53 protein-coding genes and 1 tRNA gene (1 of these 54 running past the window's edge) are annotated in these 56,756 nt (G+C 70.1%); 17 read left to right on the forward strand and 37 right to left on the reverse strand.

What is annotated here, in order from left to right; translation table 11 throughout:
• The 6 genes from J0695_RS10355 to galU all read right to left on the reverse strand — a co-directional run.
• Window positions 1-468, reverse strand: a 468-nt coding sequence (locus tag J0695_RS10355) for a SepX/GlpR family protein (protein ID WP_505383605.1), incomplete at its 3' end; no start/stop codon positions are given.
• Window positions 469-635: 167 nt separating this feature from the next.
• A complete protein-coding gene (locus tag J0695_RS10360; RefSeq protein ID WP_206961607.1) occupies window positions 636-1,265 on the reverse strand; it encodes a GNAT family N-acetyltransferase in 630 nt (209 codons plus the stop codon).
• The gene (locus J0695_RS10365; RefSeq protein WP_206961608.1) at window positions 1,262-1,798 is read right to left on the reverse strand and encodes a MogA/MoaB family molybdenum cofactor biosynthesis protein; all 537 of its coding nucleotides are present in this window, start codon (window positions 1,796-1,798) and stop codon (window positions 1,262-1,264) included. Before J0695_RS10365 ends, J0695_RS10360 begins: the two co-directional genes overlap by 4 nt.
• Complete coding sequence (gene moaC, locus J0695_RS10370) at window positions 1,795-2,298, reverse strand: cyclic pyranopterin monophosphate synthase MoaC (protein ID WP_206961609.1); 504 nt, start codon at window positions 2,296-2,298, stop codon at window positions 1,795-1,797. The genes J0695_RS10365 and moaC overlap by 4 nt, the downstream gene beginning before the upstream one ends.
• 60 nt (window positions 2,299-2,358) lie before the next feature.
• A complete protein-coding gene (gene glp, locus J0695_RS10375) occupies window positions 2,359-3,642 on the reverse strand; it encodes a molybdotransferase-like divisome protein Glp (protein ID WP_206961610.1) in 1,284 nt (427 codons plus the stop codon).
• A gap of 4 nt (window positions 3,643-3,646) precedes the next feature.
• Entirely contained in the window at window positions 3,647-4,549 is a 903-nt protein-coding gene (gene galU / locus J0695_RS10380; protein WP_206961611.1) for a UTP--glucose-1-phosphate uridylyltransferase GalU, read from the reverse strand.
• 57 nt (window positions 4,550-4,606) lie between these two features.
• Between galU and J0695_RS10385 the strand changes: the two genes are divergently transcribed.
• Window positions 4,607-5,200 carry a 5-formyltetrahydrofolate cyclo-ligase gene (locus tag J0695_RS10385; RefSeq protein WP_206961612.1) on the forward strand — a complete coding sequence of 198 codons (594 nt, stop codon included), beginning with the start codon at window positions 4,607-4,609 and terminating at the stop codon, window positions 5,198-5,200.
• On the opposite strand, the gene J0695_RS10390 is transcribed toward J0695_RS10385, so the two are convergent.
• Entirely contained in the window at window positions 5,190-7,946 is a 2,757-nt protein-coding gene (locus J0695_RS10390) for a penicillin acylase family protein (protein WP_206961613.1), read from the reverse strand. The two genes, J0695_RS10385 and J0695_RS10390, sit on opposite strands and share 11 nt — an antisense overlap.
• Before the next feature lie 161 nt (window positions 7,947-8,107).
• Here J0695_RS10390 and J0695_RS10395 point away from each other — a divergent pair, with 161 nt between their 5' ends.
• The 6 genes from J0695_RS10395 to J0695_RS10420 all read left to right on the forward strand — a co-directional run bounded on the left by J0695_RS10395 (window position 8,108) and on the right by J0695_RS10420 (window position 13,767).
• Window positions 8,108-9,610: a potassium/proton antiporter gene (locus tag J0695_RS10395; RefSeq protein WP_206961662.1), complete on the forward strand. Its 1,503-nt coding sequence runs from the start codon at window positions 8,108-8,110 to the stop codon at window positions 9,608-9,610.
• A 185-nt stretch (window positions 9,611-9,795) separates the two neighbouring features.
• Entirely contained in the window at window positions 9,796-11,079 is a 1,284-nt protein-coding gene (locus J0695_RS10400; RefSeq protein ID WP_206961614.1) for an MFS transporter, read from the forward strand.
• 66 nt (window positions 11,080-11,145) lie between these two features.
• Window positions 11,146-11,496: an FmdB family zinc ribbon protein gene (locus tag J0695_RS10405; protein ID WP_206961615.1), complete on the forward strand. Its 351-nt coding sequence runs from the start codon at window positions 11,146-11,148 to the stop codon at window positions 11,494-11,496.
• A 91-nt stretch (window positions 11,497-11,587) separates the two neighbouring features.
• Window positions 11,588-12,451, forward strand: a complete 864-nt coding sequence (locus J0695_RS10410; protein WP_206961616.1) for an S-methyl-5'-thioadenosine phosphorylase — start codon at window positions 11,588-11,590, stop codon at window positions 12,449-12,451.
• Window positions 12,452-12,567: 116 nt separating this feature from the next.
• A complete protein-coding gene (locus J0695_RS10415) occupies window positions 12,568-13,137 on the forward strand; it encodes an RcpC/CpaB family pilus assembly protein (RefSeq protein ID WP_206961617.1) in 570 nt (189 codons plus the stop codon).
• A 123-nt stretch (window positions 13,138-13,260) separates the two neighbouring features.
• Complete coding sequence (locus tag J0695_RS10420) at window positions 13,261-13,767, forward strand: large conductance mechanosensitive channel protein MscL (RefSeq protein WP_206961618.1); 507 nt, start codon at window positions 13,261-13,263, stop codon at window positions 13,765-13,767.
• Window position 13,768: 1 nt separating this feature from the next.
• On the opposite strand, the gene J0695_RS10425 is transcribed toward J0695_RS10420, so the two are convergent.
• The 9 genes from J0695_RS10425 to pflB all read right to left on the reverse strand — a co-directional run bounded on the left by J0695_RS10425 (window position 13,769) and on the right by pflB (window position 23,712).
• Entirely contained in the window at window positions 13,769-13,966 is a 198-nt protein-coding gene (locus J0695_RS10425) for a hypothetical protein (RefSeq protein ID WP_206961619.1), read from the reverse strand.
• A 22-nt stretch (window positions 13,967-13,988) separates the two neighbouring features.
• Entirely contained in the window at window positions 13,989-15,410 is a 1,422-nt protein-coding gene (locus tag J0695_RS10430; RefSeq protein WP_307798541.1) for a NarK family nitrate/nitrite MFS transporter, read from the reverse strand.
• Window positions 15,411-15,412: 2 nt separating this feature from the next.
• Window positions 15,413-15,781: a hypothetical protein gene (locus J0695_RS10435; protein ID WP_206961621.1), complete on the reverse strand. Its 369-nt coding sequence runs from the start codon at window positions 15,779-15,781 to the stop codon at window positions 15,413-15,415.
• Window positions 15,778-16,446 carry a Rieske (2Fe-2S) protein gene (locus J0695_RS10440; protein ID WP_206961622.1) on the reverse strand — a complete coding sequence of 223 codons (669 nt, stop codon included), beginning with the start codon at window positions 16,444-16,446 and terminating at the stop codon, window positions 15,778-15,780. The genes J0695_RS10435 and J0695_RS10440 overlap by 4 nt, the downstream gene beginning before the upstream one ends.
• Entirely contained in the window at window positions 16,443-17,042 is a 600-nt protein-coding gene (locus J0695_RS10445) for a 4Fe-4S dicluster domain-containing protein (RefSeq protein WP_206961623.1), read from the reverse strand. The genes J0695_RS10440 and J0695_RS10445 overlap by 4 nt, the downstream gene beginning before the upstream one ends.
• A gap of 8 nt (window positions 17,043-17,050) precedes the next feature.
• Entirely contained in the window at window positions 17,051-19,336 is a 2,286-nt protein-coding gene (locus tag J0695_RS10450) for a molybdopterin oxidoreductase family protein (protein WP_206961663.1), read from the reverse strand.
• Between the two features lie 2 nt (window positions 19,337-19,338).
• Window positions 19,339-20,334 carry an MFS transporter gene (locus tag J0695_RS10455; protein WP_307798543.1) on the reverse strand — a complete coding sequence of 332 codons (996 nt, stop codon included), beginning with the start codon at window positions 20,332-20,334 and terminating at the stop codon, window positions 19,339-19,341.
• 188 nt (window positions 20,335-20,522) lie between these two features.
• Window positions 20,523-21,356, reverse strand: a complete 834-nt coding sequence (gene pflA / locus J0695_RS10460; RefSeq protein WP_206961624.1) for a pyruvate formate-lyase-activating protein — start codon at window positions 21,354-21,356, stop codon at window positions 20,523-20,525.
• A 97-nt stretch (window positions 21,357-21,453) separates the two neighbouring features.
• Window positions 21,454-23,712 (reverse strand): formate C-acetyltransferase, encoded by a 2,259-nt coding sequence (pflB, locus tag J0695_RS10465; RefSeq protein WP_206961625.1) that lies wholly within the window; start codon window positions 23,710-23,712, stop codon window positions 21,454-21,456.
• Window positions 23,713-23,880: 168 nt separating this feature from the next.
• Between pflB and J0695_RS10470 the strand changes: the two genes are divergently transcribed.
• From J0695_RS10470 to J0695_RS10485, 4 genes are all read left to right on the forward strand, one after another.
• Window positions 23,881-25,047, forward strand: coding sequence for a low temperature requirement protein A (locus J0695_RS10470; protein WP_206961626.1), 1,167 nt, complete (start codon window positions 23,881-23,883; stop codon window positions 25,045-25,047).
• The gene (locus J0695_RS10475) at window positions 25,044-26,069 is read left to right on the forward strand and encodes a P1 family peptidase (protein ID WP_206961627.1); all 1,026 of its coding nucleotides are present in this window, start codon (window positions 25,044-25,046) and stop codon (window positions 26,067-26,069) included. The genes J0695_RS10470 and J0695_RS10475 overlap by 4 nt, the downstream gene beginning before the upstream one ends.
• Window positions 26,070-26,211: 142 nt before the next feature.
• On the forward strand, window positions 26,212-26,934 hold the full coding sequence (locus J0695_RS10480) for a DUF6227 family protein (protein WP_206961628.1): 723 nt from the start codon (window positions 26,212-26,214) through the stop codon (window positions 26,932-26,934).
• A gap of 141 nt (window positions 26,935-27,075) precedes the next feature.
• Window positions 27,076-27,795 (forward strand): VC0807 family protein, encoded by a 720-nt coding sequence (locus tag J0695_RS10485; RefSeq protein WP_206961629.1) that lies wholly within the window; start codon window positions 27,076-27,078, stop codon window positions 27,793-27,795.
• Between the two features lie 3 nt (window positions 27,796-27,798).
• Here J0695_RS10485 and J0695_RS10490 read toward each other — a convergent pair whose 3' ends face one another.
• From J0695_RS10490 to selD, 6 genes are all read right to left on the reverse strand, one after another.
• Window positions 27,799-29,874 carry a PTS fructose transporter subunit IIABC gene (locus J0695_RS10490; protein ID WP_206961630.1) on the reverse strand — a complete coding sequence of 692 codons (2,076 nt, stop codon included), beginning with the start codon at window positions 29,872-29,874 and terminating at the stop codon, window positions 27,799-27,801.
• Window positions 29,871-30,824 (reverse strand): 1-phosphofructokinase, encoded by a 954-nt coding sequence (gene pfkB / locus J0695_RS10495; protein ID WP_206961631.1) that lies wholly within the window; start codon window positions 30,822-30,824, stop codon window positions 29,871-29,873. The genes J0695_RS10490 and pfkB overlap by 4 nt, the downstream gene beginning before the upstream one ends.
• Window positions 30,821-31,582 (reverse strand): DeoR/GlpR family DNA-binding transcription regulator, encoded by a 762-nt coding sequence (locus J0695_RS10500; protein WP_206961632.1) that lies wholly within the window; start codon window positions 31,580-31,582, stop codon window positions 30,821-30,823. The genes pfkB and J0695_RS10500 overlap by 4 nt, the downstream gene beginning before the upstream one ends.
• 155 nt (window positions 31,583-31,737) lie before the next feature.
• On the reverse strand, window positions 31,738-33,531 hold the full coding sequence (gene selB, locus J0695_RS45385) for a selenocysteine-specific translation elongation factor (RefSeq protein ID WP_206961633.1): 1,794 nt from the start codon (window positions 33,529-33,531) through the stop codon (window positions 31,738-31,740).
• 7 nt (window positions 33,532-33,538) lie between these two features.
• The gene (gene selA, locus J0695_RS10510) at window positions 33,539-34,897 is read right to left on the reverse strand and encodes an L-seryl-tRNA(Sec) selenium transferase (RefSeq protein WP_206961634.1); all 1,359 of its coding nucleotides are present in this window, start codon (window positions 34,895-34,897) and stop codon (window positions 33,539-33,541) included.
• A 3-nt stretch (window positions 34,898-34,900) separates the two neighbouring features.
• On the reverse strand, window positions 34,901-35,917 hold the full coding sequence (selD, locus tag J0695_RS10515; RefSeq protein ID WP_242552470.1) for a selenide, water dikinase SelD: 1,017 nt from the start codon (window positions 35,915-35,917) through the stop codon (window positions 34,901-34,903).
• Between the two features lie 93 nt (window positions 35,918-36,010).
• On the opposite strand from selD, the gene J0695_RS10520 reads away from it, so the two are divergent.
• Window positions 36,011-36,103 (forward strand) — tRNA-Sec (locus J0695_RS10520).
• 59 nt (window positions 36,104-36,162) lie between these two features.
• On the opposite strand, the gene J0695_RS10525 is transcribed toward J0695_RS10520, so the two are convergent.
• The 7 genes from J0695_RS10525 to J0695_RS10555 form a co-directional block, all read right to left on the reverse strand.
• A complete protein-coding gene (locus J0695_RS10525) occupies window positions 36,163-36,447 on the reverse strand; it encodes a hypothetical protein (protein WP_206961636.1) in 285 nt (94 codons plus the stop codon).
• Window positions 36,444-36,926, reverse strand: coding sequence for a hypothetical protein (locus tag J0695_RS10530; protein WP_206961637.1), 483 nt, complete (start codon window positions 36,924-36,926; stop codon window positions 36,444-36,446). The genes J0695_RS10525 and J0695_RS10530 overlap by 4 nt, the downstream gene beginning before the upstream one ends.
• Window positions 36,923-37,501, reverse strand: a complete 579-nt coding sequence (locus J0695_RS10535) for a hypothetical protein (RefSeq protein WP_206961638.1) — start codon at window positions 37,499-37,501, stop codon at window positions 36,923-36,925. Before J0695_RS10535 ends, J0695_RS10530 begins: the two co-directional genes overlap by 4 nt.
• Before the next feature lie 128 nt (window positions 37,502-37,629).
• Window positions 37,630-37,962 carry a hypothetical protein gene (locus tag J0695_RS10540; RefSeq protein WP_206961639.1) on the reverse strand — a complete coding sequence of 111 codons (333 nt, stop codon included), beginning with the start codon at window positions 37,960-37,962 and terminating at the stop codon, window positions 37,630-37,632.
• Between the two features lie 104 nt (window positions 37,963-38,066).
• Window positions 38,067-38,612: a hypothetical protein gene (locus J0695_RS10545; protein WP_206961640.1), complete on the reverse strand. Its 546-nt coding sequence runs from the start codon at window positions 38,610-38,612 to the stop codon at window positions 38,067-38,069.
• The gene (locus tag J0695_RS10550) at window positions 38,612-39,262 is read right to left on the reverse strand and encodes a MauE/DoxX family redox-associated membrane protein (RefSeq protein ID WP_206961641.1); all 651 of its coding nucleotides are present in this window, start codon (window positions 39,260-39,262) and stop codon (window positions 38,612-38,614) included. Before J0695_RS10550 ends, J0695_RS10545 begins: the two co-directional genes overlap by 1 nt.
• A 167-nt stretch (window positions 39,263-39,429) precedes the next feature.
• A complete protein-coding gene (locus J0695_RS10555) occupies window positions 39,430-40,938 on the reverse strand; it encodes an MFS transporter (RefSeq protein ID WP_206961642.1) in 1,509 nt (502 codons plus the stop codon).
• Between the two features lie 62 nt (window positions 40,939-41,000).
• Between J0695_RS10555 and J0695_RS10560 the strand changes: the two genes are divergently transcribed.
• A complete protein-coding gene (locus J0695_RS10560) occupies window positions 41,001-41,975 on the forward strand; it encodes a helix-turn-helix transcriptional regulator (RefSeq protein WP_206961643.1) in 975 nt (324 codons plus the stop codon).
• Window positions 41,976-42,047: 72 nt separating this feature from the next.
• Here J0695_RS10560 and J0695_RS10565 read toward each other — a convergent pair whose 3' ends face one another.
• Window positions 42,048-43,028 (reverse strand): sigma-70 family RNA polymerase sigma factor, encoded by a 981-nt coding sequence (locus J0695_RS10565; RefSeq protein ID WP_206961644.1) that lies wholly within the window; start codon window positions 43,026-43,028, stop codon window positions 42,048-42,050.
• Window positions 43,029-43,225: 197 nt separating this feature from the next.
• Between J0695_RS10565 and J0695_RS10570 the strand changes: the two genes are divergently transcribed.
• Window positions 43,226-43,750, forward strand: coding sequence for a GNAT family N-acetyltransferase (locus tag J0695_RS10570; protein ID WP_206961645.1), 525 nt, complete (start codon window positions 43,226-43,228; stop codon window positions 43,748-43,750).
• 81 nt (window positions 43,751-43,831) lie between these two features.
• Window positions 43,832-44,833, forward strand: a complete 1,002-nt coding sequence (locus tag J0695_RS10575; protein WP_206961646.1) for a questin oxidase family protein — start codon at window positions 43,832-43,834, stop codon at window positions 44,831-44,833.
• A 20-nt stretch (window positions 44,834-44,853) separates the two neighbouring features.
• Here the strand turns inward: J0695_RS10575 and J0695_RS10580 are convergent, their stop codons facing one another.
• The gene (locus J0695_RS10580; protein WP_206961647.1) at window positions 44,854-45,654 is read right to left on the reverse strand and encodes a dioxygenase family protein; all 801 of its coding nucleotides are present in this window, start codon (window positions 45,652-45,654) and stop codon (window positions 44,854-44,856) included.
• A gap of 92 nt (window positions 45,655-45,746) precedes the next feature.
• On the opposite strand from J0695_RS10580, the gene J0695_RS10585 reads away from it, so the two are divergent.
• Window positions 45,747-46,250 carry a MarR family winged helix-turn-helix transcriptional regulator gene (locus J0695_RS10585; RefSeq protein ID WP_206961648.1) on the forward strand — a complete coding sequence of 168 codons (504 nt, stop codon included), beginning with the start codon at window positions 45,747-45,749 and terminating at the stop codon, window positions 46,248-46,250.
• A gap of 36 nt (window positions 46,251-46,286) precedes the next feature.
• On the opposite strand, the gene J0695_RS10590 is transcribed toward J0695_RS10585, so the two are convergent.
• Together J0695_RS10590 and J0695_RS10595 are read right to left on the reverse strand one after the other, a co-directional pair.
• Window positions 46,287-47,813: an MFS transporter gene (locus tag J0695_RS10590; RefSeq protein ID WP_206961649.1), complete on the reverse strand. Its 1,527-nt coding sequence runs from the start codon at window positions 47,811-47,813 to the stop codon at window positions 46,287-46,289.
• Between the two features lie 87 nt (window positions 47,814-47,900).
• A complete protein-coding gene (locus J0695_RS10595) occupies window positions 47,901-48,539 on the reverse strand; it encodes a TetR/AcrR family transcriptional regulator (protein WP_206961650.1) in 639 nt (212 codons plus the stop codon).
• A 255-nt stretch (window positions 48,540-48,794) separates the two neighbouring features.
• Between J0695_RS10595 and J0695_RS10600 the strand changes: the two genes are divergently transcribed.
• Complete coding sequence (locus J0695_RS10600) at window positions 48,795-50,084, forward strand: M6 family metalloprotease domain-containing protein (RefSeq protein WP_242552471.1); 1,290 nt, start codon at window positions 48,795-48,797, stop codon at window positions 50,082-50,084.
• 11 nt (window positions 50,085-50,095) lie between these two features.
• Here J0695_RS10600 and J0695_RS10605 read toward each other — a convergent pair whose 3' ends face one another.
• From J0695_RS10605 to J0695_RS10620, 4 genes are all read right to left on the reverse strand, one after another.
• Window positions 50,096-50,545 carry a nucleoside deaminase gene (locus J0695_RS10605; RefSeq protein WP_206961651.1) on the reverse strand — a complete coding sequence of 150 codons (450 nt, stop codon included), beginning with the start codon at window positions 50,543-50,545 and terminating at the stop codon, window positions 50,096-50,098.
• A gap of 36 nt (window positions 50,546-50,581) precedes the next feature.
• On the reverse strand, window positions 50,582-52,276 hold the full coding sequence (locus J0695_RS10610; RefSeq protein ID WP_307798547.1) for a class I adenylate-forming enzyme family protein: 1,695 nt from the start codon (window positions 52,274-52,276) through the stop codon (window positions 50,582-50,584).
• A gap of 137 nt (window positions 52,277-52,413) precedes the next feature.
• Entirely contained in the window at window positions 52,414-55,329 is a 2,916-nt protein-coding gene (locus J0695_RS10615; protein WP_206961652.1) for an FG-GAP-like repeat-containing protein, read from the reverse strand.
• Window positions 55,329-56,756 carry the 3' portion of a S8 family serine peptidase gene (locus tag J0695_RS10620; RefSeq protein ID WP_206961653.1) on the reverse strand. Its footprint extends 1,170 nt past the window's final position, so only the last 1,428 of its 2,598 coding nucleotides appear in the window; the start codon falls outside the window, past its right edge; it ends in the stop codon at window positions 55,329-55,331. The genes J0695_RS10615 and J0695_RS10620 overlap by 1 nt, the downstream gene beginning before the upstream one ends.

Here is a 56,756-nt window from a genome sequence, read left to right on the forward strand (position 1 = left end):
CGCTGCGACGATCGCGCCCAGGGAGAAGGCCGCGAAGAGCAGGACCGTGGTGCGGCGGCGGCGGGCGAGCGCCTTGGTGCGGCGCACCCGCTCGGCGGCCGACCCCGAAGTCTGGTGGGACTGGTGGGACTGAGGTGTCTGGCGCGGGGCAGGGCGCGGCTCCTTGCGGGGGCGCTCCTGTTCGGGCGGGGGCGCGGCGAAGGACCGGACGTCGACGGAACTCATCGGATCCGTCGCGGCGTCCGGCACCGCGTCGTCGGGGTCGGCCTCACCGGCACTGCGGTCCTGCAGCTCCTTGGCGTACCGGCGCTCCATCCCCGCACGTCCGGACAGCAGCCGGATGGCGGTGGAGAAGCGTTCCGTCGGACGGGCTTCGTTCAGCTCGTCCTGCCTGCGGAGCCACATCGGCACCAAGTAGGCGGCCCACGCCCCGACAATGACTGCGTAGATCAGGCCGCTGCTGCTCACCCCCTTACCGTAGAGGGGACTTCGCGGGCGGATCTGCCAATTGGGCCGGTGTGTCGCACGATCCGGCTGATATCTCGAACTTTTTTTGTGATTGTTCGGATCAACAGGGGCCGAAAGTGGGCGTGTTCGCGGTCAAGTAACGATCCACCACTGATCAAATTCGAACATTAATTTGATTTGTGGGGAGTTCCCGGATGCGCTCTGCGCCAGCGGTTGAGCAGGCCTTCGGGCACCTCGTCGGCCGTGAGCGCGAAGACCAGATGGTCGCGCCAGCCGCCGTCGATGTGCAGATATCGCGGCCTCAGCCCTTCTTCGCGGAAACCGAGTTTCTCGACGACGCGACGGCTCGGCACGTTCTCCGGGCGAATGCAGACTTCGATCCTGTGCATCCCGACCGTACGGAAACAGTGGTCGACCGCGAGGGCCACCGCGGTCGGCATCACACCGCGCCCTGCCACCTCCTGGTCGACCCAGTAGCCGACATGGCCCGAGCACATCGAGCCCCAGGTGATGCCCGCGACCGTCAACTGGCCGACCAGACGGCCCTGGTACTCGATGACGAAAGGCAGCATCCGGCCCGCGTTGGCCTCGGCACGCAGATGGCGGACCATCTGGCGGTACGTGGGGCGGTGGGCCAGGGGTCCGCCGGGGCCCGGCGGCGGGATGGTGGCCTCCCAGGGGCGCAGCCACTCGCGGTTGCGGCGGTTGACCTCCCGCCAGGACTTCTGGTCGCGTGCCTTTATGGGGCGGAGGGTGACCGCACCGTCCGACAACTCCGCTGGCCAGGACGGTCTCATCTGTGGTCGCCGCCATGGATCTGGTCGACGGCGTGCACCAACAGCCGTTCCAGGACCGCGAGGCCGTCGCGTACGCCGCCGGTGGAGCCGGGCAGGTTCACGATCAGTGTGGTGCCGGCCACGCCCGCGAGGCCCCGGGAGAGCGCGGCCGTGGGGACCTTGACCAGGCCCTCGGCGCGGATCGCCTGGGGGATGCCGGGGATCTCTCGGTCGAGGACCTTCAGCGTGGCCTCGGGGGTGGCGTCGGTGGGCGAGATGCCCGTGCCTCCCGTGGTGAGGATCACGTCGTACCCGGCTGCCACGCCTGCGCGCAGGGCGGCCTCGACGGGGTCGCCGTCGGGGACGACCTGGGGGCCTTCGACGTCGAAGCCGAGCGAGGCCAGGGCCTCGGCGATCAACGGGCCGCCCCGGTCCGGGTAGACGCCCGCGGACGCGCGGTTGGACGCGGTGACGACGAGCGCGCGGTAGGGCGTCGCATCGGCAGGGGCCGGTCGTGTCACGGCGCTCTCGGCGCCGGGCTCCTGGGCCGTCATTCGCCCGCCCCCTCCGTCGCGGAGCGCCGGTAGGTGCCGGACTTGCCGCCCGTCTTCTCCTCGACCCTGATGTCGGTGATGACCGCGGACTTGTCGACCGCCTTGATCATGTCCACCACCGTCAGAGCCGCCACGGAGACCGCGGTGAGGGCTTCCATCTCGACGCCCGTACGGTCGGTGGTCTTCACCGTCGCGGCGATCTCCACCGCTTCGTCCGTGACCCGGAGGTCCAGCGTCACCCCCGAGACGGCCAGCGGGTGGCAGAGCGGGATCAGGTCAGGGGTGCGCTTGGCGCCCATGATTCCCGCGATACGGGCGGTGGCGAGGGCGTCCCCCTTGGGAACCCCCTCGCCGCGGAGGAGCTCCACGACACGCGGTGAGACCAGCACGCGGCCTGTGGCGCGGGCGGTGCGGGCGGTGACGTCCTTGGCGGAGACGTCGACCATGCGGGCCGCGCCCGCCTCGTCGATGTGCGTGAGGCTGCTGCCTTGCGTGCTCATGGTGGTGGCGCTCCCGGTCAGGCCTGTGTGGGACGACACCGTACCGCCACCGGAGGCTCCTCAGCCCAGGAGGACCACTTCGAGCTCCGTGCCGTCGGCCGCCTCGGTGGTCTCCTCGGGGACGACGATCAGGCAGTCGGCGTGCGCGAGGGCCGCGACGAGATGGGATCCGGCGCCGCCCACCGGGGCGACTGTGGCCGATTCGGCGTCGTACTTCCCGCGCAGGAACTGGCGCCGGGCCGCGGGCGAGGTGAGCGTCTTGTCCGTACGGAGCGTGGCGCGGACCGTGGGGCGGTGGATGTCGGGCATGCCCATCAGGGCGCGGATCGCGGGGCGCACGAACAGCTCGAAGGAGACGTACGACGAGACCGGGTTGCCGGGGAGGGCGAGCAGCGGGATGTGGTCGGGGCCGATCGCGCCGAAGCCCTGGGGCTTGCCCGGCTGCATCGCGAGCTTGCGGAACTCGACCTCGCCGGATTCGGTGAGGGCTTCCTTGACGACGTCGTACGCACCGACGCTCACGCCGCCCGTGGTGACCAGGAGGTCGGCGCGGACCAGCTGGTCGTCGATCGTGGCGCGCAGGGTGTCCGCGTCGTCGGCGACCGCGCCCACCCGGTAGGCGATGGCTCCGGCGTCGCGGGCCGCCGCGGTGAGGGCGAAGCTGTTGGAGTCGTAGATCTGGCCCGCCGCCAACTCCTCGCCGGGCTGGATGAGTTCGCTGCCCGTCGACATCACCACGACGCGCGGGCGCGGGCGGACCTTGACCGTGGCGCGGCCGATCGCGGCGAGGAGGCCGATCTGGGGCGGGCCCAGGACCGTACCGGACGCGAGGGCGAGGTCTCCGGCCCGCACATCGCTGCCGGCCGCGCGGACGTGGGCGCGTGCCTCGACGGGACGGTGGACGCGGACCTCGCCGCTCGCGCCCTCGGGGGCGTCGGCGGCGGCGCTCATGGTGGTGGCCGCTCCCCCGCCGGTGCCGCCGTCGGTCCACTCGACCGGGACGACGGCCTGGGCGCCGGGCGGCAGCGGGGCGCCGGTCATGATGCGGGCGGCCTGGCCGGGGCCCACGGTGGGCAGTTCGCCGCTGCCCGCGGCGACGTCCCCGATCACGGTCAGTACGGCGGGGAACTCCTCGCCGGCGCCCTCGACATCGGCGGTGCGGACCGCGTACCCGTCCATCGAGCTGTTGTCGAAGGGCGGCAGGTCGACGGGGACCGTGACGTCCTCGACGAGTACGCAGCCCTGTGCGTCCGGGAGTTGCAGCTCGATGGGCTCCAGAGCCCTGACCGTGGCGAGGATGTCCTTCAGGTGCTCGTCGACCGACCAGATCGGGGTGTTGCTCACGGTGCTACATCTCCTCGGTCACGTAACTGCGAAGCCAGGCCTTGAAGTCGGGGCCCAGGTCTTCACGTTCGCACGCGAGTCGGACAATGGCACGCAGATAGTCACTCCGGTCACCGGTGTCATAGCGGCGGCCCTTGAAGACGACGCCGTGCACCGGGCCGCCGACCGATTCGTCGGCGGCGAGCTTCTGGAGGGCGTCGGTGAGCTGGATCTCGTTGCCGCGGCCCGGCTCGGTCTTGCGGAGTATGCCGAAGACACCGGGGTCCAGGACATAGCGGCCGATGATCGCCAGGTTGCTGGGTGCGTCGGCGGCGGCGGGCTTCTCGACGAGGTTGGTGACCTTGACGACGTCCGAGTCGGCGGTCGGCTCGACGGCCGCGCAGCCGTAGAGGTGGATCTGGGACGGTTCGACCTCCATGAGGGCGATCACGCTGCCGCCCTCGCGCTCCTGGACCTCGATCATGCGGGCGAGCAGCGGGTCGCGCGGATCGATCAGGTCGTCGCCGAGGAGGACCGCGAAGGGCTCGTTGCCGACGTGCGGCTCGGCGCACAGGACGGCGTGGCCGAGGCCGCGCGGGTCGCCCTGGCGTACGTAGTGGATGGTGGCGAGGTCGTTGGACTCCTGGACCTTGGCGAGCTTCTCGGCGTCGCCCTTGCGGGTGAGGGCCGACTCCAGCTCGTGGTTGCGGTCGAAGTGGTCCTCGAGCGGGCGTTTGTTGCGGCCCGTGATCATGAGGACGTCGGAGAGGCCCGCGGAGGCCGCCTCCTCGACGACGTACTGAATGGCCGGCTTGTCGACGACAGGCAGCATTTCCTTGGGCGTGGCCTTGGTGGCCGGGAGGAACCTCGTGCCGAGGCCCGCCGCCGGGATGACAGCCTTGCTGATCCTGGGGTGCGACTGAGTCATGACGAGCACACTATCGGCTGTGTATAGGTGGACATTGGTGAGGATTGTGAACCGGCTGTGAATCGGGACGAGTTCGACAAGGTGTCGCTCCGGCGCCATCTGCTGGCCGCCCGCAAGGCGTTGACCAGTGAGGATGTGGAGCGCGTCGCCGGTGATCTGGCCGAGGTCGCGCTGGGGCTTCCCGAGCTGGCCACCGCGGGGACGATTGCCGCATATGTGGCGATCGGGAGCGAGCCGGGCACCCGGGCGCTGCTGGACGCGCTCCGCGAAAGGGGCACACGCGTACTTCTTCCCGTGCTTCTGGATGACAACGACCTCGACTGGGGAACGTACGAGGGCCCTGAGGCGCTGGTACGAGGCCGGCGCGGTCTCCGTGAGCCCGGGGGTGCGCGGCTCGGCGTGAGCGCCGTCCTGGAGGCGGATGCGGTGCTGCTGCCGGGGCTCGCCGTGGACGGGCGCGGGATGCGGCTGGGGCGGGGCGGGGGGTCGTACGACCGCGTCCTGGAGCGCATCGGGAAGGCGGGCGCGGACCCCGCGCTCGTGGTGCTGCTGTACGCGGACGAGGTGATCGCCCGGGTCCCGGAGGAACCGCACGACCACCCCGTGCACGCGGTGGTGACCCCTGACGGGGTCACCCGGTTTACGGCTTGAGCACCAGGGTGTCGACGGTGTTCTTGTCGACCGCCGCCTTGGAGAAGGACCAGTCGAGCAGATCGCCGTTGGTCCACTTGTCGGTCTGGTCGGTGTAGTGCGCGCTGAAGGCGTGGCCTGATGCACCGGTCAGGTTGATCCAGCGGGACTTGTCCATGTCCTTGAGGTTGACGACCATCCGCATGGACGGGACCCAGATCACGCCGTAGCCGCCCGCCGCGTTCCAGCCGGTGGCGTCGACCGCCGCTTCTCCGCCGCCCAGCTTCCACGGGCCTCTGTTGAGGACGCGCTGGATCAGGCTCGGTCCCGAGGTGCCCAGGGTCTGGTTGCGCAGCAGCAGCTGGTGCAGCCGGCCCCAGGTCCAGGTGTCGATGTCCTTGCCGAGCTTGGAGGTCAGCTCCCAGCGGGCGTCCTTCATGGCGCGGGCGAAGAGGTTGTCCCGGCCGTGGGTGGACTTGTCCACGCTGCTCTTGGCCGCGTCCCACCAGGGGCTGTCGGGCTCCTTGACCAGCTTGCGCATGACCTCGAAGTAGCGGTCCCCACCGTCAGGCTGGGCCGAGTCGGCGTCGCGCTGGCCGCACTCGCGATCCAGGGAGTCCTGGCTGTCGACCGGGCCCGTGTCGCCCGCCGGGTGGACGTTGATGCAGTCGCCCTTGGCGCGCAGCTCCTTGGGGAGTTTGTCGCCGATGGAGAGCATCAGGATGTTGCGCCAGACCGCGTTGAAGTACGCGGCCGACGCGGAGTCCGCCTCCTGGATGTAGTCCCAGCCTTCCAGGAGCTTCTGCGCCTCACGGACCTGCGGGTCCTTGACGTCGATCTTGAGGAGCTTGGGCACCAGCAGCCGGGCGATCTCGCTGCTGTTGTCCATCTGCATCGTCTGCATGTCCTCGGTCGAGATCTTCCCGCCGTCCTTGATCTTCGACTGGATGAGGTCGTTGATGCGCTGGCTGCGGGTGCCGTAGCCCCAGTCCTTGGTGAGGAGGTAGGGGTACTTGTTCTCGTCGATGACGGCCTGGTTGGCGGTGACGATGTAGCCGCGCTTCGGGTCGTACTCGTACGGAAGCGCGCTGAAGGGGATCGGATCCTTCTTCCAGGCGTACTTCGAGTCCCAGCCCGGGGCGGGCATCGTGCCGTCGTCACCGGACTGGCGCTGCGGGATGGTGCCCGGGGCCTGGTAGCCGATGTGGCCCTTGGTGTCGGCGTAGATCAGGTTCTGCGAGGGAACCTCGAAGTCCTTGGCGGCGGCCCGGAAGCTGCCCCAGTCCTTCGCCCTGTCCATCGCGAAGACCGCGTCCATGGACTTGCCCGGCTGCAGGGCGGTCCACTTGAGGGCCACCGCGTAGCCGTCGCCGCGGTCGGGTGCGGAGTTGGCGACGGGGGCCTTCTGGCCGACCTTCGCCAGTTCGGTGTCGCGGTCGGAGACCAGCGGGCCGTTGTTGGTCTCGCGAACGACGATCTTCCTTGAGCTGCCGCCGGCGACCTTGATGGTCTCCTCGCGGGTGGTGAAGGGCTTCGTCTCGCCGTCGTAGAGGTAGCCGGTGTCGGTGACCTTCTCCAGGTAGAGGTCGGTGACGTCGGCGCCCAGGTTGGTGAAGCCCCAGGCGATGTCCGCGTTGTGGCCGATGATCACGCCGGGCATGCCGGAGAAGGTGTAGCCGGCGGCGTCGTACTTGCAGGTGCTGGAGACGGTCCTGCAGTGCAGGCCCATCTGGTACCAGAGCGACGGCAGTTGCGGCGCGAGGTGCGGGTCGTTGGCGAGCAGCGGTTGGCCGGTCGTCGTGTACTTGCCGGAGACGACCCAGGAGTTGGAGCCGATGCCGCTGCCGCTGGGGCCGAGCAGCGCGGGGATCTCGTCCAGGGTGTCGGAGAGCGCGGAGAGCTGGCTCTGCAGACCCTCGGTGGCGTCCGACGCGGTGGAGGATCCGGACGTGGAGGTGGAGCCTGTCGCCGTCGGGTCGAACGTGCCGGTGACGGCGTTGATGCCGCCCTGGGTGACGATCGGGGTGTGACTGGAGGGGTAGGCCGGGTAGAGGTCGTCGATCTGCTTCGTGCTGAGCCGTGTGGTCATCAGCGAGCGGTCGATCTCGTCCTGCATGTTGGAGCGCAGGTCCCAGGCCATCGCCTTGAGCCAGGCCACCGAGTCGACCGGGTCCCACTGTTCGGGGGTGTAGTCGCCGGTGAGGTTCAGGGCGGCGTACTCGACCGAGATCCCCTTGGCGTCCTTGCCCTTGAGGTACGCGTTGACCCCGTCGGTGTACGACTGGAGGTTCTTCTTCGTCTCGGCCGACAGCTTGGTGTCGTACTCCTGCTGCGCGACCTTGCGCCAGCCCAGCGTCCGCAGGAACGAGTCGGTCTTGACCTGGCTCGAACCGAACATCTCGGAGAGACGGCCCGACGTCATATGGCGCCGGACGTCCATCTCGTAGAAGCGGTCCTGGGCCTGGACGTATCCCTGGGCGCGGAAGAGGTCGGCGTCGGTGTCCGCGTAGATCTGCGGGATGCCGTAGTCGTCGCGCTTGACGTCGACGTTGCCCGTCAGTCCGTCGAGCTTGATCTCACCGGTGGTCTGCGGGAAGGAGGCGCGGACGCTGTCGACGCTCCAGTACGCGCCGTAACCGATCCCCGCGATCACCGCCAGGACCAGCACGATCACGACGATCCGGCCCCGCCCTCTCTTCTTCTTGCGGGACTGCTTGCCGGAATCGCTGGAATTGCCGGAAGGGGCGGCGGAGGTGTTGGCGGGCATCGCTGTCCTTCGAGGGGCAGGGTGGGCTGTATTGCCGACGGAGCGCAGGAGCCACCTTAGGCGCAGCACTTCACCTGTCTGGACGCGGTGTCCGCCTATCGTCAAGGAATCGTCAAGAATTAGGTAGGGTAACGAAGTACCTGCCCTGATCCGGAGAGAGGATTCAGCCCCTGACTGTCCATCATCTCAACGAACTTCTGCTGATCTGCTCCCTGGTGCTGCTGATCGCAGTCGCAGCCGTGCGCATCTCCTCGCGCAGTGGCCTCCCCAGCCTGCTCCTCTATCTCGGCATCGGTGTGCTGATAGGCCAGGACGGGCTCTTCCACGTGAAGTTCGACAACGTCGAACTGACCCAGGTGATCGGCTACGCCGCACTCGTGGTGATCCTGGCCGAGGGCGGCCTGGGCACCAAGTGGAAAGAGGTCAAACCCGCGCTGCCGATGGCGGTCGTCCTGTCGACCCTCGGCGTCGCGGTGAGCGTGGGCATCACCGCGGCCGGTGCGCACTTCCTGGTCGGCCTGGAATGGCGGCAGGCGCTGATCATCGGGGCCGTCGTCTCCTCGACGGACGCCGCCGCGGTCTTCTCCGTACTGCGGAAGGTGCCGCTGCCTTCGCGGATCACCGGTGTCCTGGAGGCCGAGTCCGGCTTCAACGACGCGCCTGTGGTGATCCTCGTGGTCGCCTTCTCCGCGGTCGGGCCGGTCGAGCACTGGTGGGTGCTGATCGGCGAGATCGCCCTGGAGCTGGCGATCGGCGCGGCCATCGGACTCGCGGTGGGCTGGATCGGTTCGTACGGACTGAGGCATGTGGCGCTCCCAGCCTCCGGCCTCTATCCGATCGCGGTGATGGCGATCGCGCTGGCCGCCTACGCGGGCGGCGCCCTGGCGCACGGCAGTGGGTTCCTGGCTGTCTATCTGGCCGCGATGGTGCTGGGGAACGCGAAGCTGCCGCACTGGCCGGCGACGCGCGGATTCGCCGAGGGGCTCGGGTGGATCGCGCAGATCGGGATGTTCGTGCTGCTCGGTCTCCTGGTCACCCCGCACGAGCTGGGCAATGACTTCTGGCCGGCGATCGTGGTGGGCCTGGTGCTGACGATGGTGGCGCGGCCGGTGTCCGTACTGCTGAGCCTGGCGCCCTTCAAGCTGCCGTGGCAGGAGCAGACGCTGCTGTCCTGGGCCGGACTGCGCGGCGCCGTGCCCATCATCCTGGCGACCATCCCGATGGTGACGGGGATCGCGGGCAGCGAGCGGGTCTTCAACATCGTCTTCGTACTGGTCGTGGTCTACACGATCATCCAGGGGCCGACGCTGCCCTGGCTGGCGCGGAAGCTGAGCCTGGGCGAGGACGGCGACGCGGCCTCCGACCTGGGGATCGAATCGGCGCCGCTGGAGCGGCTGCGCGGGCATCTGCTCTCGGTGGCCATCCCCGCGAAGTCGAAGATGCACGGCGTGGAGGTCGGGGAGCTGCGGCTGCCCGCCGGGGCCGCGGTGACTCTGGTCGTACGCGACGGGACGAGCTTCGTGCCGTCGCCCACCACCGTGCTGCGGCGCGGTGACGAACTTCTCGTTGTCGCCACGGATCCCGTACGTGACCAGGCGGAAGCCCGGCTGCGAGCGATCGGGCAGGGCGGAAAGCTGGCGGGCTGGCTCGGCACGGGTCGGTAGAATGCAGGAACACTGATCGACCAACTCTGACTGAAGCAGAGCTGGCGCGACCGTATGGCGGCCGTGGCGCCCTCCTCGTAACAACTGGGCCAGCCCGGCATCTACCGCGCATTCGCGCATGAGGACAGCTCTCGGCAGCCCCCGCAATCCGGGGGCGCGCTACCAGGCAGCAGAAAGGCCAGGCCGTGGCGACCACGGTCACGACCGACATCGACAAGCGCGAGAAGCGCCCTGGATACGGGCAGCTTCTGCGTACCCCCGGAGCATGGACCTTCCTGCTGCCCGGCTTCGCCGCACGACAGCCGTTCGCGATGCTCACCATCTCGATCGTCCTGCTCGTGCAGCACACCACCGGTTCGTACGGAACCGCCGGCGCGGTCTCCGCCGTCGCCGGTGTCTCGATGGCGCTGTTCGCGCCCTTCACCGGCAAGTTCGCGGACCGGTACGGACAGCGTGCCGTCCTGCTTCCCGGCGTACTGGTGCACACGGCGTCCGTGATCGCCCTGACGGCGCTCGCACTGGCACACGCGCCCCTGTGGGCGCTCTTCGTGGCCGCCGTGCCGACCGGCGCTTCCGTACCGCAGATCGGGCCGATGGTCAGGGCGCGCTGGGGCGTGAAGGTCGGCGGCAGCAGGCTGATGCCGACCGCCGCGGCCTTCGAGTCGGTGACGGACGAATTCACTTTTGTGCTCGGGCCGCTCTTCGCCACCGCACTGTGCACCGCCGTGAACCCGGCGGCCGGACTGATCACCGAGGCATCGCTCACGCTGGTCGGCGGGCTGCTCTTCGCGGCGCAGAAGGGGACCCAGCCGGTGCCCTCGGGGCATCTGGCGGGCGCCGAGCGCCACGGTTCCGCGCTGTCGGTGCCGGGCGTGCGGGTGCTGCTCGTGACCTTCCTGGGGATCGGCACGGTCTTCGGCGGGATGCAGGTCTCGCTGGCCGCGTTCACCGAGTCGATCGGGCACCCCGGCTGGAACGGCCTGATGTACGGGGTCTTCGCCGCGGGCAACATGATCTCGGGGCTCGTGTGCGGGGCCGTCGCGTGGAAGGTCGCCCCGCAGCGCCGGCTCCTTGTCGGGTACACGGCGCTCGCCATCACCGCGTCCGGACTGTGGATGGCGCACTCGGCGCTGCTGCTGGCCGGGATCGGACTCCTGGTGGGCTGCTCCATCGCGCCCGCGCTGATCACCGGGTACACGCTGGTGGACTCGCTGGTCGCGCCCGGCGCCCGTACGGAAGCCTTCACCTGGCTGACCGGCGCGGTCGCGCTGGGACAGGCGGGCGCGGTCACACTGGCCGGTCAGCTGGAGGACCGGTTCTGGGACGGGGCCGGATTCCTGGTGCCGATGGGCGGCACCGTACTGGCGCTGATCACCTTGCTTTCGCTGCGTTCGAGGCTGATGTCACGGGGTGGGGAGCGGGTCGTCGCACGTGGCGTGGGTCACCGTGTGCCAGTGTCGGTGGACTGATCCAGCGGAATAGGTCACTATTGAACGTCGTTAGCACTCACTGAGTGAGAGTGCCAGGAGGAGCAAGTGCCGACTTACCAGTACCAGTGCACCGAGTGCGGCGAGGGCCTCGAGGCGGTGCAGAAATTCACCGATGACGCCCTGACGGTGTGCCCGAAGTGCGAAGGACGCCTGAAGAAGGTGTTCTCGGCAGTCGGCATTGTCTTCAAGGGGTCCGGTTTCTACCGGAATGACAGCCGCGGCTCGTCGTCGAGCTCCACGCCGGCCACGGCGTCGTCCTCGGCTTCGGCGTCGGCTTCAGGGTCCAAGCCCGCGGAGTCGAAGTCTTCCGAATCGAAGCCCGCGGCCTCGAAGCCGACGAGTTCCACCAGCTCGTCGAGTTCGTCCAGCGCGTCGAGCGGTTCTTCCGCAGCCTGATCTCTCGCACCGAGGGCCCCTTCGCCGTACTCCGGCGGTGGGGCCCTCGGTCTTTTGTGGCCCAAGTTGTGCCCCAAGTACTGTGATCCGCATGGCGAACGCAGAGATCGGCGTGATTGGCGGCTCGGGCTTCTACTCCTTCCTGGAGGACGTCACCGAGGTCGAGGTCGACACCCCGTACGGGAAGCCGAGCGATTCCCTCTTCCTCGGGGAGATCGGCGGGCGGAAGGTCGCCTTCCTCCCCCGGCACGGACGCGGGCACCATCTGCCGCCGCACCGGATCAACTACCGGGCCAACCTCTGGGCCCTGCGGTCGGTGGGCGTGACGCAGGTGCTCGGACCGTGCGCGGTGGGCGGGCTGCGGGCGGAGTACGGGCCGGGGACCCTGCTCGTACCTGACCAGATGGTGGACCGGACGAAGTCGCGTACGCAGACTTTTTACGACGGGGAGCCGCTGGCAGGGGGCACCTCCCAGGCCCCAGGGCCTGGGGGAGGGTCCGTGTCGAACGTGGTGCACGTATCGCTGGCCGACCCCTACTGCCCCGAGGGCCGCAAGGCCGCGGTGGCGGCAGCGCGCGGCCGGGCGTGGGAGCCGGTGGACGGCGGGACGCTGGTCGTGATCGAGGGGCCGCGCTTCTCGACCCGGGCCGAATCTCAGTGGCATGCGGCGATGGGCTGGTCGGTGGTGGGCATGACCGGGCACCCCGAGGCGATCCTCGCCCGTGAACTGGGGCTCTGCTACACGTCGATGACGCTGGTGACCGACCTGGACGCGGGGGCCGAGACCGGTGAGGGCGTCTCACACGTCGACGTACTGAAGGTCTTCGCGGCCAATGTGGACCGGCTGCGTCCGGTTCTCTTCGACGCGGTGGCCGGGCTGCAGGCGAGCGCGGGGCGTGACTGTCTGTGCTCGCATGCTCTGGACGGGCTCGACACAGGCATCCAACTCCCCTGAGGGGTGAGTGAGTTGTCCACAACCCGCTGGTGGTCCACAGGGCTCAGCGGGAATCCGGCGGGCGGCGGATCGTGAGGGGTGGCCGGTGAACTCCTCACGATCAGACGGTGACTGCCATGGGACTTGTGCCGTACGTACCCCCTCCCGCATCCGCGGTTCCTCCCTTCGCCCCGTTGCGGGTGCGCGGCGGAAGGCACCGGCTGCGGCGGGCCGTGCACCGCAGGCGCCGGGTGCTCGCGGCGGGGCTCGCGATGACCGCGGCGGCGCTGGCGGCCTCGGCGCCGCGTGATCCGGGGCGTCCGCAGGCGGCCGCGGTGTCGGGCCGTGAGGAGATCCGGCACGAACAGCCGCACCGGGATGTGGTGTCCGCTCCGGTACGGATCGCCGACGCGGCGACCGTCCGGCTGCTGCGGCCGGGAGACCGGGTCGATGTGATCGCGTCCGGGGACTCCCCGGACGGCGGTGGGCGCGGCGGCGATGCGCGGGTGGTGGCCGTGGGTGCGCGGGTCGCCGAGGTTCCCGACGCGCGGGAGGGCGGCGGCTCGGACGGCGGTGCGGACGGTGGTTCGGACGGTGGTTCGGACAGCGCCGGCGGGGCGCTGATCGTCCTGGCCGTGACGCGTGCGACGGCGACGGAGCTGGCCGGTGCGAGCGCGTCCTCACGGCTGGCGGTAACACTGTGCTGACTCCCCGGGCGCCGATTCGCACCGCCGTTCCTGCGGTTCACCCGATCGATTCCGCAGATTGGACACCGCTCGACAGCCCCGACTTAGGTGGCGGCGGGGGCCTTTCCCCCGATCGCGACTGGGATGAGGAGCACTGTGGTGAGCGAGGAAACGGTAGAGAAGCCCGGGTTGCTGGAGGGCTTCAAGGCCTTCCTGACGCGTGGGAACGTGGTGGACCTGGCGATTGCGGTCGTGATCGGTGCCGCGTTCAGCTCGGTGATCAACTCGGTGGTGACCAACGTCATCAACCCGCTGGTGGGCGCGTTCGGCACCAGCAATCTGGATGCGTACCGGGCCTGCATCAAGGGCCCCTGTGTCGCGGATGCGGCCGGCAAGGTCAGCGGCGTGTACATCGGCTGGGGTGCGGTCCTCGGTGCGGTCATCTCCTTCGTCGCGACCGCTGCCGTCGTCTACTTCCTGATGGTGCTGCCGATGGCCAAGTACCTGGCCATGCGGGCCGCCAAGGAGAAGCAGAAGGAAGCCATGTCGGGCGCCGTGCAGGAGACGCTGGAGGTCAGCGAGCTGGAGGTGCTGAAGGAGATCCGCGACGCGCTGGTCACCCAGGGCGGGCCGGAGCGCGCCACCATCTGACTCAGACGTGGTGGGGCGGCTTCTCGTCCAGGAAACGCGCCAGGTCGGCGGCGCTGTCGCCGCCGGACGGGCGCTCGCCCCACCCCTGGTCCGTGTCGTCCGAGGACTGCCGGTCCAGCGGATCGTCGAAGACGAGCTTGGGCTTCGGCTTGGGCTCGGGCTTCGGTGCGGGGGCCGGGGTGGGGGCGTTGGCGCTCATCGTTCCAGGGTACGGCGGCGGATCAGCTCGGCGCCTCCGCGCTCTTGCGGGCATAGAACCACCAGCAGACCACCAGGCAGCTCGCGTAGAAGACGATGAAGCACCAGAGCGAACTGGTGATGGAGAAGTTGGCGAACATCGCGGGGATGAAGAAGAAGCCGTAGGCGGCGATCGCGGAGCTGAAGCCGATGACGGCACCCGACTCCATCTCCGACTGCTTCAGCGCCTGCGCCTCGCTCTGCGACTCGGCCCGCAGCGGGCCCTTCATGTGCTGGTCCCGGAAGATCACCGGGATCTGGCGGAAGGTGGACCCGTTGCCGAGACCGGAGAAGAAGAACGCGAACAGGAATCCGGCGTAGAAGATCCAGAAGTTGCCGTCGTCGCCACCCGTGGGCAGGGCGTTGATCACGACGACCAGCGAGACGGCCATGCCCACGAAGGACAGCATGGTGACTCTCGCCCCGCCCATCCTGTCCGCGAGCCAGCCGCCCGCCCAGCGCATGAGGGCGCCGATGAACGGGCCGATCCAGGCGTAGGTGGTGGCCGAGTAGGCCGGGTCGATCGGGGTGAAGGTCGTCTTGATCAGGTTGGGCAGCGCCGAGGCGAACCCGATGAACGAGCCGAAGGTACCGACGTAGAGCCAGGTCATCATCCAGTTGTGCTTGCGCTTGAAGATGATCTTCTGCTGGCTGAAGGGAGCGGCCGCGACCTTCAGGTCGTTCATCAGGAACCAGGCCATCAGGGCCACGATCACCAGCAGCGGCACCCAGAGGAAGGCGCCGTTCTGGAGCCAGACGTCGTCGCCGTTCTTCTTGCTGGTGAGGGGTCCGCCTGCCGGCGCACCGAGGACGGCGGCGGTGACCACCAGCGGGGCGACCAGCTGGACGACGGAGACGCCCAGGTTGCCCAGGCCGCCGTTGATGCCGTTGGCGTTGCCCTTCTCCTTCTTGGGGAAGAAGAAGCCGACGTTGGCCATGGAGGAGGCGAAGTTCGCGCCGCCGATGCCGGCGACCGCGGCGATCAGCGCCATCTCCCAGTAGGGGGTGGTGATGTCCTGGAGGGCGAAGCCCAGCCAGAGCAGCGGTCCGATCAGGATGAGGGTGGAGACCGCGGTGAACTTGCGCTCTCCGAAGATCGGCCCGATGAACGTGTAGAGGATGCGGAAGGTGCCGCCGGTGAGGCCGGGGATCGCCGTCAGCCAGAACGCCTGCGAGGCGCTGTAGCTGAAGCCGACGTCATTGAGCTGGACGACGGTGACCGACCAGACCTGCCAGACGACGAAGGCCAGCATGAGCGCCGGCACCGAGACCCAGAGGTTCCGGTTGGCGACCTTGCGGCCGGTGGAGCGCCAGAAGGCCTCGTCCTCCGGACGCCAGTCGGTGATCGTCGAGCCCGGACGGTAGGTGTCCGTCCCGGCCGGCGGCGTGGGGGCGGTGGTGCTCACGTTCATCGGTCCTTCGGGTCGAGACGCCAGAGTGCGAGGACGACGAGGAAGGACAGACAGAGGAAGCCCGCGCCCCACCAGGCCGTACCGACGTGGCCCTCCATCCAGGAGTCGACGGTGATGGTGAGCGCCCAGAGCTGGCCGACGACAACCGTGAGGGCGAGCACGAGACGGGCGGTCAGCCTGGCTGAGCGCTCCGGCTCCTGGTCGGTGCCCGCTCCCGGGCCGGGTCCTGTGTGCCGGATCCGGGGGTCGCCGTAGCCGCTGGTCGAGCGGATCTGGGGGTAGCGCTCGGCGACGGGGCGGTTGAGTCTCGGCTCGGCACTGCCCGGGTGGTATTCGGGCCGGGGCGGCGGCTGTGTCCCGCTCATCGCGCCTCACCCCGGTTCTGCTCGCTCACGGCGACGCCCCGGCAGCCGATCCGCGCGGCGGCCGGGGAGTCGGACTCCTTGAACTCGCGGCACAGGGCGTCCTTGGTGGACTCCCCCGAGCGGGCCGTGGCGACGGCCCAGACGCTGCCGTCCGACTCCTCGGTGAGCAGCACCCTGGGCAGTGGCCTGGGCGGCGGGCCCGCGGTGACCTCGCCGGTGCGGGCGTCGAAGACCCCTTCGTGGCAGGGGCAGTACAGCTCGCCCTCGCTGCCCCGGTCCTTGCGCCACAGGACCGCGCAGGCGAGGTGGGTGCAGATGGCGGAGTAGCCGGCGAGGGTGCCGTCCGTGAGGCGTACGGCCACGGCGCGGTCCTCTTCGCCGGGGAAGCGGAAGGAGACGGATTCGCCGGGCTGCAGCCGGTCGGTGACCTTCTTGGGGTCGGGAAGGGCTTCGCTGTCGCCGTGCCGGGGCAGCACCCCGGCGGCGACGCCCAGGCCGCCGACGGCCAGGCCGCCGGAGACGGTGGCGACGATGCGCAGGTAGTCGCGGCGGGTGGTGAGCGAGTCGGCGCTGATCCGGTCGCGGAGTGCCGCCTGGGCGGCGTCGGGGTGTGGTTGCGGTTCGCCGCCGGGCGGCTGGGCGGGGGGTTGCTCGGTGACGCTCAACGGACGTCGACTCCATTCACCTCGACGACCGGGAGCCCGCCGGGCACCGGCCACTGGACCTTGTCCGCGGGGACGACCATGGCCACGCCCGTGGAGACGACCACGTCACCGAAGGTGAAGGAGTCGGCGACCTGGACGCCTGGGCGCTCCGCCTGGAGCTCTTCGAGCGTTCCGTAGAAGAGCGCTCCGGTCGGGCAGACCGTGGCGCACATGGGGGCGAGACCGTAGGCGGTGCGGTCGTAGCAGAGGTTGCACTTCATCTGCAGCTTCGCCTGGAGGTCGATCTTGGGGACGCCGAAGGGGCAGGCGTTGACGCAGTTGGAACAGCCGATGCAGCGGGACTCGTCGGCCTGCTGCACCACTCCGTCGGCGGTGATCAGGATCGCGTCGGCGGGACAGACCTCGGCGCACGGGGCGACGGGGTCCTCGCAGTGCATACAGACGGAAGGCAGGGAGGCGACGGACTGGCCGGGGTCGGTGTAGTCGAGGTGGATCATCGACTTGCCGCGGTGCGAGTCGCATTCGCGGCAGGCGGAGACACACGCCTGGCAGCCGATGCAGCGGCCCGGATCAATGAAGATCGTTTTGCCCATCATGGCGGGGCTCAGCTCCTGTCTGCGGTGCCGCGGCCCTGCGGGGCCGTGGGCGGCAGGGGGTCGGTGCGCGAGACCTGGGTCTCCGGATAGGCCTGGTGGCCCGGCGCGGTGGGGGGTGCGGGGACTTCGTCGATCTGGGTCGCGGCCTCGATGCGGCAGGCGCAGACCTTGTACTCGGGGATCTTGGAGCGGGGGTCGAGTGCGTCGATGGTGAGCGCGTTGGCCGCGGTGGGGACCGGCCAGTGGTACGGGACGAAGACGGTGTCGGGGCGGATGGCCTCGGTGACCAGGGCGGGGAAGACCGCGCTGCCGCGGCGGGTGACGACCCGGACGGGGTCGCCGGACCTGAAGCCGTGCGAGGGGTGGACCTCCACCCAGGGGCGCGGGGTCTGCTCGACCAGGCCGCCGAGCCTGCGGGTCTGGTTGCCGGAGAGGAAGTGGGCCACGGTGCGGCCCGTGGTGAGCGACATCGGGTGGTCGTCGTCGTACGGGTCCATGGGGAGGTGCCAGTCCACGACCTGCATATGGATGGTGCCGTCCGGGTGGTACGTGCGGCCGTCCTCGAAGAGGCGGGGGGTTCCCGGGTGGTCGGTGGAGGGGCAGGGCCAGGCGATCCCGCCGGTCTCCTCCAGGCGCTCGTAGGTGATGCCGTAGTAGTCGTTGACCGTGCCCGCGGAGGCGACGCGCAGTTCCTCGAAGACCGAGCGGGAGTCGGGGAAGTCGAACTTGTCGCCCGCGCCGAGGCGGCGGGCCAGTTCGCAGATCACCCAGGTGTCGGTGCGCACCCCGGCGGGCGGCTCCTGCGCCTTGTTGTGCTTGACGACGCGGGCCTCGGCGTTCGCCATGACGCCCTCGTCCTCGGCCCAGGTGGTGACGGGGAAGACGACATGGGCGTTGGCCGCGGTCTCGGAGAGGAAGAAGTCGAACTGGGCGTGGAACTCGGCGGTGTCGTAACCGTCCTTGACCACCGCGTAGTTGGGGAGGGAGACGAAGGGGTTGTTGCAGATGCCGATGAGACCGCGGATCTCGCGGCGCTGCATCTGCCAGACCATCTCCATCATCGAGGTGCCGGCGGTGGGGAGTTCGGACTCCTCGATGCCCCAGATCTCGCAGATCTGGCGGCGGTGCTCCTCGTTGAGGATGGAGCGGCCGCCGGGGAGGAGGTCGGACTTCTGGCCGTGTTCGCGGCCGCCCTGGCCGTTGCCCTGGCCGGTGATCGTCCCGTAACCGGCGCCGGGCTTGCCGATGTTGCCGGTGGCGGCGCAGAGGTTGATGACGGTGAGGCAGTTCTCGACGCCCTGCGAGTGGTGCTCGATGCCGCGGGCGTGCCACGCCATCGCCTTGTCCGCGCCGGCGAAGGTGCGGGCGACCTGGACGACCTGGGAGGCGGGGATCCCGCAGATCTCGGCGGCCCGCTCGGGGGTGTACTCGGCGACCTTGGCGCGGACCTCCTCCCAGCCCGTGCAGTGGGCGGCGAGGAACGCCTCGTCGGTGAGGTTCTCGCGGACGATCACATTCAGTACGGCGTTGAAGAAGGCCGCGTCCGTGCCGGGCTTGAGCGCCACATGGATGTCGGCGGTGCGTGCGACGGCCGTCTCGCGCGGGTCGATGACGATGAGGCTCGCCCCGCGGTCCCTGGCGCCCCACAGGTACTGCGTCATCACGGGGAAGCATTCGCCGACATTGGATCCGGCGATGAGCAGGCAGTCGGTGAGGAGGATGTCGGAGAAGGGGTTGCCCGCCCGGTCGATCCCGAAGGCCAGTTTGTTGGCCCCCGCGGCGCTGACCATGCACAGGCGGCCGTTGTAGTCGACGTGCCGGGACTTGAGGGCGACCCGGGCGAACTTGCCGACCAGATACGTCTTCTCGGAGAAGAGGCTCGCCCCGCCGAGCAGGCCGAAGGCGTCCTTCCCGTACGCCGCCTGGATGCGGTTGATCTCGGAGACCGTGAAGTCCAGCGCCTCGTCCCAGGAGACCTCGCGGAACTCCTCGTCACGGGAGCGGCGCATCAGCGGGGCGGTGAGCCGGTCGGGGTGGTTGACCTGCTGGTACGCGTTGATGCCCTTGGGGCACAGGCGCATCCGGTTGATGTCGTGGTTGCGCGGTTCGACGCCGAAGACCTTGCCGCCCTTGTCGACGCGCAGATACATCCCGCACTGGATTCCGCAGAAGCAGCAGTGGGTGGGGACGAGGGTCTCGCCGTTCTGGTCGGCGTGCCACTTGTCGGCCGGGATGCCGCCCGCGTCGCGGAAGTTGCGGGTGCCGGGCGGGGCGATGGACGGGTCGAGCGGGATCGTCACTTGAAGCCCTTCTTCACCTGGGTGAGATAGGCGCTGCCGCGCAGCACCCGCTTGCAGCGCGGGCAGTACTCGGCCCACTGGTCGAAGCCGAGGTCGAGGTCGCGCATGGTGGAGCGGAGGTTCTCGACGTAAGGACCGGTGTCGATGGGCTCCTGGCAGCGGCGGCAGTGGAAGATCTGCTCGTCTTCGCGGGTCGTGTACTTGAAGAGCTGCATCCCCACCGCCGCGGGCCGCTGCACGATGTGGAAGAACTTCCCGAACGGGATGTAGATGAGGGTGAAGACCACCGAGACCATGTGCATGATCGCCAGGAACTCGTAGCCCCCGCCGTGCAGGAAGATCGAGGAGAAGGTGAGCAGCAGCCCCGTCACGGAGACGACGATCAGCGCGATCAGCGGGACCAGGTCGTAGGCGAAACGCTGTCCCGTCATCGCGCCGCGGTCCTTCATCCGCCGCCACAGGAAGTACGCGGCACCCGGGATGACCAGCACCGCGGCGATGTCCAGCCCGTGGAACATCAGCCAGCCGAGGATGCTCGCGGAGTCGTAGCCGATGACCTTGATGCCCCAGATCCGCATCTCGTAGCCCGGGCCCGAGCCGGTGGACGAGGTGAAGGTGAACCAGCCCCAGGTGAGCGGGAAAGTGATCGCCGCGGCCAGCAGACAGCCCCAGAACATCAGCTGGTGGGCCGCCCAGCGGGCGTGCGAGCGCGCGCCGAGGAACTTCTGGAAGCCCAGATAGGTGGCGATCATCTTCGGCAGGGCGGTGGGCGCCTTGCGGAAGTTGTCCATCGAGAAGAAGCTGCGCCAGCCCTGCCGGAAGAGACGGCGGGCGCCGGGGGCCGAGATCCACATCGTGTAGCGGTACGCGACGCCGAAGGCGAGGAAGACGGAGGCGACGGCGTACGGGAGGAGCGCCGAGTCGAAGTCGCGCAGGCAGTGGCTGCCCAGCACGATCGCCACGACCAGAAGCAGCGAGACCGCCACACCCACGGCCGTGGCCCTGGTGGCGACGGAGCGGGGGGCGGCGGCCGTGGGTGTGGCGGCGCTGTCGGCAGGGGCGGCACGTCCGGTGCGGACGGTGGTGCGGCGGGGGGCGCTGGCGGCTCGGTCACTCCATCACTGTAGGAACGACAGGGGTTTTATGCTGTTTTTGTGGGACAGATGAGTGGTTGGTTCATTCAGATGGCTTGCAGGCCGTGGGCGGCGAAGACCGCCTTGGCCGCCTGGACCTCGTCCGGGGTCGGCGAGGGCGTGCCGCGCAGCGTGAAGTCCTTGCCGAGGGCCTCCCACTTCGCCTCGCCCAGTTTGTGGAACGGCAGTACGTCGACCCGGGAGACATTGCCGAGCGAGGCCGCGAAGGAGGCGACGCCCTCGATGTTCTCGGCGGAGTCGGTCAGGCCGGGCACGAGTACGAAGCGGACGTGGACCTCTTTGCCGAGGTCGGCGAGGCGTCGGGCGAAGTCCAGGGTGGGCCGCAGCTCGCGCCCGGTGACCTCGGTGTACGTGGCGCGGTCCCAGGACTTGATGTCCAGCAGGACCAGGTCCACATCGCGGAGCAGCGCGTCGGTGGCCCTGGCGCCCAGGTACCCCGAGGTGTCCAGGGCGGTGTGCAGGCCCAGCTCGTGCTTGTAGCGGTGGAAGAGCTCACCGGCGAAGACCGCCTGGAGCAGCGGTTCGCCGCCGCTGATGGTGGCGCCGCCGCCCGCGGCCCTGATGAAGGTCGTGTACTTGGCCGCCTCGGCGACCATCGCGTCGGCCGAGGTGCGGGTGCCGTTGCGCATCTTCAGGGTGTCGGGGTTGTGGCAGTACAGACAGTTCAGCGGGCAGCCCGCGAGGAAGGTGACGAACCGGGTGCCGGGGCCGTCGACACCGGTCGACAGGTCCCAGGAGTGGACCGACCCGGAGACCGGCCGGTGGGTGGCCGCCCCCGCGGGCGTGGCAGGCGTGGCAGGCAGCACGGGCACTACGGGCAGTACGGGCAGTACAGGCGTGGCGGGCAGTACGGCGGTCATGGCAGGACCTCCTGGTCTCACGGTGTGACCCGGTGGTTGGTTGAACCGCAGCCCGGGGCCGGTGCGAGGAAGCGCGGCCCCGGGCTGCGGAGTTCTTCTACAGCGAGCCGTGGAACGTGCGGTTGATGACGTCCAGCTGCTGCTCGCGGCTGAGGCGTACGAAGTTCACCGCGTAACCCGAGACCCGGATGGTGAGCTGCGGGTAGTTCTCCGGGTGCTCCATGGCGTCTTCGAGGGTGGCTTTGTTGAGGACATTGACGTTCATGTGGAAGCCGCCGCTCGCCATGTACCCGTCCAGGACGCCGGAGAGGTTGGCGATGCGCTCCTCGGGGGTGCGGCCCAGTGCGTCGGGGGTGACGGTGTTGGTGAGCGAGATGCCGTCCTCGGCGTCGTCGTACGGAAGCTTCGCGACCGACAGGGCGGAGGCGATGTAGCCGTGCTGGTCGCGGCCGTTCATCGGGTTGGCGCCCGGTGCGAAGGGCTCGCCGGCGCGGCGGCCGTCGGGGGTGTTGCCGGTCTTCTTGCCGTAGACGACGTTCGAGGTGATCGTCAGGATCGACTGGGTGTGGACCGCGTCCCGGTAGGTGGGGTACTTGCGGAGCTTCTCCATGAAGTCGTGCACGATCTGCACCGCGAGCTGGTCGGCGCGGTCGTCGTTGTTGCCGTACGCCGGGTAGTCGCCCTCGATCTCGAAGTCGACGGCGAGACCGCTCTCGTCGCGTACGGGCCGCACCTTGGCGTGCTTGATCGCCGAGAGGGAGTCGGCCGCGACGGAGAGGCCGGCCGCGCCGAACGCCATCGTGCGCATCGGGTTGTAGTCGTGCAGCGCCATCTCGATGCGCTCGTAGGCGTACTTGTCGTGCATGTAGTGGATGACGTTCATCGCGTGCACATACGTCTTCGCCAGCCAGTCGAGCAGCGCGTCGTACTGCCGGGCGACGGTGTCGTAGTCCAGGACCTCGTCCGTGAGCGGCTCGAAGCCCTCGGCGACGATCTGGCCGGTCTTCTCGTCGCGGCCGCCGTTGATCGCGTACAGCAGCGCCTTGGCGACGTTGACGCGGGCGCCGAAGAACTGCATCTGCTTGCCGGTGGCCGACGGGGAGACACAGCAGGCGATGGCGGTGTCGTCGCCGTACTTGGGGCGCATCAGGTCGTCGGACTCGAACTGGATGGCCGAGGTGTCGATGGCCACCTTGGACGCGAAGTCCTTGAAGCCCTGCGGCAGCCGCTGCGACCAGAAGACGGTGAGGTTCGGCTCGGGGGCCGGGCCCAGGTTGTAGAGGGTCTGCAGGTAGCGGAAGGAGGAGCGGGTCACCAGCGGGCGGCCGTCCTCGCCGATGCCGCCGATGGACTCCGTCACCCAGGTCGGGTCGCCGGAGAAGCCCTGGTTGAAGTCCTCGGTGCGCAGGAAGCGCACGATACGGAGCTTGATGACGAAGTCGTCGATGAACTCCTGCGCCTGCTGCTCGGTGAGGACACCGGCCTCGATGTCCCGCTGGAGGTAGATGTCGACGAACGTGGAGGTGCGGCCCAGCGACATGGCGGCGCCGTTCTGCTCCTTCACCGCGGCCAGGTAGGCGAAGTACACCCACTGGATCGCCTCGCGGCCGGTGGCGGCGGGACGGGAGATGTCGTGGCCGTACGAGGCGGCCATCGTCTTCAGCTCGCCCAGCGCCTTGATCTGCTCCGAGATCTCCTCGCGGTCGCGGATGACCGGCTCGGTCGCCCACTCCTCGCCCAGGCGGGCCTTCTCGGCCTCCTTCTCGGCGATCAGGCGGTCGACCCCGTACAGGGCGACGCGGCGGTAGTCGCCGATGATGCGGCCGCGGCCGTACGCGTCCGGCAGGCCGGTGATGACACCGGAGGAACGGCAGGCCCTGATCTCCGGGGTGTACGCGTCGAAGGTTCCCGCGTTGTGCGTCTTGCGGAGCTTGGTGTAGATCTCCTTGATCCGCGCGTCCGGCTCGTAGCCGTAGTCCTTCAGCGAGGACTCGACCATGCGCCAGCCGCCGTTGGGCATGATGGCGCGCTTCAGCGGGGCGTCGGTCTGCAGGCCGACGATCAGGTCCAGGCTCTCGTCGATGTAACCGGGGCCGAAGGCGTCGATACGGGACGGGGTCGACACGTCCACGTCGTAGATCCCCCTGGCGATCTCCTCGGGGAACAGGGCGAGCAGCTTGTCCCACACCGCCGTCGTCCGCGCGGTGGCACCGGCGAGGAACGATGCGTCGCCCTCGTACGGGGTGTAGTTCTGCTGGATGAAGTCGCGGACGTCGATGGCATCGCGCCACAGGCCGCCCTTGAACCCGTCCCAGGCTGTCCCGTTCGTCCTCGACTCCGCCGCCGCTGCAGTCATGGCCCGCACCTTCCGAATCATCGTGCTCTTCCTTCTTCTCCATTCCACTCCTGTACGGGCACTCGGGCGGCCCGCAATGGTCCTGGTTAGGGCACCGATGGTCCCCCCGCCTGGCGTTTTATTCGGGACTTAGGGCCCGGAGGCGGTCGGCTCTGATGTTCTTGGCCCATGCCGCTCACCCCGCGCCTCATGACCGCACGCTCGCGCGACGAGGCGCACCGCGCCTCGACCCCGCTGGAGCTCTTCTTCGACCTGTGTTTCGTGGTCGCCGTCGCCCAGGCGGGCGGCCGTCTCGTCCATGCGCTGGCCGCCGGGCACACGGCGGACGGCATCGTCCACTACCTCATGATCTTTTTCGGGATCTGGTGGGCGTGGATGAACTTCACCTGGTTCGCGAGCGCCTACGACATCGACGACACCCTCTACCGGGTCGTCACCCTGGTGCAGATCGCCGGTGTCCTGGTCCTCGCCGCCGGGGTGCCCCGCGCCTTCGACGACGCCGACTACCGCCTCGTCGTCTCCGGGTATCTGGTGATGCGCCTCGCGCTCTGCAGCCAATGGCTGCGGGCCGCACTCTCCGAGACCGACGCGGGGGCCCGCAGGACGGCCATGCGGTACGCGGGCGGGGTGGCGCTCTGCCAAGCGGGATGGGTGGTGACCCTGCTCGTGGTGCACGCGGGGCCCGCGGGATTCGCCGCCATGGCCGTGGCGGAGATGCTGGTGCCGTGGTGGGCCGAGCGCACCTCGAAATCGCCCTGGCACCCCGGGCACATCGCCGAGCGGTACGGGCTCTTCACACTGATCGTGCTCGGTGAGACGGTCGCCGCAGCGACCGTCGCCGTACAGGAGGCGATGGACGAACACCATTCGCTGGGCGAGCTCCTGCCGATCGCGGGCGGCGGGCTGCTGATCGTCTTCGCCGCCTGGTGGATCTACTTCGCGGTGCCGATCCACGAGTACCTGGCGAACGCGCGCAGCGGCTTCCTCTGGGGGTACGGGCACTTCCTCGTCTTCGGGTCGGCGGCCGCGATCGGGGCGGGCATGGAGGTCGCGGTGGAGCAGGCCGTGGGCAAGGCGGAGATCTCGGTACGGGCCGCTTCGGCGGCGGTGACGATTCCGGCCGCGGTGTTCCTGCTGACGGTGTGGCTGCTGCACTCCCGCCACTTCAAGCGGACCGCCGCACAGCAGTTGACGCTGCCGCTCTGTGCGTTGGGCGTGCTGGCGGCGACGCTCGCGGGCGGGAGCGCGGTCCTGGTGGCCGGTCTGGCGACCGCACTGACCGTGGCCGTCGGGGTGACGCTGGCCTCGCGGGATGCACCAGAATCCGCCGTATGACAGCAGATGCACTGACCGATGTGACGGGGCTGCGGGTCGGCCATGCTCGGGTGGCGGGCGAGCGCGCGCTGAGCGGGACCACGGTCGTACTCGCTCCCGAGGGCGGCGCGGTCGCCGGTGTGGACGTACGGGGAGGCGGTCCCGGCACGCGCGAGACCGACGCGCTCGACCCGCGCAATCTCGTGGAGCGGGTGGACGCCGTGGTGCTGACGGGCGGCAGCGCGTACGGGCTGGACGCGGCGTCCGGGGTGATGGCCTGGCTGGAGGAGCAGGGGCGCGGATTCCCGGTGGGTCCCGGGGTCGTGCCGGTGGTCCCCGGCGCGTGCCTCTTCGACCTCGGGCGCGGCGGCGACTGGCGGGCCAGGCCCGACACCTCGACCGGGCGGGCCGCCGTGGAGGCCGCGGCCCGTACGGTGGTCGGCGCCGCGGTGGAGGAGGGCAACGCGGGCGCGGGGCTCGGCGCGGTCGCGGGCGGGATGAAGGGCGGCGTCGGCACGGCGAGCGTCCGGACGGCCTCCGGGGCCACTGTCGGCGCGCTCGCCGTCGTCAACGCGGTCGGCTCGCCGGTCGACCCGCTGACGGGCGTGCTCTACGGGGAGTACGGCGGCCCGGAGCGGCCCGCGTACCCGGATCCGGAGATCCACGAGGCGGCACAGAGGCGGCTGACCGATGCGCGCGCCGCGAACGTGCGCCCCCCGCTCAACACCACGATCGCGGTCGTCGCCACCGACGCCGCGCTCACTCGCGCCCAGGCCCAGAAGCTCGCCGGCACCTCCCACGACGGGATCGCCCGCGCGGTGCGGCCCGTCCATCTGATGCACGACGGCGACACCGTCTTCACCCTCGCCACCTGCACAGGACCCGCGGTCGACCCGGCCGTGCTCAACGAGATCCTGGCCGCGGGGGCGGACGCGCTGGCGCGTGCCGTCGTACGGGCGATGCATGCGGCCCGGACCGTCGAGGGACCCGGCGGCACGTTCCCCGCGTACCGCGATCTCTACGGCCTGCCCGACCTCTACTGACATACGGGGAAAGGGAATTGACGGGGCGTACGGGAACTTCGCGTGCGACCCCGCTCGTTTCCGGAACCAAGACCCCATTGTCAGACCCAGGAGCTACGTTAAGTCCAACACTCGTAACAAGCCGCGACGGCCTGGAGTCACCTTGAGCGATCCGTACGAGACCACCGAGGAGCACCTCGCGAAGCTCCTCGGGCGCGCCCTCAACTCCTTCGAGCTGCCCGATGCCGCCGTCGCACGCCTCGACTCCGCACTGGCCCACAGCACTTCCCTGCACTCCTCGCACCACAGCTCCCTGTCCGGGCTGCACCGCGAGACCTACCGCCATACGTTCCTGCTCACCGACGGCAGCCATCTCACGATCTGGGAGATGGTCCACAACACCCAGCACGAGCTGTACGTGACGGAGGACGAGGCCCTCATCGCCGCCTCGCGGGTGCGCGCGGGCTATCCCCTGGAGGCGGCGTCGCCCGAGGAGGAGCCGGAAGCGGACCTGGAGATCCTCAGGTCCCTGATGTCCGCTCCCCCGATGGAGATCCCCCGGGTGTACGTACCGGACAACTCCGCGGACCACGCCCGCCGCGTGCTGCGCCGCGCGGAGAACGCGGACCGGCCGGGCGAGGCGACCGCGCGGCTGCTGCGGCGCGCCTTCGCCCACGAGATCCTCCAGGCCTTCGGCGCGAACTGCTTCTTCGAGTCCACCGCCTTCACGCTGTACGAGCACGCCTTCCTGCTCCTGGACGGCAGCGAGGTCAGCCTCTGGGAGGTCGAGCACACGGCGACGCCCGACGGCCGCCATATGTGCGAGGTGTACGAGACCGAGGGCGCGGCCCGCGATGCGATGGAGCTCCGCTCCCAGGTGCGCTGATCGGGTCGTGCTGATCGGGTCGTGCTGATCGGGTCGTGCTGATCGGTCAAGAACTTCCCAAGTGACGGATGCCGAACCTGGCCCATGGTTCGCTTCCGCCGACCACGCGGCGAACTGCCGTTCGGGGGAAGGAAATTGACCATGCAGAAAACAAATGTACTGACGGTGTGGGGGCCGACGGTCCTGTTCAGCATCCTGCTGCCCTGGATCACGTACGGAATACTCACCGACCACGGGATGAACGAAGTCCCCGCACTGCTGCTGATCTCCTGCTGGCCCGTGGTGGAGCTGGCGATCTACTTCGGGATCCACCGGCGGGTGGACGAGTTCTCCATGCTGATCCTGATCACGCTGGTTCTGGGGGCGTTGAGCGCACTCGCGTACAACAGCGCGAAGCTGCTCTTCCTCAAGGACTCCGCGCTGACCGGGCTGCTCGGTATCGCGTTCCTCGTCAGCCTGGCGCTGAAGCGGCCGCTGATCTTCTACTTCGGCCGGAAGTTCGGCACGGACGGCTCGCCCGAGGGGGTCGCCGACTGGAACGCCATGTGGGACAAGTACCCCGGCTTCCGCGCGACGCAGCGCAGGCTCACGATCGTGTGGGGTGTGGCGTTCCTGGTCGAGGCGGGGGTGAAGGCGGCGCTGGTGTACATGCTGGACACCGGGACGATGGTCGGGGTGTCCAATGTGCTGCCGTTCGTGGTGCTCGGGTTGCTGATGGTCCACACGATCCGTACGGGACGCAAGGGACGGGCCCGTCGGGCGGCGACGGAGGCAGCGGAGGCTGCGGAAGCAGCGGGGACGCCGGGAACAGCGGCGGAGGCGCAGCCCCCGGGGGCCACACCTCCGCCGGCCGAGGCCTGAGGGTCAGGCGGCCACCGGCACCTTGGCCTCCTCCTCGGAGGGGGCCAGGGTGGCCGCCGTACCGACCTGCTTGCGCATCCCCTTGAGGAGGATCACCAGTGCGGCCGAGACCGCCGTACCGGCCACGATCGCGAGCAGGTACAGGAACGGGTTCCCGATCAGCGGCACCACGAAGATGCCGCCGTGCGGAGCGCGCAGAGTGCAGCCGAAGGCCATCGACAGCGCACCGGTCACCGCTCCGCCCGCCATACAGGCCGGGATCACCCGCAGCGGGTCGCCCGCGGCGAAGGGGATCGCGCCCTCGGTGATGAACGAGGCGCCGAGCACCCAGGCCGCCTTGCCGTTCTCCCGCTCGGTCTTGGTGAAGAGCCGTCCGCGGACGGTCGTCGCCAGGGCCATCGCGAGCGGCGGCACCATACCGGCGGCCATCGTCGCGGCCATCACCTTGAGCGAGCCGTCGGTCGGATTGGCGAGACCGCCGACCGCGAAGGCGTACGCGACCTTGTTGAGCGGGCCGCCGAGGTCGAAGCACATCATCAGGCCCAGGATCACGCCGAGGATGATCGCGTTGGCGCCGGAGAGGCCGTTGAGCCAGTCGGTCAGGGCGCCTTGGAGCTTGGCGATGGGTTTGCCCACGACCAGGAACATCAGGAAGCCGACCACCGCCGTGGAGATCAGTGGGATCACCACGACCGGCATGACACCGCGCAGGGGCGCCGGGATCTTGACTCTCTGGATGGCCATGACGATCGCACCCGCCATGAGGCCGGCGACCAGGCCGCCGAGGAAACCCGCGTTGATCGCGACGGCGATCGAGCCGCCCACGAAGCCGGGTACCAGACCTGGCCGGTCGGCCATTCCGTACGCGATATAGCCCGCGAGGACCGGTACCAGGAAGGCGAAGGCGAGTCCGCCGACCTGGAAGAGGAGCGCCGCCCAGCTGGTGGTGTCCGTCCAGATGAAGTGCTCCATCACGGAGGGGGCCTTGTCGACCTTGTAGCCGCCGATGGCGAAGCCGAGCGCGATGAGGAGGCCGCCCGCGGCGACGAACGGGACCATGTAACTGATCCCGGACATCAGCCACTTGCGGAGCATGGTGCCGTAGCCGTCGTCGCCCTCGCCCGCCGATTCCACGGGGGACGGCTTGCCGGGCTCGGTGATCTCGCCGCGGTCCGCCTTGCCGCGAGCCTCTGCGATGAGCTCGGCCGGGCGGTTGATGCCGGCCTTCACGCCGACGTCGACGGTGGGCTTTCCGGCGAAGCGGTCCTTCTCGCGGACCGGGACGTCGTGGGCGAAGATCACGGCGTCTGCGGCGGCGATCGTGGCGGGGGCCAGGCGGGTGAAGCCGGACGATCCCTGGGTTTCCACGGTGAGTTCCACGCCTGCTTCGCGGCCTGCGTTTTCGAGGGACTCGGCTGCCATGTAGGTGTGGGCGATGCCTGTGGGGCAGGAGGTTACGGCGACGATGCGGAAGGGTGCGGCCGCGTCGGGGGTTTCGGGGGCTCCGCCCCCGGGCCCCCGCTCCTCAATCGCCGGAGGGGCTTGATTTTGCCCGGCGTGGGCTTGAGTTGGCTCGGCTTGAGTGGGGTTGTCTTGAGTGGGGTTGTCTTGAGTGGGGTTGGCTTGAGTTGACTCGTCGCCTCTGATCAGTGCTGTTGCCTGCGTCGCGTCCGTCGCGTTTCGCAGCGCCGTGGTGAACTCCTCGTTCATCAACTGGCGGGCCAGTGACGAGAGGATCGTCAGGTGTGCGTCGTCCGCTCCCGCCGGGGCCGCGATCAGGAAGATCAGGTCCGCCGGGCCGTCCGGGGCGCCGAAGTCGATGCCGTTCGCGCTGCGGCCGAAGGCCAGCGTCGGCTCCGTGACATGCGCGCTGCGGCAGTGCGGGATCCCGATGCCGCCGTCCAGGCCTGTCGGCATCTGGGCCTCGCGTGCCGCGACGTCCGCGAGGAAGCCGTCCAGGTCGGTGACTCTGCCGAGCGCGACCATGCGCTCGGCCAGTGAACGGGCCGCCTCCTGCTTGGTTCCGGCGGTCGCGTCCAGGTCGAGGTCGACCAGGGCAGCAGTGATCATCTCGCTCATCGGGGGCTCCCTTGCTCCGTCAGTACGCGGTCCAGCGGGACCTCCGCGGTCACGATGACCGCTGCCAGGTCCAGGTCTTGGGGGGTCGGCATCACGCTGCCGGGGAGTTGCACGGCCGCGGCCCCGTGGGCGACGGCCGACCGCAGGGCGTCCGGGCCCGTACCGCCTGCCGCCAGGAACCCGGCCAGCGAGGCGTCGCCCGCGCCGACGTTGCTCCGTACGGTCTCGACGGGGGCCCAGGCGAAGTACGTACCCGAGTCGGAGACCAGCAGCTGGCCGTCCGCCCCGAGGCTGGCCAGGACGGCCGCCGCACCCGACTCCCGCAGCTCCTGCGCCGCCTTGACCGCGTCGCCGATCGTGGCGAGGGGGCGGCCCACGGCCTGGGCCAGTTCGTCGGCGTTGGGTTTGACGACGTCGGGGCGTTCTCGGAGCGCCGCGAGAAGCGAGGGGCCCGAGGTGTCGAGGGCGATACGGACGCCCGCGCCATGGGCCCTGGCCACCAGTTCGGCGTACCACTCGGGCGCGAGACCCGGCGGGAGGCTGCCGCAGCAGGCGATCCAGTCGGCGGCGGTGGAGTGGGTGCGGATGGCGGAGAGCAGCAACTCGGACTCTGCCGCAGTGAGTTCGGGGCCGGCCGCGTTGATCTTGGTGAGAGTGCCGTCAGGTTCGGCGATCGAGATGTTCGAGCGGGTGTCGCCTGCCACCGGGACCGGGGCCACCACGATGCCCTCGGCGGCGAGCAGTTCGGCGACGAGGGCGCCGGGGGCGCCGCCCAGCGGGAGGACCGCGACCGAGCGGTGGCCCGCGGCGGCCACGGCGCGCGAGACGTTGACGCCCTTGCCGCCCGGGTCCATGCGGTCGCCGGTGGCGCGCAGCACCTCGCCGCGCCCCAGGGCCGGGACCTCGTAGGTGCGGTCCAGGGACGGGTTGGGGGTGACGGTGAGGATCATGCGCGTACGACCTCCGTGCCGGCCGCCTCGATGGCGGCGGCGTCTTCGGGGCTGAGGCTGGTGTCGGTGATGAGCAGGTCGACCTGGCTGAGGTCGCCGAAGCGGGCGAAGTGCTCCTGGCCGTGCTTGGCGGAGTCGGCGAGGAGCACGACCCTGCGGGCGGCGGCGATGACGGCCCGCTTGACGGCGGCTTCGGCGAGGTCGGGGGTGGTGAGGCCGTGGGCGGGCGAGAAGCCGTTGGCGCCGATGAAGACGACATCGGCGCGGATCTCGCTGTACGCACGGAGCGCCCAGGCGTCGACGGCGGCGCGGGTCCGGTTCCTGACGCGTCCGCCGACCAGGTGGAGGTCGATGCCAGGGTGGTCGGCGAGGCGCGCGGCGACGGGGAGGGCGTGGGTCACGACGGTGAGGTCGCACTCCAGGGGGAAGACGTTCGCCAGGCGGGCGACGGTGGATCCCGCGTCGAGGATGACGCTGCCCTCGGCGGGGAGTTCGGCGACGGCGGCCTGCGCGATGCGGTCCTTCTCGTCGGCGGCGGTCGACTCGCGCTCGGCGAGGTCCGGCTCGAAGTCGAGGCGGCCTGCGGGGATGGCGCCGCCGTGGACCCTGCGGAGGAGGCCCGCGCGATCGAGGGCCTTGAGGTCGCGGCGGATGGTCTCGGCGGTGACCTGGAACTGGTCCGCGAGGGAGAGGACGTCTACGCGTCCGCCCTCGCGGGCCAGGCGCAGGATCTCCTGGTGGCGCTCCGTTGCGTACATGTGGATTTACGTCCGTTCAATGCCCGAACCCGTTGCTTTAGCGCCAGATTACGGCTGCGATTCCAGAAAGTAAACACAGATGGGCACGTTCGGGCGTACTCGGGAATATTCGGGCCGTTGGTCCCGGCACGGGAGGGCACTCCGCCCACCGGGCGTCAGAGGGTCGCGTCGCCGCCCTTGACCAGGTGCCTGAGGCCGTCGGGCGTGGAGCGGGTGTGCCCCAGCCGGTCAAGGAGTTCGAAGAAGGGTACGGCTACCCGTCGGGACGTGCCGAGCGTCTGGCGGCCCGTGCTGAGGCTGAACGGCTGGGGCAGCGGTGCCAGCCTGGCCAGCGCGAGAGGCACCGCGTCGGGGTGCAGGTACACGCCCTGCTCGACGCGGAACAGCAGCCCGCGGTCGACGGCCGCGCGCAGGTGCGGGGTGGTGAGGCCGAGCTCCGCGAGCTCCGGCTGCCCAGGTGCGGCGAACGGATCGCCGCGCAGCCGCGCACAGAGGGCGTCGATCGCGTCCTGTGCCCGGTCGGACAGCTGGGGACGTACGTCCGCCTCGCGGATTCCGGATCCGTCCCGCACCAGGCCGAGCCCGTCCGCCGCCGCGTCGAGCAGCGCGGTGCCGGGGAAGCCGGTCAGACGCAGTGCGGTCTCCCTCGGCAGGGCCGGGGTGAGCGGATGGGCGGCGGCCTGCTCCCGTACGGCCGCCGCAAGCTGATCCCTGCCGTGGCGCCACCACGCCGCGTCGACGATCCATCCGGCGACCTCCTCGCTGCCCGCCGGCGCCGCCGAGCCGGGGGCCAGGTGGCCGGACGAGGTCAGCGCCTCCCGGCGTACAGCACCGCGCCTGGCGATCTCCGCGGCCGCGTCGGGGCGGTCGGGACGGCCGGCGAGATCGATGTGGCGCCGGGCGGCGGCGCCCCTGCGCGCGAGCGGCGGCGGATCGGTGTCCAGCACGACGAGCCCCGCGGCGATCATGCGCTGCCCCGGGTCGCGCAGCAGCGTCCGCTCCCCCACGTCGAGGGGCAGATCGCGCTCCGCCCTGATACGCGCGGTGCCGTCGCCGAGCCTGCGCACCCGTACGGGCACGGCCGCCGAACCCGCGTGCAGGATCAGCTCGTTCGACCGGCAGTCGGCGAGCCAGTCGACGCGTGCGTCGAACTCCCGCGCGCCCGCCCACAGTCCGGGCGCGACCAGGGCGTCTCCCCTGCGGACCTCGTCGCGGTCGAGCCCGCGCAGGTTCACGGCGACGCGGGCGACGGCCTCGGCCCGGTTCACGCTCTCGCCGAGGCTCTGCAGCTGCTTCACCCTGACCGGGCGGCGGCTTGACCAGAGGAGCAGTTCGTCGCCCCGTACGAGACTGCCCGCGCCCAGCGTCCCCGTCACGACCGTGCCTGCGCCGCGCACCGTGAAGACGCGGTCGATCCACAGCCGGGTGCGCGGGGTCGGGGCGGGTTTCGGCAACCGTGCCGCCAGTCTGCCGAGCGCCAGGCGGAGTTCGGGCAGGCCCGCGCCGGTGGGTGCGCTGGTGACGACGGCCTCCAGGCCGGACAGCGGGGTGCCCGCCAGCCGGTCCCTGGCCTCCTCGACCGCGAGGTCGCCGTCGCCGAGATCGGCGCGCGTGATGACGAGGACACCGTCGCCGACGCCGAAGGCGCGCAGGGCGTCCACGTGTTCCTGCGTCTGTCTGCTCCAGCCCTCGTCGGCGGCGACCACCAGGAGTACGGCCGGTACGGGTCCGACACCCGCCAGCATGTTGGGGACGAACCGCTGGTGACCGGGCACGTCCACGAAGGCGACGGTCTCGCCGGTGGGCAGCGTGGTCCACGCGTACCCGAGGTCGATGGTCATGCCGCGCCGCTTCTCCTCGGCCCAGCGGTCCGGCTCCATGCCGGTCAGTGCCCGTACGAGGGTCGACTTCCCGTGGTCGACGTGTCCCGCGGTGGCCACGACGTGCACGGCGTCGTCACCCGCCCGCGAGGGCGATGAGCCCCACGCTCAGGGCCGCGGCGACCGTCGCCGCGAGGACGTCGCCGTCCCGCTCCTCGGGCACGCAGCGCAGATCGAGCAGCAGCGCGCCCTGGGCGGTGCGGCCCACGACGGCGGGCCGGCCCCGGCGCAGCGGCGCGGCGAGCGCCTCGCAGACGCGTACGGCGAAACCCGGCAGGGCGACCCCGGGGGCGCCGCCGCCGCCGACGGCGCCCTCGTGCGGTGTCACGGCGGCGTCGAGCCCCCGTGCGGTGAGCGCGGCGGCGAGTACCGCACTGCGTTCCCGCAGCCGCTCGGGGTCGATGTGCACGGCCCTGCGCACCGGCGGCTCGGGTCCGCGCAGGGTCGCCTCCAGGGCGGCGAGGGTGAGCTTGTCGACGCGCAGGGCGCGGGCGAGCGGGTGGCGGCGGAGCCGGTCGATCAGCTCCTGGGTGCCGAGGAGGAGCCCCGCCTGGGGTCCGCCGAGGAGTTTGTCGGCACTGGCGGTGACGAGGGCGGCACCCTGGCGGAGCCAGGTGGCGGCGTCGGGTTCCGCGGGCAGCAGCGGGTCGGGGCGCAGCAGACCCGAGCCGATGTCGGCCACCACGGGCACGCCGAGCGTGGCCAGTTCGGCGACGGGCACCTCGGAAGTGAAGCCCTCGACACGGAAGTTGGAGGGATGGATCTTGAGTATGAAGGCGGTGTCGGGGCCCACGGCGGCCCGGTAGTCGCCGAGGTGGGTCCTGTTGGTCGTCCCCACCTCGCGGAGTCGCGCGCCGGTGCTGACCAGGAGGTCGGGCAGCCGGAAACCGTCGCCTATCTCGATGAGTTCACCCCGGCCGACCACGATCTCCTTGCCCTGCGCCAGCGCCGTGGCCACCAGGACGAGCGCGGCGGCGCCGTTGTTCACGAGATGGGCGTCCCCGGCGTCGGGCACGGCGGCGCGCAGGGCGTCGAGCACTCCCCGGCCGCGCCGGTCGCGCCGGCCGGTGTCGGTGTCGTACTCGAAGTCGACATATCCGGCGGCGATGTCCACCGCCGCGCGCGCCTGCGCGGAGAGCGGGGCGCGGCCCAGGTTGGTGTGGATGACGACCCCGGTCGCGTTCAGCACGGGGCGCAGGGTGGTCGCGTGGTCGGGCAGCAGGCCGACGGCCACGTCACCGATCCGCTCCGGCATCACCTCGGCGGCCCTGACCATGTCCTGGGCCCTGCGCACCGCCTGTTTGACGAGTACGGGACCGAGCCGCACGGCCGCCTCGGCGAGGCGCGGGTCGGCCAGGACGGTGTCGGTGCGCGGCACCCGCCGGTACGGGGTGACGGGTGCGGATGGCTGGGGTGCGGATGGTTCGGGTGCCATGGGTCAGCCCACGGTCACGAAGTGGTCGCCGAGCGGGGCGAGATGGCCGATGACGGGGGCGCCGGGGATCTCGCCCGCGACCAGCAGGCCGCCGGAAGTCTGGGCGTCCGCGAGCAGCAGCTGCTCGTTCTCGGACACCCCTGCACCGAATCGGGTGTGCGGCCCGGCCCAGGCGAGGTTGCGGCGGGTGCCGCCGCTGACGAAGCCGTCCCGTACGGCCTCGCGGGCACCCCCGAGATAGGGGACGGCCGCCGGGTCGATCACGGCGGTGACACCGCTCGCCCGCGCGAGTTTGCAGAGGTGGCCGAGGAGGCCGAATCCGGTGACGTCGGTGGCGCAGACGGCGCCCTGGTCGAGGGCGGCGCGCGACGCGGCGGCGTTGAGGGTGGTCATGGCCGCGATGGCCTCGGGGAAGCGCTCGCCGGTCGCCTTGTGGCGGGTGTTGAGCACGCCGAGACCGAGCGGCTTCGTCAGCGACAGCGGTACGCCGGGGCGGCCCGCGTCGTTGCGCAGCAGCCGCTCCGGGTCCGCGTGCCCGGTGACGGCGAGGCCGTACTTCGGTTCTGCGTCGTCGATGCTGTGGCCGCCCGCGAGGTGGCAGCCGGCCTCGGCGGCTATGCGGGCGCCGCCGCGCAGGACTTCGGCGGCCAGCTCCATCGGCAGGGTCTCGCGCGGCCAGGCGAGGAGGTTGACGGCCATGATGGGCGTCCCGCCCATCGCGTACACGTCGGAGAGCGCGTTGGCCGCGGCGATGCGGCCCCAGTCGTACGCGTCGTCGACGACCGGGCCGAAGAAGTCGGTGGTCATGACGAGGGTGGTGCCGCCGGCCGTGGTGACCACGGCCGCGTCGTCGCCGTTCTCGGTCCCCACCAGCAGGTCGCCCACGGGCAGCCGCCCGGGCGCCCGGGTGTCCGACGAGGCCATGACGGCCTCCAGTTCGCCCGGCGGGATCTTGCAGGCGCAGCCGCCGCCGCGTGCGTACTGGGTGAGTCGGACCGTTGCCGTGGAAGTGGCGTCCAAAGCGGTTCCCCTGCCCTCGTGCTTCATGTCCGCGCCGGAACCGTGCTGGTCAAGTGCCTGGCGGTGCGGAGAAGTTGGCTTATCGTAATGGGCGGAGGCGTCAGGGTTCCTGGTGGGCCTCCCCGCCTTCAAAGCGGGTGGGGCGGAGTATCTCCGTCCGGCGGGTTCGATTCCCGTCCGCCTCCGTCGAGAGCCGGCGTACGGTCCGCGACACCTCGGTGTCGCGGACCGTACGCCGGTTTCTGCTAGGCCAGGAGCGTGCCCAGGCCTCTCGCCGTGGGAACGACCTTCACGGAGTCGCCCTCGCCGAAGACGCTGACGGGCTCACTGGTGTGGCGCAGTCCGCCCTTGGAGACCATCGCCACGGCCGGGTCGATCGACAGGCTGACGCCCGCCGTCGTGCGGTGGACGGCGAAGACCTCCTGCGGGCTGCCGTCGGACGCGACGCCGAGCGCCACGTATACGAGATGGGTGCCGTCCGCCTGGTCCTTGACGAACGCCACCCCCCTGTCGGTGGGAGTACGGGTCATGGTGTGTGCCCCTTCCGGGCCGATGTGGGTGTGTCGGGTGTGCTGGTTGCGTCGGGTGTGCTGGTTGCGTCGGGTGCGTCGGCCGCCGGCTCGGGCTCCCGCTCATGGAGCGGGTCGACATCGGTGACCGTCGCTTCGAACAGCACGTTCTTCCAGTCGCCCCCGTAAGGGAAAAGGCCACTGGTGGTACGGATCCCCAGCTTGTGCGGCACGCGGGAGGCGAGGATGTGGCTCTGCACCTCACCCATCGCGTACATGCTCTCCAGCGTCCGCCAGAGCGTGATGCTGAGGATCGTGCGGTGTTTCCACAGCACGACCGGTGCGGCGCCGACGAAACCTCCGGCGACGCGCCGGACCTCTCTCTTGATGCGCATGTGCATGAGCAGCACGACGACCATGTTCAGCACCGTGCGGCACTCGAACCGGGTGAGGGCGATGTGCCCTCGCGGATCCCGGGCCTTGGTGTATTCACTGTTCATCGCCAGGCCGTCCAGACGGTGTAGGCACCCACGAGCACAAGGCCGAGACCGGCCGTGCGCCGCATCCACGGGAACCACGGCTGTACGCGGTCCCCGAACCGGGTGAGCGAAACGGAGAACCAGGTGACACTGCGCACCGAGACGGCAGCCACCCCCGCAAGCGCCATGCCGACCAGCAGCAGGGACGACGACGCGGGATGCAGCAGCAGCGCTGCCACGAGCACACCCCAGGTCAGCGAGGTGGACTTCTGGGTGGTGAACAGCAGCCCCAGATCGAAGCCCCAGGTCAGACCGAGCATGCCCGGAGGCATGGTCCGCACGTGCTCCTGAGGCACCTGGCGCCAGATGTGCGGCGTGCGGTTCGCCATGTCGGCGAAGCCGAACACCACGACGGCGATCCCCGTCAGGGACTCCCGCCACGGGGCGCCGAGGATCAGGCCGAGGCCTTCCCCCAGCACGTACACGGCCAGCGACATGAGACCGGCGGCGATGGCCTCTCCGGCCAGCAGGCCGACGAGGAACCTCGTACCGCGGGATCTGCTCCGCTTCAGCATCGGGCCGGCGACCCCGGCCATGGACTCACCTCAAGGACTGAAGACTTGCAGGACCGCCGCAACACCGGCGATCACGAGCCACGTCACCATCCGGTGTCGACTCCTTCTGTTCCGGGCCGGGGACGTGGACCGCCCTCAGGCCGTCCGGGTCAGTTGTACTGGCACTCGAACGCGGACTTGGCGTTGCCGGGCGTCTCGCAGCAACTGCAGTGCAGATACGCGCTCATCGCACAGCCCCACAGGTAGGACAGGTGCGCACGGCAGTACGTCATGGTCGTGTAGCCCGCGCTGCCGGGCTTGTTGGCGAGGTTGCAACAGTTGTCGCTGTCCGCCGCCGCGGGAGCCGCGGAGGCGAATATTCCGGCGGCGGCCATCAGGCCGCTCGCCCCTACGCCGCCGAGGACTCTGCGGCGGCCGAGCCGGATTTGCGGACCGTCCGAGCCGTCCGACTTGGCCGATTTCGAGAGAAGCGGAAAACGCATGCCGGTACTCCTTCTGTTCGTCGTTCGGATCCGTGACGGATGCCGCGGACCACAGCAGGGAGCGCCTTCGCGCGTCGGAGCGCGTCCGAGCGCGTCCGAGCGCGTCAGACGACAGCTCGGGCGCCGCCGGTCAGGCCGACCTCACGCAGCAGTTCCTCGACGGAGGTGAAGAGGTGGCCGCCGGTCAGGACGCCGTCGTCGAAGACGAGCGCGGTGGGGCTCTGGGTGACGGAGAAGCTGCCGGCGACCCAGGCGCCGCGCACATCGACGTGGTGCGGAAGGTCCGTGAGGCCGTGCCGCAGGACGAACTCGTCCCCGTCGGCCTGTTCGGCGCAGGAGATCGCGATACCGACGGAGCCCTTCACACCGGCGAGGGCGCCCTCGGAGAGCTGCCCGGCGACCTTGGCGCAGCTCGCGCAGATGGTGCTGAGGACCAGTACGACGCTGCGGGAGCCGGTGCCGAGCACCGCGAGGGACTCGGGCCACTCGTCGACCACCGCGCCGAGGCGGTACTCCTCCAGCGGGGAGACCCCGGCCGGGGCAGCGGCGGGCGCGGCGGCCGTCCGGGTCGCGAGTTCGCCCATCATCGCGAACAGGACGACGACGGCTGCCGTCAGGAGGAGCAGTGCGCATGCCAGAACGATCGTCATCAGGCCGAGCCCCATCGCCGAAGGAACGTGCGGTATGCCGTCTGCGCGGCGGTCCGGTGCGTGGCCAGGAGCCAGCTGCTGGAGACGGCGGAGGTGAGTACGGCCGTCGTGGCCGTGGAGCCGGCGCCGGCGGCGTCAGGACCGAGCAGGCCGGCGACCGCGACGGCGACGAACAGCAGGCCGCTGACGATGTTGGCCGTGCCGAGCGGCTTGCTCTCGGCGATGCCGAAGCAGCCGCACGGGCGGTCGCTGCCCCGGAGTTTGCCTGCCGTGCCCATGCCGGCGAACAGCACTCCGAGGACTCCGGTGATGACGTAACCGACGACCCGGGTGCCAGGAACGACCAGCAGCGCCACGGTCGCCAGCTCCAGGACTGCGACCAGCCTGACGGCGGCGTCCGAGGGGCGCGGCCGGCCGCCCAGGAGTTCCTGCACCGCGGAGGCGGCGACACCGGGACTGGCGGCTTTCGCCGCGGCCGCCCGGAGGAATACGGCAGCCACCCCGGCATTCACGATGATCATGGTCACGTCAACCGTCGACACCACATCCCCCTGTTCACACCGCACGGTCAGGGCGGTGCGGAATTCCGCGAAAAGGAACTCCCCGAGCTCACTGCCGAGCATCATGCCCACGGACTTCAGGAGCGTCAAGAAGGCCCAACAGCCCCATGCGTTACGGAATTTGAGGGTCCGGTAGCGCGGCCTTCGGCCGCGTTGTCGTCAATCGCCGGACGGGCTTGAAATGCCCACCTGGGCAAATCAAGCCCGTCCGGCGATTGAGGACCGGGGGTCCGGGGGTGGATCCCCCAGGGCGGGGGTCAGTGCGACAGCACCGGCTCCTTCACCGGCTCCGCGTCGGCCACCGTCTCCGCGCCCAGCTTCGGCCGCTTCGGCAGCGCGAACATCACCACGAAGATGACGGCGAGCACCGCCACCACCCACCACAGCGAATCCATGAAGGCGTTGACGAAGGCCGGACCGATCTGCGTCGGCAGCAGGTTGTCGCTCATGGAGCCGAAGAAGACCACCGACACCAGACCAAGACCCAGCGCATTGCCCATCTGCTGCACCGTGTTGATCAGGCCCGACGCCGAACCCGAGTGCCCCTTCGGGACTTCGGAGAGCACCGCGTCCGTCAGCGGGGCCACGATCAGACCCATGCCCGCGCCCATGACCACCAGCGGGAGCGCCATCTGCCAGGGGGCGATCGTCGCGCCGTAGCGGTCCGCCTCCCAGATGTAGATCAGCAGTCCCGCGATCATCAGCAGCGCGCCCGCCTGGAGCACCTTCCTGCCGAAGCGCGGGACCAGCAGCTGCACCGACATGCCCGCCGCCGCCGAGACCGCGATCGAGAACGGGATGCCCGTCGTGCCCGCCTTCAGCGCGCTCCAGCCAAGACCCATCTGCATGTACAGCGTCCAGACCAGGAAGAAGATGCCGAGCGCGATACCGAAGGTCGTCTGCACCGCGATGCCCGCAGCGAAGCTCTTCACCTTGAAGAGGGAGAGTTCGATGAGCGGGGAGCCGTCGCGGGCCGCCTTCCTCTTCTCGTACGCCACCAGGCCCGCGAAGACCGCGATGCTGCCGACCATCGAGGCGTAACCCCACAGCGGCCAGTCCAGCTCACGCCCCCGCGTGAGCGGGTAGAGCAGCATCAGCAGGCCGACGATGACGAGCACCACGCCCATCAGGTCCAGCTTCAGCGCCTTCGGGGCCTTCGACTCGCTGATGAACTTGCGGCCGAGCAGCAGGCCCGCGATGCCGAACGGCAGGTTGATGAGGAAGATCGGGCGCCACTCCAGGCCTGCGATGTTCCACTCGGTGAGCAGCGCGCCGAGCAGCGGGCCCGTCACCGCGCCGAGGCCGACGATCGCACCGAAGAGGCCGAAGACCTTGCCGCGCTCCTCGGCGGGGAACGTCGCGTGCACGATCGACAGGACCTGCGGCACCATCATCGCCGCCATACCGCCCTGCAGGATGCGCGAGGCGACCAGCATCTCCGGGTTCGCGGCGAAACCGCAGAGTGCGGAGGCCAGCGTGAATCCCGCTATGCCCAGCAGGAAGAGCTTCTTGCGGCCGTAGATGTCGCCGAGCCGGCCGCCGGTGATCAGTCCGGCGGCGAACGCGAGGGCATAACCCGCGGTGATCCACTGGATCTGGCTGAAGGTCGCGCCGGTGTCCTTCTGGATCGACGGGATCGCGATGTTCACGATCGTCACGTCGACCAGGTCCATGAAGGCCGCGGTCATCACGATGGCGAGCGCGAACCACCTGCGGCGGTCCGATGCCACCGCCGCTGCGGGTGCGGATGCTGGTGTTGAGGTCATGCATTCAAGGTAAAGGTCGTGTAGGACAGTACATGTCCTAGTGAGGCGGCATCCTGGGATCCATGACGGACACTCCGGCACGGCTGCTGCAGCTCCTCTCCCTTCTTCAGACTCCGCGCGAATGGCCCGGCGGCGTGCTCGCCGAGCGGCTCGAAGTGAGCCGGCGGACAGTACGGCGCGACATCGACCGGCTGCGGGATCTCGGTTATCCCGTGCAGGCGACGATGGGCTCGGAGGGCGGGTACCGGCTGGTCGCGGGCAAGGCCATGCCGCCGCTCGTACTGGACGACGAGGAGGCCGTCGCCATCGCGGTAGGGCTGCGGGCCGGTGCCGGGCACGCGGTCGAGGGGATCGAGGAGGCGTCGGTACGGGCGCTGGCCAAGCTGGAGCAGGTGCTGCCGGGGCGGCTTCGCCACCGCGTTGCCACGCTCCAGGCCGCGACCATCCCGCTGACCAGCGGGGACGGCGCGACCATCGCCCCGGAGACGCTGACCGTGCTGGCGGGGGCCGCCACCGGGCAGGAGCGGCTGCGGTTCGGGTACCGGTCGGGGGACGGGACGCGGAGCAAGCGGCTCGTCGAGCCGTACCGCCTGGTGTCGACCGGGCGGCGCTGGTATCTCGTCGCGTACGACATCGACCGCGAGGACTGGCGGACCTTCCGCGTCGACCGGGTCGACGAGCCCTTCGCGACCGGCGCGCGGTTCGTCCCGCGAGAGCTGCCGACCGGGAACGCCGCCGAATATCTGCGCCACTCGCTCTCCAGGCACCAGGACTCCATCGCGCTGGACGTCACCTTCGAGGCGCCGGCCGCCTTCGTGGCGGCCAGGATGCCCCGCGGGCTCGCCGCTCCCGAGCCGCTGGGCGAGAACCGCTGCCGGCTGCGGGCGGAGGCGGCGGACTCGCTGGAGTGGCTGGCGGTACGGCTCGCGCTGGTGGACGCCGAGTTCACCGTGCACGAGCCGCCGCAGCTGGTGGACTACCTGGCCGAACTGGGCTCCCGCCTGGCCAGGGCGACCAGCGCCGCGGGAGCCGTCTGACGGCAGGGGCCCCCGACGCTGGGGGGAGTGCGTCAGGGGCCCCGGTCTCAGCAGGCTTCGGTGGGGGCGGTGTCACGCCGCCGCGTCGAAGCCCGTGTCGCGCGCCATCTTCTTCAGTTCGAGCAGGGCGTGCTTCTCGATCTGGCGGATCCGCTCGCGCGTCAGACCGTGCTCCTTGCCGACCTCGGTCAGCGTGCGCTCACGGCCGTCGACGATGCCGTACCGCATCTTGATGATCGAAGCGGTGCGGTGGTCGAGCTTGCCGATCAGGTCGTCGAGCTCCTCGCTGCGCAGGAGCGTCATCACCGACTGCTCGGGCGAGATGGCCGAGGTGTCCTCCAGGAGGTCCCCGAACTGGGTCTCGCCCGCGTCGTCCACCGGCATGTTCAGCGAGACCGGGTCGCGCGCCCAGTCCAGCACGTCGCTGACCCGGCTGGTCTTGGTGTCCAGCTCGGCGGCGATCTCCGCGTGCTCCGGGTCGCGCCCGTGCTCACGGTTGAACTCGCGCTGGACACGGCGGATCCGGCCCAGCTCCTCCACCAGGTGGACAGGGAGCCGGATGGTCCGCGACTGGTCCGCTATCGAGCGCGTGATGGCCTGGCGGATCCACCAGGTCGCGTACGTGGAGAACTTGAAGCCCTTGGCGTAGTCGAACTTCTCGACCGCTCGCACCAGGCCCGCGTTCCCCTCCTGGATCAGGTCGAGCAGCGGAAGTCCCGCACGCGGATAGCGGCGGGCGACGGCGACGACAAGGCGGAGGTTGGAGCGGATGAAGACGTCCTTGGCGTACTCGCCCGCGGCGACCAGCGCCTCGAGCTCTTCGCGCTTGGCGCCTGCGCCGTCACTCTCGACGGCGCCGTCGAGGATCTGCTGGGCATACACGCCCGCCTCGATATCCTGCGAGAGCTCGACCTCCTTGGCGGCGTCGAGCAGCGGCGTACGGGCGATTTCGTCGAGGTACATGCCGACCAGGTCGCGGTCGGCGATCTCCCCGCCTACGGCGCGAACGCTGCTTGCCCGGTCGGTACGACGGGCGACGGCACGGGTTGCCATGCGTGCTCCCTAACGTGAGTAACGTGAGTGGGTCGCGGTGAGTGGCTTTTGAGGTGCCGGACACCCTCCCGGGTGCCCTGCATCTGTTGGCGGTAACTCTTAGAACACAACGACTGGAATCCGGACAGAATTCCCCGCACACGCATTGATTTTCGTGATCATGCAGTACCCTGTCCGGTCACCTACGGGAGCAAGCAATGACGATACGTAAAGAAGTGCAGGTCAGGCCGGGCGTGGAGGCTGATCTCGACGCCCTCACGGACCTTTACAACCACTTCATCCGTGAGACCGCGATCACATTTGACACGGAACCCTTCACGCCCGAGCAACGCCGCCCGTGGCTGGTCTCCCACCCTGAAGACGGCCCGCACCGCCTCCTGGTTGCTCAGGACAGTCAGGACGGCGGGACCGGCCGGATCCTCGGGTACGCGACGAGCAGCGCCTTCCGCCCGAAGGCCGCCTACGCGACCTCGGTCGAGGCCACCGTCTACTGCGCGCCCGATGCCGCGGGCCGCGGCATCGGCACACTCCTCTACAAGGCCCTCTTCGAGGCGCTCGCCGACGAGGACGTGCACCGCGCGTACGCCGGGATCACCATGCCCAACGAGGCCTCCGTCCGCCTCCACACCCGCTTCGGCTTCGAGCCGGCCGGTGTCTACGCGGAGGTCGGGCGGAAGTTCGGCGCGTACCACGACGTCGCCTGGTTCGAGAAGAAGCTCTAGGCCGCTCCGGGCTCCTCTAGGCCCGAAGACCTACGCCTCCAGCCCGTTCCGTCCGTCCCGGGCCGATCCTAGGGTCGGCCCATGGACACCACAGGAACGCTGGACGAAGCACTGGAAAGGCTCCACACCACCGGGCCCGAGATCAAGGGCTGGCTGAGCAATCACGGTCCGATGGCCGTGGAGGCGCTGGTACGGGGAGGCCAGGCGGCCACCGTCCATCGCTGGCTCGACCGCTACAGCACCCGGCTGGATGAGACGCCCTCCCCCGTCGAGCCCGTCACCGCCGTCAACTGGCCGCAGGCACTGGGCGATCCACGCCGGATCACGGACTGGACGGAGTACTTCGGGCACGCGATCGAGGAGCGGCCCTGGCGCGAGGTGCTCGCCGAGTGGTGGCCGCGGCTGCTGCCCGGCATCGCGGCGGGCGCCACGCACCCGGTGATCCGGGTGGGCCACGCGGTGCGGACGCTCCTTGACGACGACGGAGGCGCCGCCGGGCCCCGTCTCGCCGAGCTCGCGCACGGCCTGGGCTACTGGGCGGCCCGCCATCAGCCGCTGCCCCCGCTCACCGCACTGCCCGGCACGGACAGCGCCGCGGCCGCCCTGGACGCCGTACCCCTCGTACTGCAGGAGGGCGGGATCCGGGACCGGCTGTCCCGGATGACGGCGTTCCCCGCCTGGCCGGACCCCGAAGGCGATCCGCAGGCCCAACTGGCCGAGCTGGTCAGGGCTTCCGTCCACCGGTACGCCACCCACGGGCATGCATCGCCCGTCATGCTGGTGCACGCCGCGACGGCACCCAACGCGGTCCTGCGCACGCTGCCCGCGCTCCCCCGCGCCCTGTGGACGCCGAGTCTCGAAGCGGCCTGGGCGGCGAGCGCCGCGGTGACCGCGGCCTACGCCACGGCCGATCCCGCCCCGTACAGCACCACGCGACTGACCGGCGCCGAGCTCTTCGAGCGGGCCGCGCTCCACGGCGACGACCACACCATCAAGTTCACCGACACCGCGCTCGACGTGGGCGACCGGGCCTCGCTGGACGCGGCGCTGCTGTCGATCGAGCTCAACCCGCCGCTCCTTTAGGCCCGTTCAGCCAGGTCTGTTCAGCCGAACTGCACGGACCGCTTCGCAAGGCCCATCCAGAAGCCGTCGATGACATCGCGCCGGCTCGCCAGCTCGCCCGACGCCTCCGCGGCCCCCAGCGTCACGAACAGCGGCGCGAAGTGCTCGGTGCGCGGATGGGCCAGCCTGCCCGCGGGGGCCTTGTGCTCGAAGTCGAGCAGCGCGTCGACATCGCCGGCGTCCAGCGCCTCGCGCCCCCAGGCGTCGAACTCTGCGGACCACTCGGGGACCCCTCCCCCGGCGTGCCGCAGGGCCGCCAGGTTGTGGGTGAAGAATCCGCTGCCGACGATCAGCACGCCCTCGTCGCGCAGCGGCGCGAGCTTGCGGCCGATGTCCATCAGCTTCTGCGGGTCGAGCGTCGGCATGGAGATCTGCAGGACGGGGATGTCGGCGGCCGGGAACATCTCGACGAGCGGGACGTACGCCCCGTGGTCGAGCCCGCGGTCCGGGATGTCCTGCACGGGCGTGCCCGCGCCGCGCAGCAGCTTCCGTACGGAATCGGCCAGGCCGGGTGCGCCGGGGGCCGCGTACCGCACCCGGTAGTAGTGCTCGGGGAAACCCCAGAAGTCGTACACCAGCGGGACGCCGCCGTCCGTCGCGCCCAGTGCGAGCGGCGCCTCCTCCCAGTGCGCGGAGACCATCAGGATCGCCTTCGGGCGCGGCAGCTCCGCCGACCAGGCGGCGAGCTCGCCGGGCCACAGGGGGTCGTCGGCGAGCGGCGGGGCGCCGTGCGAGAGGTAGAGGGCGGGCATGCGCTCCGGTGCGGCGGCTGCGGCGTTCATGGCGGTCACTCCCTTGCTTACTTGAACTCTCAAGCTTATGCCCAGGAGGCTAACGCGATCTGGTTTAAGTTTCAAGAAGTACAGTTGGAGACATGAACGACGAGCAGCCGCCCGAGCCCCGCTGGCTCACCACGGAGGAGCAGCGCACCTGGCGCGCGTACCTCCACGCCACCACGCTCCTGGAAGACCACCTCGACCGCCAGTTGCAGCGCGACGCCGGCATGCCGCACATCTATTACGGACTGCTCGTCCAGCTCTCCCAGGCGCCGAGACGCACGCTGCGGATGACGCAGCTCGCCAAGGACGCCAAGATCACCCGCTCCCGTCTCTCGCACGCGATCGCGCGCCTGGAGAAGAACGGCTGGGTCCGCCGCGAGGACTGCCCCTCCGACAAGCGCGGGCAGAACGCGGTCCTGACCGACGAGGGGTACGGGGTCCTGGAGCGCACCGCCCCCGGCCATGTCGCCGCCGTACGCCAGGCGATCTTCGACCGGCTCTCCGCCGAACAGGTCGCCCAGCTCGGCGAGATCATGAAGGTGATGGCGGAGGGACTGCAGCCGACGGACGTGAACGCAGACCTGCCCTGGCTCCGTTAGCAAGGAACCAGGGCAGGACCTGAGGAGCGTCGGGTGTCAGTGCGCGACGACGGGAATCCTGATCTCGTCCTCGGCGCCCTCACCGGAAGCGGCGACCGGACCGGCCTCCGGCTTCCCGGTGTTGATGAACGTGAACGCGATGGCCGAGGCCACCACCAGGATGCCGACGGCCCACCAGATCGCGCTGGTGAAACCGTTCACCATGCCCTGGAGCTTCAGCAGCTCCGGGTTGGTGGCACCCGCGGCGTGCGAGGAGACGTACGCCGTCGTGGCCGAGGCCGCGATCGTGTTCAGCAGCGCCGTACCGATGGCACCGCCCACCTGCTGCGAGGTGTTGACCATCGCGGAGGCCACACCGGCGTCACGCGGCTCGACACCGAACGTGGCGAGGGACATGGCGGGCATGAACGCCGTACCCATGCCGAGGCCGAGCAGGACCAGACCGGGCAGGATCACCGCGGCGTACGAGGTGTCGAGGGAGAGCTGCGCGATCAGCAGCATGCCGACGGCGGCGGTCAGGAAGCCCGGACCCATCAGCTTGCGCGGGGCGACCCGGGTCATGAGCCGGGCGCCGATCTGGGTCGATCCTGCGATCATGCCCACGATCATCGGGAGGAAGGCGAAGCCCGTCTTGACCGGCGAGAAGCCCTTCACGATCTGCAGGTAGTACGTGAGGAAGAGGAACGTGCCGAACATCGCGATGACGGCCAGACCCAGTGAGAGGTAGACCCCGCCGCGGTTGCGGTTGAGGAGCACACGGAGCGGCAGCAGCGGGTTCTTGACCTTGGACTCGACGAAGACGAACGAGGCGAGCAGCACGGCCGAGCCGACGAAGAGACCGACGGTCGTCGCGTCGGACCAGCCGTTGGACTCGGCGCGCGTGAAGCCGTACACCAGCGAGACCAGACCCAGGGTCGAGAGGATCACACCGGGGATGTCGAGCGCGGAGCGGTTACGGGTGCCTGCGGGCTCCCGGATCACGAAGTACGCGCCCAGGGCCGCGACGACCGCGAAGGGGATGTTGGCGTAGAAGGTCCAGCGCCAGTTGAGGTACTCGGTGAGGAATCCACCCAGGATCAGGCCCAGCGCGCCACCGCCACCGGCGATCGCACCGTAGATACCGAAAGCCTTGGCGCGCTCCTTGGCGTCGGTGAACATCACCGCGAGCAGCGAGAGCGCGGCCGGGGCGAGCAGTGCGCCGAAGGCACCCTGCAGCGCGCGCGAGCCGAGCAGCATGCCCGAGCTGGTGGCGGCGCCGCCCACCGCGGAGGCGAGGGCGAAGCCGACGAGGCCGGTCACGAAGGTGCGCTTGCGGCCCCACATGTCGGCGATGCGTCCGCCGAAGAGCAGGAGTCCGCCGAAGGCGAGGGCGTAGGCCGTGATGACCCACTGCTTGTTGCCGTCACTGATGCCCAGGTCGGCCTGGGCCGAGGGCAGCGCGATGTTCACGATGGTCGCGTCGAGCACGACCATCAGCTGGGCGACGGCTATGAACGCGAGCGCTTTCCAGCGACTTGGGTCCGGGGCAAGTACAGAGGGTGAAATGTCGGCAGTTTTCGACATGGCTGAAGCCACCTATGAGTGCGAGACGAGTAAAGGGGAGTAAGGAGAGGCTGCGGTACGGGAGTTACGGACGAGTGGACGACAGGGTTACGACTGTTGACGCAGGTCTTCGAAGGTCGCCGGTGACCCAGGAAGCTCGGACCGCGCCGGGGTCTGCAACCCGTCGAGGAACAGCTGAAGATGACGGTGGACGAAGCGGTCGATGCCCTGGCAGGTGATGGCGGGCAGCGGCCGGGTGAGCTGGGAGAGGGCGACGAGCAGGTCCCCGGCAGCGACGTCGGTACGCAGCTGCCCTGCTTGCCTGGCCCGTTCCATGAGGCCTTCCACGGCTTCCTGGAGACGCACCCGCTGTGTCTCCAGCTGTGGATCGTTCTGGTCGAAGACGTCGGAGAGCATCGGGCAGAGCGCGCCGATCCGCTCGTCGGCGGCGGCGTGCACGAAGTGGCGGAGTGCGCTGAACGCGTCGGGCTCCTCCGCCATGGCCTCGTCCACCTTGTCCAGTGTCCGGTCCATGACGTAGAGGACGACGTGCCGGATCAGGTCGATCCGGTCGGGGAAGTGGCGGTAGAGCGTCGCGTTGCCGATCCCGGCACGGCGGGCGATCTCGTCGAGGGGCACATCGGGCCCGAACTCCACGAAGATCTCACGCGCCGCCGCGATGATCCGCTCCCGGTTGCGCAGAGCGTCGGCGCGGGGCGCCCGGGTGGTGGTGACTGGGCTGCTCATGATCCCGCTCCCTCCTGCTCACGTATGTCATCGGGACCGTACCGGGGACTGCTTCCCCGCTTCAGTGGCACCCGTGCAAACGGGGAAACGGTCCCCGGTTATTTCCCGCACCACATGTGACCTGCGTCACACCCCAAATGCGCGAGAAACCCACGGTCGGCCCACCCAGCGAGCGCCCCCGCCACGCCCGGCACAGGGTGATCGAACGAGCACCGAACCCCCGCACCACTCCCGAGGGCGAAGGCAGGCGAGCCATTGCACCGCAGACGCACCCGTGCCGCCGCCGGAGCCGCGATAACGGTCATCGCCCTGGGGGCCGTCACCTCAGGCTCCGCCGTCACTCTCACCGCGGGCACCCCGCCCACCACGGCCGCAGCGGCCGCCGCTCCCGTGGCCGCCGCCAATCCCGTCGAGGAGACGGCCGTACTCGGCCCGTGCCGGATGCCGAACCCGATGGGTGTCCAGATGTCCGAGGGGCTGCCCACCTCACCCGGCTACACCCGCTCCACCGGCCGGGTCAGGGCCCTCACCCTCATGATCGACTTCCCGGACGCACCGGGCGCAGGACCTGCCGCGAGGCGCTTCCGCGAGTTCTTCCCGCAGACATCGGACTGGTACCGCACCAGCTCCTACGGCCGCCTCGACTACCGCGCCGAGACGCCGATCCCCGGCTGGCTGCGGATGCCGCACCCGTTCGCCTCGTACGGGATAGAGCGCGGCGCTCCTTACGACCCCGGCTACCGCGACCTCGCCCAGGACATCGTGACGGCGGCCGATTCCCGGGTCGACTTCTCCGCGTACGACCTCATCAACGTCCTGGCCACCCCGAACGCCGGCCCCTCGGCCCTGGACACCGTCCTGTCCGTCACCTTCTCCGGCAACGACGAGGCCCCGGTCGCCGACGGCGTCTCCCTCGCCAACATGTCCTTCGTCTACAGCCGCCAGGACGACGGGTCCGGATCCTTCGGATCGACGGGCTACCGCGTCCTGCCGCACGAGAACGGCCACACCTTCGGCCTGCCCGACCTCTACACCAACGAGGGCGGCGGGTCGGTCGGCCACTGGGACATCATGTCCGAGGACTGGGGTGCCAACAACGACATGCTCGGCTGGCACAAGTGGAAGCTCGGCTGGCTCCTGCCCTCGCAGGTCCGCTGCTTCTCCCGCCCCGGCATCCGCGACCTCACCCTCGCCCCGATGGCCGCCCCCGGCGGCACCAAGCTGGGGATCGTCCCGCTCGCGGGCGAGTCGGGTTACGTCGCCGAGGTGCGCACCAGGGCCGGGAACGACGCGGCGGTCTGCAAGCCGGGTGTGCTGATCTACCGCGTGGACTCGGACGTGGACACCGGCCGCGGCCCGGTCACCGTCGCCGACAGCACCCCCGACAGCGGCGGCTGCACCCGGCAGGCCAATGTGCAGGCGGAGCTCTCGGACGCGCCGTACGGGGTGGGCGAGACATTCACCGACCGGGCCAACGCCCTGCGGATCACGGTCACCGGAAGGGACCGGGCGGGCAACTACCGGCTGCGCGTCACCCGGTCCTGAAGGGGAATCGGTTACTCACCGATGTCCTCGTTCCACAGCTCGGGCTTCGCCGCGATGAAGTCCTTCATCATCGCCACGCACCCGGCGTCGTCGAGGACCACGATCTCCACCCCGTGCTCCGCGAGCCAGTCGTGCCCGCCGTGGAAGGTCTGCGCCTCGCCCACGATCACCCGCGAGATCCCGAACTGGCGCACCAGACCACTGCAGTACCAGCAGGGCGAGAGCGTGGTCACCATCGTCGTGCCGCGGTACGAACGCTGCCGGCCCGCGTTGCGGAACGCGGACGTCTCCGCGTGCATCGACGGGTCCCCGTCCTGCACCCGGAGATTGTGCCCGCGCCCGAGAAGCGCGCCGTCCGCGCCGTAGAGCGCGGCCCCGATCGGGATGCCGCCCTCGGCGAGTCCGGCCCTGGCCTCCTCGACCGCGGTCGCGAGCCACTGCTGTGCCTGTGTCTGGTCCATGCCCCTACCCTCTCAGCCCGGACACGACAGGCCCGCTCACGCCCGGAAGTGCTCCTGGACCGGGCCGCGCAGTTCCCGCTTCAGGATCTTTCCGGTGGCATTGCGGGGCAGGTCCTCTTCCCGTACGAGCACATGGGCCGGGACCTTGAAGACCGCGAGTGACCTGCCCACATGGGCCCGCAGCTCCTCGGCGGTGGCGGCCGACCCGGGGCGCAGCCGCACCACAGCGGCGACCTCCTCGCCGAGCACGGGGTGGGGCACGCCGAGCACCGCGGCGTCGATGACGTCCGGGTGGTCGTGCAGCACCGCCTCGACCTCCACGCAGTACACGTTCTCGCCGCCGCGGATGACCATGTCCTTGATCCGGTCGACGACGCTGACGCGCCCCTCGTGGACGGTGGCGAGGTCACCGGTACGGAACCAGCCGTCGCCCGTGAATGCCTGGGCGGTGGCCGCCGGGTCGTTCCAGTAACCCCTGACCAGGGACTGTCCGCGCAGCAGCAGCTCGCCGACCTCACCCTCGGGTACGTCCTCGCCGCCGGGTCCTGCGATCCGTACGTCGGTCACGGGGGTGGGGCGGCCCACGCTGGCGGGGTGCGCACGGTACTCGGCGCCGAAGTTGGCCATGACGCCGCCCGAGGTCTCGGTCAGTCCGTAGCCGTTGCGCGGTTCGATGCGCTCGCCGAAGCCGGCGGTGACGCGGGCGACCAGGTCCGGCGGGGCGGCCGCGCCGCCGGTGTTGAGCATGGCGAGCGTCTCCATGGCGTCGCCGGTGTGCTCGGCCGCGTCCAGGAGCTGGAGGGCGGTGGAGGGCACGCCCGCGTAGTGCGTGACGCCGTGGGTGCGGATCAGTTCGAGCGCGGTGTGGGCGTCCCACTTGCGCATGAGGACCAGGGTCCCGCCGGCGGACATGATCGCGTACACGCCGGTGAAGGCGGCCACGTGGAAGAACGGGAAGGTCATGAGGGATACGGGCGCGGGCCCCTGGCCCGGCATCTCGCCGCGCGCGAGGGTGGCGCAGGCCGCCTGGTAGCGGGGGTTCATCATGGCCGCGACCTGGGCGCTGTGGGTGGCCACCGCGCCCTTGGGGCGTCCTGTGGTCCCGGAGGTGTAGATGATCGTGGCGTCGTCGGCGGGCTGCGGCTCGTTGTCGGGCGGGCCGATCGCGGGGTCGGCGGCGGGCAGGTCGCCGTAGCGCTCGACGCGGGCCGCCGGCTCGCCCTCGTAATGGAAGGCGAGCGTCCAGGGCCGGTCCTCCTGCGCGGACAGCCAGGGCTCGACGCGCGTCAGGCGTTCGCCGTCGACGAGCAGGAGGCGCGCGCCGCAGTCGGTGAGCGCGTACGCGAACTCGTCCTCGGTCCACCAGGCGTTGAGCGGTACGGCCACGAGTCCGGCCAGCTGCGCCGCCCAGAAGGCGATCTGCCACTCGGGGTGGTTGCGCATCGCGACGACGGCCCGGTCGCCGGGGCGCAGTCCGTAGACGTCCAGGAAGCGGTGGGCCAGTGCGGAGGCCTCGGCGAAGAACTCGCCGTAGGTGTAGCTGCCGCTCTCCGCGACCAGGAAGGGCTGGTCGCCGAAGGCCCAGACCGACTCGACGAACTCGCGCAGGGTGCGCGGCCCGGTCGTGTACTCCGGGGAGCCGTCCTCGGTCCGTACGACCTCGAAAGGTGCGCCAGGGGCCGTCAGCGCGGCTTCGACCTGGGACGGGGACGGCAGTTCGGTCTGCGGCACTGGAGACCCTTCCTGATCCTGACCTGATCCTGACCTGATCCTGATTTCTAAGCGCTTGCTCAGTACATCTATCAGGACGCTATGCCGCGTCCCTCCCCCCGGTCAAGGCGCACGACCGGAGGGAGGGACGCGAGCGATCAGGACGGGTCGATCGTCGCCGTGATCGTGTTGCGCATCGCGGTGAACGGAGACGAGATGCCGCCACCTTCGAGTGCCGCCGTGCGGTCGGCGCCGTACTCGTCGGCGTTGAGCGAGACGATCTCGTCGACGCCGTCACCGTTCAGGTCGCCGACGAAGATCCCGTCGCCGCCCATCGCGGGGAGGTCGGCCACGCTCGACGGGTAGTCGTCCCCGGCGGTGAGGATCGACGGGTCGTACGTGCTCGCGCCGCCGATCTGGCCCGAGACGATGATGCGCCTGCCGCCGGGGCCGGTCGCGAAGGCCGCCGTGTGCGAGTCCGCGACCGTGTACACCCGCGAGTCCTGGCCGTTCGGCCCGAACGTACGCATCGACACCCTGCTGATCAGGGTCAGACCGTCGGGGCCGGTCAGCCAGTTGCCGAGGCCCCACGGGCCGCCGTCCTTCCCCTCGTGCAGGAGCTCGCCGGTGCGTCCGTCCCGGATCTGTACGACGGTCGTCAGCGATCCGTACTGCGAGTCGATGCTGAACACGGTGAAGGCGACCGCGTGCCCGTCCGCGTACGGAATGCCGGACGAGGCGAACGTGCCCGCCGGCAGCGGCGCACCCCAGACGCTGCCGTCCGTGCCGGCGCCCGGCTGCGGGGTGAACGACCAGTCGACCTTGCCCGTACGGGAGTTGAGGGCGACACCGCCGGCCACGCCGGGAGTCATGGAGCCCGCCGCGTCGCCGGGGTGCTGGGCGTACTGGGCGTAGAGGTGGCCGTCGCCGAACGAGACGTCCGCGAAGACGACGTCGCCGGCCGACGCCGGGGCCGCGTACTCCCACAGCTTCTTGCCGGTGCCGCTGTAGACCCGCACCTTGTCGGTGGCGACGACGATCTCGGCCTTGCCGTCGCCGTTGACGTCGGCGGCCTGGACGGAGCGGACGAACTGGCCGCCGCCGTCGATCGTCGTGAGGACCTTGCCCGTACGGGAGTCGAGCACCGCGGCCGCCGAGTCGGCGGCGACTATCGTCTCGTCGCGGTGGTCGCCGTTGACGTCGGCCTTCACGAGGGCGTGGACCTGGCCGGGGACGGTGGCCGCCCACAGCTGCTTGGGCGTCCCCGACACCATCGAGGGACCGTCGTAGGCGAAGACACCGTTGGAGGTGCCGCCGACGATCAGGTCCTTCTTCTTGTCGCCGTTGATGTCCGTGGAGACGGACGCGAAGACCGCGGAGCGCAGCGGGACGAGGTTCTCCTGCTTGCCGCTGCCCAGGTTGTACGTGCGGATGTTCTCGTTGGTGTCGACGGTGCGCAGGTGCCAGCCGTTGTTCTTCTTGTACGGCTGCGCCCACATCTGCGAGGTGACCAGGCCGCGCTGCTCCCAGCGGACCTCGCCGTCCCGGCCGGAGAGGACGGCGAGGCGGCCGTAGCGGCTCCCGCCGCGGTTCGCGGCCTGCTCGTAGCTGGCGTCGTCCTTGTACGAGGCGACGACCTTGTGGTCGACGACCTCCAGGCCCCAGGCGGTGCCGCCGTTGTGGCTGTTGGCGGGATCGCGCTTGATCGTGCGCGACCACAGCTCGCTGCCGTCGTCGCCGTTCAGGGCGCGCACCGTGTTGGAGTTGATGTACAGGTTGTTGTCGACCGTCGACTCGCTGACGGTGTACTCGGGCTTGGAGCTGCCCTGAACGTCGCCGATCACCAGGTCGATCGGCAGCGCGTTGACGCGGCGGTCGACGGTGGTGCGGGTGCCGTCGGCCAGTGCGTACGAGGCGAGCTCGTAGACGACGCCCTCGTTCGGGTCGGACTGCTCCAGCGCGACGATGCTCTTGCGGGCGGCGTCGTAGTGCAGCTGACGCGAGTAAAGGCGGTTGGTGGCCTTCCACTTGACGCTTCCGTCCGTGGTGTCGAACACCAGGGTGGTGCCGGACGGCGCCGCGGTGGCGCTGAGCTTGCGCTGGTCCCACGAGGCGGCGACCAGACCGTTGCCCAGCGGCTCCAGGCTGGCCCAGCTCGCACCGAGGAGCGCGCCCGCGTCGTACGACCATGCGTCGGTGGAGGTCAACGCCCCGTCCGCGTACGAGAAGCGGACACCCGTCAGCGTGGTCTTGGAACCCTTGGGTGCGTTCAGGTTCAGGTACGGCGAGTCCGCGACGACCAGCGTCTTGCCGACCAGCTTGATGTTGTACACGCCGGTGTAGAGCTTGCTCCACAGCGTCTTGCCCGTCGCACCGTCGAGGACCGTCACGAACGTGCCGGTGGGCAGCGTCGATCCGGGGGACGTGAACGGACGGTAGGGGGTGCTGCCGACGCTCGCCGTGTAGACCAGGTCGTCCACGCCGTCGCCGGTGAGGTCACCGGTGGTGTAGCCGTTGTCGGAGGCGACGGTGAAGGGGCCGACCGCGTTGTAGCCCATGATGATGCGCGCCGGGTACGGCTCGGTCTGCCACGGACGGGTGTTGGTGACCTTCCAGTCGGTGTACAGCGAGGCGTTGTCGCGCCGCCACACCTGCTTGCCGTCGGCGGTGTGGCGCTGGACGATGCCCAGCGCGTCCAGCGCGAAGTAGTCGCCGCGCGTGCCGCCGACCGCGGTGGTGGCGGTCATGCCGTAGTCGCCCTCGATGGACGACTTCTTGGTGACCTTCCAACTGCCGCTGTCGGCAGTCGCGTTCGGAGTGGTCGCGTCGGCGGTGGGCGCCGTGGCGGCGTCCTCGCGTACGGTCGCGTCCTGCGGGTCGTACGCCTGGCCCTCGTCGTCGCCGTACGGGTTCAGCTGGGCGTGTGCCGTCAGCTCGTCGGTCTGGGCGTCGGTGAGCGTCAGCAGACCGTTGTCGTCATCGGCGAACGCGACGGCCGGTGCGGCGCTCAGCACCAGTCCGGCGGCCACCAGGGCGGAAGCGAGGCGCAGGCCTCTTCGGTTGATGTTCCTCATCACGCGGCCTTCGGGGAGATGCGGATCGCGGACTTGTCCGTGAGGACGGACGCGTTGAAGGAGTACTGGAGGGCGTCGGTGCCGGCCTGGTTCTCGATGCCGATGGTGGCCGAGGAGCCCTTCTGCAGGGCGCTGGTGCCGATGCCCTGGTACTGAAGGGTGATGGCGCCGGTCGCCTCGTCGAAGACGGCCTCGAAGGTGAGGCGCACCGAGGTGTCTGAGACGAGCGCGGCGTTGTTCCAGACGATCGCGAACTTGCGGGCGCCGGTGGTACCGGTGGTGGTCGTCTGGACGGTCGACTTCTTGTCGATCGTCAGGTCGTCCCAGAACGCGGCCACGACGCCGTTGGGCTGCGCGGCGGCGGGAAGCGCGGTGTTGGCGTAGTCGCCAAGTCGCGGTGACAGGAAGTTCACCAGGCCGTTGGTGGTGATGTTGGCGCTGGTGTACGAGACTCCGTAGTACTTCACGGCGAACGGCAGGGCGACGGCCTTGGCGTTCTCGTCACCGCTCAGCGCGACCTTGGTCTGGCCGGCGATCCAGCTGTAGGTGCCCGGGGTGCAGGAGTAGGTACCGGCGGCGTCGGTGCGCGCCGGCAGCGAGGCCTTGACCGTCTTGTTGCCGTCGACGGTCACCGCACCGGTCCAGATGCCGTTGCACAGCACGGGGGCGGCAGGCGTGGCGGTCAGGTGGTAGGAGCCCTCGGCGACGGCCGGGAAGGTGTACGTACCGTCGGCGCCGGTGGTGACGGAGGCGACCGGAGCGTCACTGAAGGACATCGTGGCGCCCTTCAGCGGCTTGCCCGTGACGTCGAGGACCGTGCCGGAGACGGTGTGGTGCGCGACCGCGGTCAGCGGCAGGTCGAGGGTCTCGGTCTGGCCGGAGGCGATGGTGACCGTGTCGGTGCGGGTGGCGAAGCCGTAGCCGCCGGTGGTGATCGTGTACGTACCGGCGGACAGGTGGATCTGGTACGCGCCGGTGGTGGCGTCGGTGGTGACCGAGCGCTTGGTGTCGCCGTTCTGCACGGTCACCGTGACGGAAGCGGCCTTGCCGGTCGCCTGGTCGGTCGCGGTGCCGGAGAGGGTGCCGGCCGTGTGCGGGGCGGCGTCGACGGAGGCGAGGATGTTGAGCTTTCCGTTGCCCCAGACGTTGTTCATGGCGGCGGTGCCGCCGCAGTGGGTGTCGTCGACGTCCGTGGCGCCCTCGTTGAGGAGCGTCCGGGTCTCGTCGATCTTCCCGATCAGGGACGGGGCCGCGGACCACAGGAGCGCGACGGCGCCCGCGACGTGCGGGGTGGCCATCGACGTACCGGACTCGGTGTTGTACGAGGAACCCGGCCACGTGGACTGGACGTTGTAGCCCGGTGCCGAGATGTTGGGCTTCGCGGAGCCGTCGACCGGAGAGGGGCCGAAGCCGGAGAACGAGGCGAT

The organism is Streptomyces beijiangensis, from assembly GCF_017315755.1.
In the GTDB taxonomy this organism is placed as follows: domain Bacteria; phylum Actinomycetota; class Actinomycetes; order Streptomycetales; family Streptomycetaceae; genus Streptomyces; species Streptomyces beijiangensis.

Coding starts and splice junctions, on each gene's coding strand:
- pflA (WP_206961624.1), bottom strand. CDS start 21,356: ATGACCGCCGTACTGCCCGCCACGCCTGTACTGCCCGTACTGCCCGTA.
- J0695_RS10545 (WP_206961640.1), bottom strand. CDS start 38,612: ATGACGATCGTTCTGGCATGCGCACTGCTCCTCCTGACGGCAGCCGTC.
- J0695_RS10435 (WP_206961621.1), bottom strand. CDS start 15,781: ATGAGCGGGACACAGCCGCCGCCCCGGCCCGAATACCACCCGGGCAGT.
- moaC (WP_206961609.1), bottom strand. CDS start 2,298: ATGAGCACGCAAGGCAGCAGCCTCACGCACATCGACGAGGCGGGCGCG.
- J0695_RS10410 (WP_206961616.1), top strand. CDS start 11,588: ATGGCGAACGCAGAGATCGGCGTGATTGGCGGCTCGGGCTTCTACTCC.
- J0695_RS10425 (WP_206961619.1), bottom strand. CDS start 13,966: ATGAGCGCCAACGCCCCCACCCCGGCCCCCGCACCGAAGCCCGAGCCC.
- J0695_RS10420 (WP_206961618.1), top strand. CDS start 13,261: ATGAGGAGCACTGTGGTGAGCGAGGAAACGGTAGAGAAGCCCGGGTTG.
- J0695_RS10590 (WP_206961649.1), bottom strand. CDS start 47,813: ATGTCGAAAACTGCCGACATTTCACCCTCTGTACTTGCCCCGGACCCA.
- J0695_RS10580 (WP_206961647.1), bottom strand. CDS start 45,654: ATGAACGCCGCAGCCGCCGCACCGGAGCGCATGCCCGCCCTCTACCTC.
- J0695_RS10575 (WP_206961646.1), top strand. CDS start 43,832: ATGGACACCACAGGAACGCTGGACGAAGCACTGGAAAGGCTCCACACC.
- J0695_RS10470 (WP_206961626.1), top strand. CDS start 23,881: ATGCCGCTCACCCCGCGCCTCATGACCGCACGCTCGCGCGACGAGGCG.
- J0695_RS10560 (WP_206961643.1), top strand. CDS start 41,001: ATGACGGACACTCCGGCACGGCTGCTGCAGCTCCTCTCCCTTCTTCAG.
- J0695_RS10490 (WP_206961630.1), bottom strand. CDS start 29,874: ATGAGCGAGATGATCACTGCTGCCCTGGTCGACCTCGACCTGGACGCG.
- pflB (WP_206961625.1), bottom strand. CDS start 23,712: ATGACTGCAGCGGCGGCGGAGTCGAGGACGAACGGGACAGCCTGGGAC.
- J0695_RS10475 (WP_206961627.1), top strand. CDS start 25,044: ATGACAGCAGATGCACTGACCGATGTGACGGGGCTGCGGGTCGGCCAT.
- J0695_RS10570 (WP_206961645.1), top strand. CDS start 43,226: ATGACGATACGTAAAGAAGTGCAGGTCAGGCCGGGCGTGGAGGCTGAT.
- J0695_RS10605 (WP_206961651.1), bottom strand. CDS start 50,545: ATGGACCAGACACAGGCACAGCAGTGGCTCGCGACCGCGGTCGAGGAG.
- J0695_RS10485 (WP_206961629.1), top strand. CDS start 27,076: ATGCAGAAAACAAATGTACTGACGGTGTGGGGGCCGACGGTCCTGTTC.
- J0695_RS10595 (WP_206961650.1), bottom strand. CDS start 48,539: ATGAGCAGCCCAGTCACCACCACCCGGGCGCCCCGCGCCGACGCTCTG.
- J0695_RS10540 (WP_206961639.1), bottom strand. CDS start 37,962: ATGCGTTTTCCGCTTCTCTCGAAATCGGCCAAGTCGGACGGCTCGGAC.
- pfkB (WP_206961631.1), bottom strand. CDS start 30,824: ATGATCCTCACCGTCACCCCCAACCCGTCCCTGGACCGCACCTACGAG.
- J0695_RS10555 (WP_206961642.1), bottom strand. CDS start 40,938: ATGACCTCAACACCAGCATCCGCACCCGCAGCGGCGGTGGCATCGGAC.
- galU (WP_206961611.1), bottom strand. CDS start 4,549: ATGACTCAGTCGCACCCCAGGATCAGCAAGGCTGTCATCCCGGCGGCG.
- J0695_RS10500 (WP_206961632.1), bottom strand. CDS start 31,582: ATGTACGCAACGGAGCGCCACCAGGAGATCCTGCGCCTGGCCCGCGAG.
- J0695_RS10565 (WP_206961644.1), bottom strand. CDS start 43,028: ATGGCAACCCGTGCCGTCGCCCGTCGTACCGACCGGGCAAGCAGCGTT.
- J0695_RS10365 (WP_206961608.1), bottom strand. CDS start 1,798: ATGACGGCCCAGGAGCCCGGCGCCGAGAGCGCCGTGACACGACCGGCC.
- J0695_RS10360 (WP_206961607.1), bottom strand. CDS start 1,265: ATGAGACCGTCCTGGCCAGCGGAGTTGTCGGACGGTGCGGTCACCCTC.
- J0695_RS10390 (WP_206961613.1), bottom strand. CDS start 7,946: ATGCCCGCCAACACCTCCGCCGCCCCTTCCGGCAATTCCAGCGATTCC.
- J0695_RS10525 (WP_206961636.1), bottom strand. CDS start 36,447: ATGACCCGTACTCCCACCGACAGGGGGGTGGCGTTCGTCAAGGACCAG.
- J0695_RS10530 (WP_206961637.1), bottom strand. CDS start 36,926: ATGAACAGTGAATACACCAAGGCCCGGGATCCGCGAGGGCACATCGCC.
- J0695_RS10415 (WP_206961617.1), top strand. CDS start 12,568: ATGGGACTTGTGCCGTACGTACCCCCTCCCGCATCCGCGGTTCCTCCC.
- J0695_RS10585 (WP_206961648.1), top strand. CDS start 45,747: ATGAACGACGAGCAGCCGCCCGAGCCCCGCTGGCTCACCACGGAGGAG.
- selA (WP_206961634.1), bottom strand. CDS start 34,897: ATGGCACCCGAACCATCCGCACCCCAGCCATCCGCACCCGTCACCCCG.
- J0695_RS10535 (WP_206961638.1), bottom strand. CDS start 37,501: ATGGCCGGGGTCGCCGGCCCGATGCTGAAGCGGAGCAGATCCCGCGGT.
- J0695_RS10615 (WP_206961652.1), bottom strand. CDS start 55,329: ATGAGGAACATCAACCGAAGAGGCCTGCGCCTCGCTTCCGCCCTGGTG.
- J0695_RS10445 (WP_206961623.1), bottom strand. CDS start 17,042: ATGATGGGCAAAACGATCTTCATTGATCCGGGCCGCTGCATCGGCTGC.